The sequence below is a fragment of the Streptomyces sp. 7N604 genome, from assembly GCF_052245475.1.
In the GTDB taxonomy this organism is placed as follows: Bacteria; Actinomycetota; Actinomycetes; order Streptomycetales; family Streptomycetaceae; genus Streptomyces.
In genome coordinates, this window is the sequence record NZ_JBQQBX010000040.1 from 1 (window position 1) to 57,671 (window position 57,671).

General features: G+C 68.8%; 46 protein-coding genes (1 of these 46 running past the window's edge). 17 read left to right on the plus strand and 29 right to left on the minus strand.

From position 1 onward, the window contains the following. Nucleotides 1-139 precede the first annotated feature (139 nt). The 6 genes from ACTWP8_RS33075 to ilvD form a co-directional block, all read right to left on the minus strand. Nucleotides 140-1,021, minus strand: a complete 882-nt coding sequence (locus tag ACTWP8_RS33075) for an ABC transporter permease (protein WP_443325768.1) — start codon at nucleotides 1,019-1,021, stop codon at nucleotides 140-142. Further along, nucleotides 1,018-1,965, minus strand: a complete 948-nt coding sequence (locus ACTWP8_RS33080; RefSeq protein WP_443325769.1) for an ABC transporter permease — start codon at nucleotides 1,963-1,965, stop codon at nucleotides 1,018-1,020. Before ACTWP8_RS33080 ends, ACTWP8_RS33075 begins: the two co-directional genes overlap by 4 nt. A 27-nt stretch (nucleotides 1,966-1,992) precedes the next feature. After that, the gene (locus tag ACTWP8_RS33085) at nucleotides 1,993-3,516 is read right to left on the minus strand and encodes an ABC transporter substrate-binding protein (RefSeq protein ID WP_443325770.1); all 1,524 of its coding nucleotides are present in this window, start codon (nucleotides 3,514-3,516) and stop codon (nucleotides 1,993-1,995) included. 77 nt (nucleotides 3,517-3,593) lie between these two features. Beyond that, a complete protein-coding gene (locus ACTWP8_RS33090; RefSeq protein ID WP_443325771.1) occupies nucleotides 3,594-4,406 on the minus strand; it encodes an SAM hydrolase/SAM-dependent halogenase family protein in 813 nt (270 codons plus the stop codon). A 148-nt stretch (nucleotides 4,407-4,554) separates the two neighbouring features. Beyond that, nucleotides 4,555-5,334 (minus strand): SDR family NAD(P)-dependent oxidoreductase, encoded by a 780-nt coding sequence (locus ACTWP8_RS33095; protein ID WP_443325772.1) that lies wholly within the window; start codon nucleotides 5,332-5,334, stop codon nucleotides 4,555-4,557. 16 nt (nucleotides 5,335-5,350) lie between these two features. Continuing rightward, nucleotides 5,351-7,033: a dihydroxy-acid dehydratase gene (gene ilvD, locus ACTWP8_RS33100; RefSeq protein ID WP_443325773.1), complete on the minus strand. Its 1,683-nt coding sequence runs from the start codon at nucleotides 7,031-7,033 to the stop codon at nucleotides 5,351-5,353. A 257-nt stretch (nucleotides 7,034-7,290) separates the two neighbouring features. Between ilvD and ACTWP8_RS33105 the strand changes: the two genes are divergently transcribed. From ACTWP8_RS33105 to ACTWP8_RS33115, 3 genes are all read left to right on the plus strand, one after another. Beyond that, a complete protein-coding gene (locus ACTWP8_RS33105) occupies nucleotides 7,291-8,070 on the plus strand; it encodes a YmdB family metallophosphoesterase (RefSeq protein WP_443325774.1) in 780 nt (259 codons plus the stop codon). 131 nt (nucleotides 8,071-8,201) lie between these two features. After that, a complete protein-coding gene (locus ACTWP8_RS33110) occupies nucleotides 8,202-10,061 on the plus strand; it encodes an MFS transporter (protein ID WP_443325775.1) in 1,860 nt (619 codons plus the stop codon). Between the two features lie 100 nt (nucleotides 10,062-10,161). After that, entirely contained in the window at nucleotides 10,162-10,980 is an 819-nt protein-coding gene (locus ACTWP8_RS33115; protein ID WP_443325776.1) for an S-methyl-5'-thioadenosine phosphorylase, read from the plus strand. 54 nt (nucleotides 10,981-11,034) lie between these two features. On the opposite strand, the gene ACTWP8_RS33120 is transcribed toward ACTWP8_RS33115, so the two are convergent. The 7 genes from ACTWP8_RS33120 to ACTWP8_RS33150 form a co-directional block, all read right to left on the minus strand. Further along, the gene (locus ACTWP8_RS33120) at nucleotides 11,035-12,465 is read right to left on the minus strand and encodes an aldehyde dehydrogenase family protein (protein ID WP_443325777.1); all 1,431 of its coding nucleotides are present in this window, start codon (nucleotides 12,463-12,465) and stop codon (nucleotides 11,035-11,037) included. A gap of 1 nt (nucleotide 12,466) precedes the next feature. After that, nucleotides 12,467-13,414 carry a pantoate--beta-alanine ligase gene (gene panC, locus ACTWP8_RS33125; protein WP_443325812.1) on the minus strand — a complete coding sequence of 316 codons (948 nt, stop codon included), beginning with the start codon at nucleotides 13,412-13,414 and terminating at the stop codon, nucleotides 12,467-12,469. An 88-nt stretch (nucleotides 13,415-13,502) separates the two neighbouring features. Next, the gene (locus tag ACTWP8_RS33130; protein ID WP_443325778.1) at nucleotides 13,503-14,888 is read right to left on the minus strand and encodes a pyridoxal phosphate-dependent decarboxylase family protein; all 1,386 of its coding nucleotides are present in this window, start codon (nucleotides 14,886-14,888) and stop codon (nucleotides 13,503-13,505) included. 2 nt (nucleotides 14,889-14,890) lie between these two features. Then, on the minus strand, nucleotides 14,891-16,903 hold the full coding sequence (gene asnB / locus ACTWP8_RS33135; protein ID WP_443325779.1) for an asparagine synthase (glutamine-hydrolyzing): 2,013 nt from the start codon (nucleotides 16,901-16,903) through the stop codon (nucleotides 14,891-14,893). Nucleotides 16,904-16,935: 32 nt separating this feature from the next. Next, nucleotides 16,936-18,255: a glutamine synthetase family protein gene (locus ACTWP8_RS33140; protein ID WP_443325780.1), complete on the minus strand. Its 1,320-nt coding sequence runs from the start codon at nucleotides 18,253-18,255 to the stop codon at nucleotides 16,936-16,938. Nucleotides 18,256-18,272: 17 nt separating this feature from the next. Next, nucleotides 18,273-19,145, minus strand: coding sequence for a 3-methyl-2-oxobutanoate hydroxymethyltransferase (gene panB, locus ACTWP8_RS33145; RefSeq protein WP_443325813.1), 873 nt, complete (start codon nucleotides 19,143-19,145; stop codon nucleotides 18,273-18,275). Nucleotides 19,146-19,332: 187 nt separating this feature from the next. Beyond that, nucleotides 19,333-20,010 carry an RraA family protein gene (locus ACTWP8_RS33150; protein ID WP_443325781.1) on the minus strand — a complete coding sequence of 226 codons (678 nt, stop codon included), beginning with the start codon at nucleotides 20,008-20,010 and terminating at the stop codon, nucleotides 19,333-19,335. Nucleotides 20,011-20,367: 357 nt separating this feature from the next. On the opposite strand from ACTWP8_RS33150, the gene ACTWP8_RS33155 reads away from it, so the two are divergent. From ACTWP8_RS33155 to ACTWP8_RS33175, 5 genes are all read left to right on the plus strand, one after another. Then, nucleotides 20,368-21,420, plus strand: a complete 1,053-nt coding sequence (locus ACTWP8_RS33155) for a branched-chain amino acid aminotransferase (protein WP_443325782.1) — start codon at nucleotides 20,368-20,370, stop codon at nucleotides 21,418-21,420. Nucleotides 21,421-21,456: 36 nt separating this feature from the next. After that, nucleotides 21,457-22,134, plus strand: coding sequence for a LuxR C-terminal-related transcriptional regulator (locus ACTWP8_RS33160; RefSeq protein WP_443325783.1), 678 nt, complete (start codon nucleotides 21,457-21,459; stop codon nucleotides 22,132-22,134). Then, nucleotides 22,118-23,023 carry a cyclase family protein gene (locus tag ACTWP8_RS33165; protein ID WP_443325784.1) on the plus strand — a complete coding sequence of 302 codons (906 nt, stop codon included), beginning with the start codon at nucleotides 22,118-22,120 and terminating at the stop codon, nucleotides 23,021-23,023. Before ACTWP8_RS33160 ends, ACTWP8_RS33165 begins: the two co-directional genes overlap by 17 nt. 9 nt (nucleotides 23,024-23,032) lie before the next feature. Continuing rightward, complete coding sequence (locus ACTWP8_RS33170; protein WP_443325785.1) at nucleotides 23,033-23,920, plus strand: Rossmann-like and DUF2520 domain-containing protein; 888 nt, start codon at nucleotides 23,033-23,035, stop codon at nucleotides 23,918-23,920. Between the two features lie 81 nt (nucleotides 23,921-24,001). Next, complete coding sequence (locus ACTWP8_RS33175) at nucleotides 24,002-25,333, plus strand: cation:proton antiporter (RefSeq protein ID WP_443325786.1); 1,332 nt, start codon at nucleotides 24,002-24,004, stop codon at nucleotides 25,331-25,333. A gap of 12 nt (nucleotides 25,334-25,345) precedes the next feature. Here the strand turns inward: ACTWP8_RS33175 and ACTWP8_RS33180 are convergent, their stop codons facing one another. Together ACTWP8_RS33180 and ACTWP8_RS33185 are read right to left on the minus strand one after the other, a co-directional pair. Next, nucleotides 25,346-26,995: a BTAD domain-containing putative transcriptional regulator gene (locus ACTWP8_RS33180; protein ID WP_443325787.1), complete on the minus strand. Its 1,650-nt coding sequence runs from the start codon at nucleotides 26,993-26,995 to the stop codon at nucleotides 25,346-25,348. A gap of 702 nt (nucleotides 26,996-27,697) precedes the next feature. Continuing rightward, nucleotides 27,698-28,168, minus strand: a complete 471-nt coding sequence (locus ACTWP8_RS33185) for an ATP-binding protein (protein ID WP_443325788.1) — start codon at nucleotides 28,166-28,168, stop codon at nucleotides 27,698-27,700. Between the two features lie 553 nt (nucleotides 28,169-28,721). On the opposite strand from ACTWP8_RS33185, the gene ACTWP8_RS33190 reads away from it, so the two are divergent. Beyond that, nucleotides 28,722-31,538 carry a BTAD domain-containing putative transcriptional regulator gene (locus tag ACTWP8_RS33190; protein WP_443325789.1) on the plus strand — a complete coding sequence of 939 codons (2,817 nt, stop codon included), beginning with the start codon at nucleotides 28,722-28,724 and terminating at the stop codon, nucleotides 31,536-31,538. Nucleotides 31,539-31,555: 17 nt separating this feature from the next. Here ACTWP8_RS33190 and ACTWP8_RS33195 read toward each other — a convergent pair whose 3' ends face one another. Together ACTWP8_RS33195 and ACTWP8_RS33200 are read right to left on the minus strand one after the other, a co-directional pair. Next, nucleotides 31,556-31,735 (minus strand): hypothetical protein, encoded by a 180-nt coding sequence (locus ACTWP8_RS33195; RefSeq protein WP_443325790.1) that lies wholly within the window; start codon nucleotides 31,733-31,735, stop codon nucleotides 31,556-31,558. Nucleotides 31,736-31,881: 146 nt separating this feature from the next. Beyond that, nucleotides 31,882-34,728 (minus strand): BTAD domain-containing putative transcriptional regulator, encoded by a 2,847-nt coding sequence (locus ACTWP8_RS33200; protein WP_443325791.1) that lies wholly within the window; start codon nucleotides 34,726-34,728, stop codon nucleotides 31,882-31,884. 316 nt (nucleotides 34,729-35,044) lie between these two features. Between ACTWP8_RS33200 and ACTWP8_RS33205 the strand changes: the two genes are divergently transcribed. From ACTWP8_RS33205 to ACTWP8_RS33220, 4 genes are all read left to right on the plus strand, one after another. Next, complete coding sequence (locus ACTWP8_RS33205; protein ID WP_443325792.1) at nucleotides 35,045-36,409, plus strand: extracellular solute-binding protein; 1,365 nt, start codon at nucleotides 35,045-35,047, stop codon at nucleotides 36,407-36,409. Next, entirely contained in the window at nucleotides 36,406-37,284 is an 879-nt protein-coding gene (locus ACTWP8_RS33210; protein ID WP_443325793.1) for a carbohydrate ABC transporter permease, read from the plus strand. The genes ACTWP8_RS33205 and ACTWP8_RS33210 overlap by 4 nt, the downstream gene beginning before the upstream one ends. Nucleotides 37,285-37,422: 138 nt before the next feature. After that, nucleotides 37,423-38,031, plus strand: a complete 609-nt coding sequence (locus ACTWP8_RS33215) for a TetR/AcrR family transcriptional regulator (protein ID WP_443325794.1) — start codon at nucleotides 37,423-37,425, stop codon at nucleotides 38,029-38,031. Beyond that, the gene (locus ACTWP8_RS33220) at nucleotides 38,028-39,461 is read left to right on the plus strand and encodes an MFS transporter (RefSeq protein WP_443325795.1); all 1,434 of its coding nucleotides are present in this window, start codon (nucleotides 38,028-38,030) and stop codon (nucleotides 39,459-39,461) included. Before ACTWP8_RS33215 ends, ACTWP8_RS33220 begins: the two co-directional genes overlap by 4 nt. 151 nt (nucleotides 39,462-39,612) lie before the next feature. Here the strand turns inward: ACTWP8_RS33220 and ACTWP8_RS33225 are convergent, their stop codons facing one another. The 11 genes from ACTWP8_RS33225 to ACTWP8_RS33275 all read right to left on the minus strand — a co-directional run bounded on the left by ACTWP8_RS33225 (nucleotide 39,613) and on the right by ACTWP8_RS33275 (nucleotide 51,365). Continuing rightward, complete coding sequence (locus ACTWP8_RS33225) at nucleotides 39,613-40,755, minus strand: XdhC family protein (protein ID WP_443325796.1); 1,143 nt, start codon at nucleotides 40,753-40,755, stop codon at nucleotides 39,613-39,615. A 95-nt stretch (nucleotides 40,756-40,850) separates the two neighbouring features. Further along, nucleotides 40,851-41,327: a (2Fe-2S)-binding protein gene (locus ACTWP8_RS33230; RefSeq protein ID WP_443325797.1), complete on the minus strand. Its 477-nt coding sequence runs from the start codon at nucleotides 41,325-41,327 to the stop codon at nucleotides 40,851-40,853. 10 nt (nucleotides 41,328-41,337) lie between these two features. Continuing rightward, nucleotides 41,338-43,671: a molybdopterin cofactor-binding domain-containing protein gene (locus tag ACTWP8_RS33235; protein WP_443325798.1), complete on the minus strand. Its 2,334-nt coding sequence runs from the start codon at nucleotides 43,669-43,671 to the stop codon at nucleotides 41,338-41,340. A 332-nt stretch (nucleotides 43,672-44,003) separates the two neighbouring features. Beyond that, entirely contained in the window at nucleotides 44,004-45,197 is a 1,194-nt protein-coding gene (locus ACTWP8_RS33240) for a PucR family transcriptional regulator (RefSeq protein WP_443325799.1), read from the minus strand. 189 nt (nucleotides 45,198-45,386) lie between these two features. Further along, the gene (locus tag ACTWP8_RS33245; RefSeq protein ID WP_443325800.1) at nucleotides 45,387-47,000 is read right to left on the minus strand and encodes a sodium/solute symporter; all 1,614 of its coding nucleotides are present in this window, start codon (nucleotides 46,998-47,000) and stop codon (nucleotides 45,387-45,389) included. Further along, nucleotides 46,997-47,374, minus strand: a complete 378-nt coding sequence (locus tag ACTWP8_RS33250; protein WP_443325801.1) for a DUF485 domain-containing protein — start codon at nucleotides 47,372-47,374, stop codon at nucleotides 46,997-46,999. The genes ACTWP8_RS33245 and ACTWP8_RS33250 overlap by 4 nt, the downstream gene beginning before the upstream one ends. Before the next feature lie 263 nt (nucleotides 47,375-47,637). Continuing rightward, on the minus strand, nucleotides 47,638-48,489 hold the full coding sequence (locus ACTWP8_RS33255) for a TauD/TfdA dioxygenase family protein (protein WP_443325802.1): 852 nt from the start codon (nucleotides 48,487-48,489) through the stop codon (nucleotides 47,638-47,640). Nucleotides 48,490-48,580: 91 nt separating this feature from the next. Then, entirely contained in the window at nucleotides 48,581-48,994 is a 414-nt protein-coding gene (locus ACTWP8_RS33260; RefSeq protein ID WP_443325803.1) for a lasso peptide biosynthesis B2 protein, read from the minus strand. Further along, complete coding sequence (locus ACTWP8_RS33265; protein WP_443325804.1) at nucleotides 48,991-49,248, minus strand: lasso peptide biosynthesis PqqD family chaperone; 258 nt, start codon at nucleotides 49,246-49,248, stop codon at nucleotides 48,991-48,993. Before ACTWP8_RS33265 ends, ACTWP8_RS33260 begins: the two co-directional genes overlap by 4 nt. Beyond that, nucleotides 49,229-51,118 (minus strand): asparagine synthase-related protein, encoded by a 1,890-nt coding sequence (locus ACTWP8_RS33270; protein ID WP_443325805.1) that lies wholly within the window; start codon nucleotides 51,116-51,118, stop codon nucleotides 49,229-49,231. The genes ACTWP8_RS33265 and ACTWP8_RS33270 overlap by 20 nt, the downstream gene beginning before the upstream one ends. A gap of 133 nt (nucleotides 51,119-51,251) precedes the next feature. Next, nucleotides 51,252-51,365 (minus strand): lasso RiPP family leader peptide-containing protein, encoded by a 114-nt coding sequence (locus ACTWP8_RS33275; protein WP_443318485.1) that lies wholly within the window; start codon nucleotides 51,363-51,365, stop codon nucleotides 51,252-51,254. A gap of 404 nt (nucleotides 51,366-51,769) precedes the next feature. Between ACTWP8_RS33275 and ACTWP8_RS33280 the strand changes: the two genes are divergently transcribed. Genes ACTWP8_RS33280 through ACTWP8_RS33290 form a run of 3 tightly spaced genes read left to right on the plus strand, consistent with a single transcriptional unit; the run spans nucleotide 51,770 to nucleotide 54,380 of the window. After that, entirely contained in the window at nucleotides 51,770-52,426 is a 657-nt protein-coding gene (locus ACTWP8_RS33280) for a DedA family protein (RefSeq protein WP_443325814.1), read from the plus strand. Beyond that, entirely contained in the window at nucleotides 52,426-53,745 is a 1,320-nt protein-coding gene (locus tag ACTWP8_RS33285) for a sensor histidine kinase (RefSeq protein ID WP_443325806.1), read from the plus strand. The genes ACTWP8_RS33280 and ACTWP8_RS33285 overlap by 1 nt, the downstream gene beginning before the upstream one ends. Then, nucleotides 53,736-54,380, plus strand: a complete 645-nt coding sequence (locus ACTWP8_RS33290; protein ID WP_443318483.1) for a response regulator transcription factor — start codon at nucleotides 53,736-53,738, stop codon at nucleotides 54,378-54,380. Before ACTWP8_RS33285 ends, ACTWP8_RS33290 begins: the two co-directional genes overlap by 10 nt. Before the next feature lie 56 nt (nucleotides 54,381-54,436). Here the strand turns inward: ACTWP8_RS33290 and ACTWP8_RS33295 are convergent, their stop codons facing one another. Continuing rightward, nucleotides 54,437-55,501: an ornithine cyclodeaminase family protein gene (locus ACTWP8_RS33295; protein WP_443325815.1), complete on the minus strand. Its 1,065-nt coding sequence runs from the start codon at nucleotides 55,499-55,501 to the stop codon at nucleotides 54,437-54,439. Nucleotides 55,502-55,900: 399 nt separating this feature from the next. Here ACTWP8_RS33295 and ACTWP8_RS33300 point away from each other — a divergent pair, with 399 nt between their 5' ends. After that, nucleotides 55,901-57,671: the 5' portion of an MMPL family transporter gene (locus ACTWP8_RS33300; protein WP_443325807.1), read on the plus strand. Its footprint extends 782 nt past the window's final position; 1,771 of the gene's 2,553 nt are visible here — the first part of the coding sequence; the start codon lies at nucleotides 55,901-55,903; its stop codon lies beyond the right edge, outside the window.

Below are 57,671 nucleotides of genomic sequence, written 5' to 3' on the forward strand. Positions count from 1 at the left end.
CCCCGGTCGAGCGCGAAGGACACCTCACTCACCAGTTCCATGCCCCGGCCGGCGACGCTGAGCTGATCCACGGTCAGTGCGGCCTGCTCGCGCGGCGGGCGTTCCCGGGCCGGACTCGTACGGGGACGTGCGGTGGTCATCAGCGGTCCTCCAGACGGGGGTCGTAGCGGTCCCGCAGGCCATCGCCGAGCAGATTGAAACCCAGGACGGCCAGCGCGATCGCCAAGCCGGGCCACAGCGCAAGACCAGGTGCCACGGGCAGAAGTTCCTGTGCCTCCTGGAGCATGCGGCCCCAGGAGGGTGTGGGCGGCGGGGTACCGAAGCCGAGGAAGGAGAGCGCGGCCTCCGCGAGCACCGCGATCGCGAAGGACACCGAGGACTGGACGATGACGAGCGCGGCGATGTTGGGCAGCACGTGGTGGACGGCGACACCCGTCGTCGACCGCCCCGCGGCGCGGGCGGCCAGCACGTACTCGGAGCTCATGACCTGCAACGTTCCGCCGCGGGCGACACGCGCGAACGACGGCACGGTCGCCAGCCCGATCGCCACCATCGCGGTGACCGTGCTCGCGCCGTACACCGCCCCGAACATGATGGCCAGCAGCAGTGCGGGGAACGCGAGTTGGAGGTCGGTCAGCCGCATCAGCGCCTGCCCGAGCCAGCCGGGTTTCATACCGGCGACAATGCCCAGCGGGGTGCCCAGGAGGGACGCGACACCGACCGACACCACGCCGACGAGCAGTGTCGTGCGCGCGCCGACCATGAGCTGGCTGAACACATCGCGGCCGAACTTGTCCGTGCCCAGCCAGTGCTCGCTGCCCGAGCCGAGCAACCGCGTTCCGGCGTCGACCCGGACCGGGTCGTACGGCGTCCACACCAGGGACACGCCTGCGGCCACCACGACCAGGCCGATGAGGCCCGCGCCGGCCACCAGGCTCGGGTTGGCGTCCCGGAGAAGGGCAAGGGTGCGCGCTTTGGCGGGCGCGGTGGTCGGCGGGGTCCTGCCGGCCGGCGGCGTCATCGCAGCCTCCGCAGTCTGGGGTCGAGCACGGTGTAGCCCACATCCACCAGGTAGTTCACCGCGAGCACGGCCACCACCAGGACCATCACCACGCCCTGCACCAGCAGTAGGTCGCGGTTGCCGGTGCCGTCGAGGAGCAGGCTGCCGAGGCCGGGGACGACGAAGACACGCTCGACGACCACGGCACCGATGAGCAGTGTGGCGAGCTGCAGGCCGAGCACGGTCACCACCGCGACGGCCGCGTTGCGCAGGCCGTGCCGCGCGAGCGCGCGGTAGGGGCCAAGGCCCTTTGCGCGTGCCGTCCGCAGGTAGTCCTCCCGCAGAACGTCGAGGACCGCGGAGCGTACATAACGGGTGAGCACCGCGCCCTGGACGAGGCCGAGCGACCCGGCCGGCAGGATGAGCTGGCGGGCGAACCGGCCCACGCCCTGCGCGGGGGGCGTCCAGCCACCCGACGGCAGCCACTTCAGGCGCACGGCGAAGACCGAGATGAGCAGGATTCCGGCGAGGAACGCCGGTACGGCCACGCCCACTTGGCTCAGGCAGGACACGATCGTGCCGCTGACCCTGCGGTGGCGGGCCGCGGCCCACACGCCCAGCGGCACGGCGATCAGCAACGCGATGATGGTGCCCGTGGCGACGAGCCACAGCGTCACCTGTAAGCGGTCGGCGATCTGCGGTCCGATGGGCGCCCCGGTGAGGTAGGAGATGCCGAACCGGCCGGCGGGCAGGCCGGTCACCCAGGACAGGTACTGGACGGCCAGCGGACGATCGGTCCCGAAGCGGGCCCGCGTCGCGGCCAGCGCCTCCGGCGTGGCGTTGACGCCGAGGGCGACCTGCGCGGGGTCACCCGGCAGCACCGCCATGAACCCGAACACGGCCACCGAGGCGAGCACGAGGCCCACCATGAACACGAGCGTGCGCTTGAGCACTTCCACCAGCACGACGTCACCGCCCTCGCGGATCCCGGCTCACGACGAGACCTTCAGCGCGGTCAGGTCGAACGACTCGCCAATGCGGTTCCTCGGCAGCCCCTTCACGTCCTGCGTGGCCACGATGAGGTTCGGCGCGACGTACAGCCAGGCGGCCGCGGCGTCCTCGGCGATACTCCGGGCGACCCTTCGCATGCCCTGTACGTAGCCCTTCTCGTCGGCCCGGACCGCCTCGGCCAGCAGCCGCTTGACCCGGGGGTTGTCGTAGCGCCAGTAGTAGTCGGGGTCGCCGAACGTCACGATGTCGCGCGGCTCGATGTGATTGATCAGCGACATGTCGTAGTCGGCCCGGGTGAACACGAGATCCAGCCAGCGGGCGGGGAACTCCAGGGGCTCGATGTCCGCCGCGATGCCCACCCGTGCCAGTTGGGACTTGACCACCTGGGCGGCGGACACGGCGTACGGCAGGTTCGGGATCCGGAACCGGAGGTCGAGCCGTGGTTTGCCCGCCTCCGCCAGCAGCCGCCGGGCCTTGTCCGGGTCGTACGGGTACAACCGGGAGAGGTCCTCGTACCAGGGGTCGTGCGGCGGCACCATGCTGCCGATGAGCGTGCCGCGGCCCGCCCAGGAAACGTCCAGCAGCGCCTTCCGGTTGACAGCGTGGTTGATCGCCTGCCGGACCCGCTTGTCGTTCAGCGGCGGCCGCGAGCAGTTCAGCGACAGGAGAACCTCGCCGTTCGTCGTGCCTTCCACGACCTGGAACCTGTCGGTGTCGAACTGCTGGAGCGCATCCGGGGTCTGTACCGCGGAGATCACATCGATGCCGCCGGTCAGCAAAGCGTTGTTCAGCGCGGTCGGATCCTTGAAGTACTTCAGGGTGACCGTCTTCAGCGACGGCTTCGCACCCCAGTACCTTGGGTTCGCGCGGAGCGCGATCGAGTCGCCCCGCCGCCATGCGTCCAGCACGTAGGGACCGGTCCCGATCGGTTTGTTCGCCAGGTCGGAGACGCCGTTGCGGGAGAACATGGCACCGACCCGGGTCGTCATCTGGAACAGCCAGTCGTTGCTCGGGCGGGCCAGGACCACCTTGACCTCGGTGGGCGAGACCACCTGCACCGACTCGACGACGTCCATGGCCTTCTTCAGCGACACGGTCCACGCCGAGGACTTGACCCGCTCGATGCTGAACTTCACGTCATCGGCGGTGAATCTCTTGCCGTTGCTGAACACGACCCCCTTCCGCAGTGTGAAGTCGTAGGTTTTGCGGTCGGGGCTGACGGTCCAGGACCGGGCGAGGAGCGGCCGGACCGCGCCTTTCTGGTCCGCCTTGACCAGCCCCTCGTAGACGTTGACCAGCAATGCCTCGGGGATCGCGGCACCGTCGGTACGGGTGAAGTCCAGGTTCGCCGGCTCGGCGGCGAACCCGATCGCAAGCCGGTCACGGGCGCCGGACGCGGAGGCCCCGCCGGACCCGGCGGAGCAGCCGGCAGAGGTCAGGGCGAAGGCGCCGAGGGTGAGCAGCGCAATCAGCAGCGGGATGAGCCTGGGGACGGGTCGTGCCATCGTGGACCTTCTCTGGATGAGGGGCCGCCGCCGCCGGGATCTCCGGCGGCGGCGGGGCTTCGTGGCTGCGCGGACGGTCAGATGACCTCGACCGTCAGCTCCGTCCCGGGCGTCAACGGGTAGCTCTGCAGGAAGCTGTCCTGGTTCAGGCCGAAGGCCAGCCGTCCCCGGCTGTTGACGTAGGCCAGCGGATCCCGCACCCCGACCTCGCCGAACGTGCGGTGGAACGGGACGTCCAGCACCGTGCCGTTCGCCACCAGGCGGATTTTCCTGCCCGCGAGGTCGCCGCCGTCATCGAGCAAGTTCTGCGGGATGTTGGTCCACACGTTGCCGAACTGCTTGTCAATCCGTACGACCGAGGCCCGGATCCCGTCGGGGGTGACGGTCACCGGCGCGTGAGGCAGCCGGACGATCTGCTCTGCCTCGATCTTGGATCCCACCGTCTCCAGCGGGACCCCGGCCGCGAGGTGTGCCGCGCACGCCACCACCACGTCCCTTCCGTGCCAGGTCGGGGTGACGGGCGTGTTCATCACCTCCGGCGCGGTGACCTCGTACGCCTCCTGCACGGCAACGGCCTCGATGGCGTAGGTGAGCAGGCCGTTGTTCGGGCCGACGAGCAACTGGCCCTTCTCGTTGCGCACCGCGACCGCGCCAGTCTCCGTGCCGGTCTCGGGATAGACGTAAGCGCAGATGATCGTGGATGCCGGAAAGAAGTCCGGCACGTCCTCAAGACACAGCGCTCCCTCAGCCACGTCGAAGGGCGTCACCTGGTGGGTGATGTCGACGACCGTCGCGTCCGGACAGATGCGGTGCATGAGCCCCTTGCCCAGGGCGTGTGCCTCATCGGCCACGCCCACGTCGGAAAGGTACGCGATAAGGGGGCCTGTCATGGGCTCCTCCTTCGTTTAATGCGGTTCTGGAACCGGCGAATTCGATATGGCCGCCCCGTGCAGGGCGATAAGGAAATCCTTGCGATGACCGCGGCGGCAGCGCATCGGTGAATGGTCACATTCCGCGCTACGACCTTCGGGCAGCAGCTCACCGGGCCAGGTAGCCGCCGTCGACCGGAAGTACCGCGCCGGTAATGAACGACGCCTCGTCCGAGGCCAGGAAAAGGATCGCGTTCGCCACTTCCTCGGGCTGCCCGAGGCGCCCCATCGGATGGGCGCGGGCCATCGTGTTCAGATACTCGGGGCCGCCCGGCTCGCTGCACAGTCGGCGCACCCGGTCGGTCTCGATGGTGCCCGGCGCCACGGCGTTGACGCGGATCCCACGGTCGGCCCATTCGACGGCCAGGTGCTTGGTGAGCCCGGACGCCACGAACTTGGCCGGGCCGTAGGTGCTTTGCCCGGCCTGACCCGCGAGGCCTGAGATCGAGGAGAGACACACGATCGTCCCGCCGCCGGCCTCCAGCATCGCCTCGATCGCGTACTTGCAGGTGAGGAACATGCCGCGGCCGTCGACCGCGAGCACCCGGTCCCAGTCCTCGGGCGTCGCGTCCACCACGTTCACCAACGGGATGATGCCGGCGTTCGCCACCAGGACGTCGATGCGGCCGTGGTGCTCCCCCGCGGCGTCGATCATGCGCCGCGCGTCATCCGGCACCGACACGTCCCCGGCGACGGCCTCGGCCGCGGCCCCGGCGTCGCGTAACTCGTCGCACAGGGGCAGCACCGCGGCGCCGTCCACGTCCGCGAGGACGAGACGCGCGCCCTCCCGGGCGAAGAGGAGCGCGGTGGCGCGGCCGATTCCCCTGGCCGCCCCCGTGATCACGCATGTCTTGCCGGACAGTCGACCGCGTCCGGTACTGGTTTCCATCTGGCCTCCCGGTTCCTCACTCGCACGCCACTGTCACCGCGCCTTGGGAAGCGCATCCGACCAGCGTCCGGTACTTCGTCATGACGCCGCCGGGACAGCCGCTCGGCCGCGGCGTCCAGTCGGTGAGGCGGGCAGCGAGCTGCTCTGCGGTCAGATGCACGGACAGGATTCGGCTGGGTATGTCGAGGGTGACGGCGTCGCCTTCCCGCAGCGCCGCGATCGGGCCTCGAGCCGCGGCTTCGGGAGCCACGTGGCCCGCCATCAGGCCGCGCGTCGCGCCGGAGAACCGGCCGTCGGTGACCAGCGCCACCTCGGTCCCCAGGCCCTGGCCCACGAGCGTGGCGCTCACCCCCAGCATCTCCCGCATGCCGGGCCCGCCCCGGGGGCCCTCGTACCGGATCACCACAACGTCTCCTGCGACGATCCGCCCGTTCTGCACCGCGTGCATCGCCGACTCCTCGCAGTCGAACACCCGCGCAGGACCGGTGTGCACGAGACGGTCGACGCCGGCGGTCTTCACCACGCACCCGTCCGGTGCGAGGTTTCCCCGGAGCACGACCAGCCCGCCCGTAGGGTGCAACGGCCGCCCCGGCGGCGCGATCACGTCCTGACCGTGCCGTACGGTCCCGGTCGCGATCTCCGCGGCGAGCGTCCTGCCGGTCACCGTCACCTGCTCACCGTGCAGCGCGCCGGCCTCCAGCAGGCGCCGGCCGACCAGCCGCGTGCCGCCGGCCCGGTCCAGGTCGACCGCGGTGTACCGGCCGCTGGGACGCAGGTCCGCGATCAGCGGCGTGTGCGAGCTGATCGCGTCGAAATCGTCGATGGCGAGCGGGATCCCCGCCTCGTGGGCGATGGCCAGCAGGTGCAGCACGAGATTGGTGGATCCGCCGGTGGCTGCGCCGGCGGCGATCGCGTTCTCGAACGACGCGCGAGTCAGGATGCTTCGCGGCGTGCGGCGCTCCTCCAGCGCCCGCAGGACGAGCGCGCCCGCCTCGCGGCACACGTCCGGCTTGCGGGCGTCCAGGGCGGGCGGGTCCATCGAGCCGATCGGGGACAGGCCGAGGAACTCCATGGCCATCGCCATCGTGTTCGCCGTGTACTGGCCGCCGCAGGCACCGGGTCCGGGGCAGGCGCTCTGTTCCAACTGCAGCAACTCCTCGTCGTTCATCCGGCCGACGGCGTTGCTGCCGACCGCCTCGAACACGTCCTGCAGCGTGACGTCACGGCCCTGGAAGCGCCCGGGCAGTACCGAACCGGAGTAGACGATCACGCTCGGCAGGTCGAGCCGGACGTGGGCCATTGCGGCAGCCGGAATCGTCTTGTCGCAACCGACGATCGTGACCAGCGCGTCAAAGGCGTGGCCGCGTGCGACCAACTCGATGGAGTCGGCGATCACTTCGCGGCTCACCAGGGACGTCTTCATGCCCTCGGTGCCCATCGTGATCACGTCGGACACGGCCACCGTGTTGACCTCCATGGGCGTCCCGCCCGCCACGCGCACGCCCTCGATCACCCGGGCCGCCAGGTCCCGGTGCGTGAGATTGCAGGGCATCGTCCCGATCCAGCAGTGCGCGACGCCGACCACAGGCTTGCGCAGGTCGTCCCTGGACAGGCCCATGGCATGCAGCGCGGCGCGGGCCGGCGCCCGGTCGCGTCCCTCGAAGCGGTCATGGCGCCCGGGGGGCGCGGTTTCACTCATGGTTCTGCCTTCTCAGCCTCATGAATTGCTCGCGGCGCCTCATGAATTGCTCGCGGCGCAGGAGTCGGCATATTAGTCACCGGCACTGAACCGATATCAACTCTTTCCGGGCAGCCGTCAGATGCGGGCGCTAGGCGGTACGCCCGGCTGTGACGAAGGGCGTAGAAGCGGATGTGACCATGTGGCGATGCGCGGCGCGAGGGCACAGACGATGATTCTTTTCCACGAAGCCGGGGGAAGAGAGGTCAGACGAATTCGTGATCGTGATATTCATTGGTGACATCGTGGGCGCGGAAGCGGCCCGGTATCTGGCCGATCGGGTCCCGCAACTGCGGGCGGGCCACGGCGCGCACGCCGTCATCGCGAATGCGGAGAACTGTGCGCCCAATGGGCTCGGCATGGCCCGTGCCCAGATCGACATGCTGCTGCAGGCCGGTGTCGACGTGATCACGGGTGGAAACCACTCGTGGGACAGCGCGGAGTCGGTCGAACTCCTCGACCACCCGCGGGTCGTGCGCCCGATGAACGTCGCGGAGGGCGTGCCCGGGCGCGGGCAGATCCTGCTGGAGACGGCTGCCGGCCCGCTGAACGTGATCAACCTCGCGGACGGCGTTGCCCTGCGCCACGTGAAGGCGCTGGACGGCAAGGTCCTGCCCGCGTACCTCTCCTGGTCGCAGGCCGGCAAGGAGGGCACCGTGCTGGTGGACTACCACGGTGACCTGGTGATCGAGAAACAGATTTTCGCGTACGCGGCCGACGGCCAGGCGGCCGCGGTCCTGGGAACCCACACCCACGAGCCCACGCTGCCCATGCACCTGCTGCCGGGCGGCACCGCGTTGGTCTGCGACGTCGGCATGACCGGCCCATTGGGCGGGGTGCAGGGTTTCGACCCCGGGCCTCTCGTCGCCAATCTCAAGCAGCGCGGCAACGCGTTCGCCGGACCTCTCCCCAGGCCGCTGCGCGGCGCGCCCGTGCTGGGCGCCGTGCTGTTGGAGGTCGAGGACGGTAAGGCCGTGCGGCTGGAGCGGCTGCCCTGACCCGTGAGCCCGCGGGAACCGAGCGGGGTTCAACGACCCTCCGCGCGGCCCAGGGCGACCGACGCGAACCGTCGCGGCGGCGGCCCCTCCGGACACGACCGCTGCCCAAGTGGAGCCAGATCACCATGGAGATGAGCAGCACGCTTGACGATGACCGGCCCGGCGTATCGCCGCCGCCGCATCCACCCCCGGACCCGCACCGCTGGCGGGCGTTCTTCGTCGCTCTGGTCGCCGTCTTCATGGATCTTCTGGACAGCGCCATCATCAACATCGCCGCGGCGTCGATCCAGAAGGGTCTGAACACCAGCAACGGCGAACTGCAGTGGATGTCCGCGGGCTACACGCTGTCCTTCTCGCTGCTGTTGATCCCGGGCGCGCGGCTCGGGGACATCTTCGGACGCCGCCGGATCCTCCTCACCGGGATGGCCGGATTCACCGCCGCATCACTGCTGTGCGGTGTGGCCCAGACACCCGCGATGCTGGTTGGCGCCCGCGTGATGCAGGGGTCAATGGCCGGCCTGATGGTCCCGCAGGTCATCGCGATCATCCACGATGCGTTCCCGCCCGAGGAGAGGCAGCGCGCGTTCGCGATCGCGACCAGCGTGATCGGTCTGGCCCCGATCCTTGCGAACGTGCTCGGAGGGGTACTCATCGAGCTCGACCTCTTCGGACTGGACTGGCGGCCGATCTTCCTGCTCAACGTGCCGATCGGGCTGGTGGTGCTGGCCATGGGGCCGCGGCTGATCCGCGAGTCGTGCCTTCCGCGACCGCCGCGGCTCAACGTGATCGGCATGCTGATCCTCTCCACCGGACTGGTCCTGCTGATCTACCCGCTGATCCACGGCAGCGAGACCGGATGGCCCGCGTGGACCGTGCTCGCGCTGATCCTGTCGGTACCGGTGCTGGGCCTGTTCGTGCACTACGAGTTCCTGCTGGCCTCGCACGAGTCCCTGCGACAGGCCGCCCGGAAGGGCCGGCACCGGGTCCTGAAGGCCAACATGCCCCTGATCCCCTTCTCCTCCTTGCAGAACCGCACCTTCGTCGGCGGGCTGCTGGTCACCATCGCACTCTTCTCCGGCGTCTCGTCCTTCCTGCTGATTGTGGCGTTGTTCCTGCAGGCCGGGCTCGGCTTCTCCGCGCTGGGCGCGGCCAAGGCATCCCTGGCGTGGCCGCTCGTCGCCACGCTCGCGGCCGCGGTCGCACCGCTCCTCCAGAAGCGGTTCGGGCGGCGGCTGCTCAGCCTGGGTGCCATCCTGCTCGCTCTCGCCATGACGTTGCTGATCATCACGGTCCGCCTCCGCGGCGACGACATCAACGCCTGGGCGCTCGTCCCGGCGATGGCGCTGGGCGGTGCCGGCACGGGCGTGATCGTGTCGGTCCTGTTCCCCTTCGTCTTGCACGACGTCCCGCTCGAAGACGGCGGATCGTCCTCGGGTCTGCTCAACTCCGTCATGCAGTTCAGCAACGCTCTCGGGGTCGCCTTCATCGGCGTGGTCTTCTTCAGCCAGTTGGGCAGCGCGTCGGCGATGAGCGCGGACAACGTGATTCCCCAGGTGCGCTCCGAGCTGCGGGCGATCGGCGTGTCCGCGGACTTCCAGGAGCGGATCGTCGGGCGCTTCCGTATCTGCATGCAGGACCGCGGTGAGCAGCCGGATTCGTACCGGACTCCGGAGAGCTGCCTGCGACTGCAGCAGGACGCCGCCTCGGCGCCCGCCGACCAGGCCCCCGCCGTGCGGGAGGTGGTCGCGTCAGCGACCACCCTGGTCATCAAACGGAGCTTTTCCCGTGCCCTGCAGAGCGCGCTGCTGTTCGACGCGAGCGTTTTCCTGCTCTGCGTGGGTCTGGTGTTCCTGCTGCCGCGCAAGCTGACGGGGCGAGCACCGTCGGCGACGGTTGCCGTGGCCACCGCGGACCGTGCGCCCCCCGGACGGCGGCACCGCCTGGCGCGTTCCGGCCGGCCCGAGCGCAGCGCCCAGCACGCTCGCCGTTGAGCGGCGGAAGGCAGGCACGTTGCCCGGCCCGTCCGGTCGTGCTCGCCCGGCCTGCAGTACGGCACGGGCGTACTGGAAATCCAGAAGATTGGGAGTGTTCATGAACCCGTACCCACAGGCGGACATCGCCGTCATCGGCGGAACCGGCTTCTACTCGTTCCTGGACGGGGCAGAGGAGGTCACGGTCACCACCCCGTATGGGGATCCCTCGGACCGGGTGGTCATCGGCAGTGTCCATGGGCGGTCGGTGGCCTTCCTGCCTCGGCACGGTCGCGACCACCGCTTTCCGCCGCACCGGATCAACTACCGCGCCAACCTGTGGGCCCTGCGCGCGGTCGGCGTCGGCCAGGTCATCGGGCCGTGCGCGGTGGGCTCGTTGCGCCCAGAGCTGGGCCCGGGCGCGGTCGTGGTGCCCGACCAGCTCGTCGACCGCACCGCCGGCCGCATCCAGACGTACTTCGACGAGGACGCGGTGCACGTCACCTTCGCCGACCCCTACTGCCCGAGCGGTCGCTCCACCGTCCTGAAGGCGGCCGCGGAAGGCGCCTTCCCCGTCGTCGACGGCGGCACCATGGTCGTCATCGAGGGGCCTCGGTTCTCCACCCGGGCAGAGTCCCAGTGGTGCGCGCGGCAAGGCTGGTCCCTGGTCAACATGACCGGTCATCCCGAAGCCGTACTCGCCCGCGAGATAGGCCTGTGCTACACCTCGGTCGCCCTCGTGACCGACCTCGACGCAGGCATCGACGCCGACTCGGCGGTGGCGCACGAGGACGTCCTGCGTGTCTTCGCGGAGAACGTGGGCAAGCTTCGCGACCTGCTGCGGCTGGTCGTCACCGCGCTGCCCGACGTACGAACGTGCGCGTGCCCGCGGGCGCATGACCGGGTAGACCTGCTGCACACCCCGCCGACGGGCGCCTGAAGCCTTACGAACCCAGGATCGCCCGGGGGCGGGCGATCCTGGGTTCGTAAGGTTTCAGCGCTGTCGGTGGTGCTCTTGCCAGTGCCTGCCGAACAGCACCCTCTCATCCGGGAACCGCGCTGGAATCGGGTGAGATATCAGCGTGTAGTTGAGGAAGTGGCGCCATGTGATGTTCCCCGAGGTGCTGCATCCGCCCCAGCTCCCGCTGGAAAGCGTCGTCGTGAACGGCACGCCGCTCTCGAAGCTTCCCGTGTTGGTCATGGTCGACTGGTTCACCACCACCCGGCAGGTGTCCACCGCATCTGCGAGCTGCGCCACCCGGTCCGGCCGGTTGCTGTAGATGCCGCAGCTGTGGCCGCGACCGCAGCGGTCCGCCAGAAGCTGTACCAGTTCCACGGCCTGCGAGAAGTCGTCGAAGACGGAGAACGTCAGCACGGGTGCGAGTTTCTCCCGCAGAATGGGGTCATCTCGTTCCGGATCACTGCTCGCAAGCACCAGGAGCGCCATCTTTTCCGGCTGCTCCACGGGTATTCCGGCCATGTCTGCGAGTTCCGGCGCCGGACGGCCTATCGCTTCCCGGTTGAGCGCCGTGCCGTCGGGCCAGAGCAGGGTGCGCAGTCGGGCGGTCTCCTCTTCCGTGCACATACGAGCGCCCCGGTCGACCAGCGCGGTGGAGAATCGGTCAGCGATCGACGCGTGGACCAGTACGTTGCTTTCCGACGAGCACGGCGTGCCGTTGTTGTAGCCGGCTCCCGTCACGATCTTCTCGCACGCGTCCATCACGTCGGCGGTTTCGTCCACCACGACCGTAGGGTTTCCCACCCCCGCGCCGATCGTCGGGGTCCCGCTTTTGTAGGCGCGGCGCACTGTTCCGGCACCGCCTATGGCGACCACGTAGTCCGCCGCGGCCATCAGCTCGGTACTCGCCGCCCTGCCCGTGGCCTCCAGGCACTGGACGAGGTCCGGCGGAGCACCGACCTCGGCGAGCGCGCCCCGGATGAGTTGAATCGTTTCCCTGGCCGTGCCGGCTGCTCGTGGGTTCGGGGTGAAGATCGCCGCATTGCGCGTCTTGAGCATCGGCAGCGCGTTGCAGATGATCCCGGGCGCGGGCGCTGTGGCCGGCGTCGCCACGGCGATCACCCCCAGCGGCTTGGCGAGCTTGCGCAAGCCCAGTTCCGGCAGGTCCTCCACGACTCCCGCGGTTCGCTCACCGTGCAAATCGCGGGCTACCCCAAGGACCCGTCGCCGCTGCAGCGCGTAAAGGTGCTCCGGATCGCCCAGGGATGTCTCGGAGTGGCTGAGCACGGCAAGCCGCCGTGCGTTGTCCTCCCGATAGCACTGCCAAGCGACCGCGGACACGATCTCGTCAACGCTTTCCTGGGTCCACGACGCCGCTTCCGATTGGGCGGCGCGGGCACGGCGCATCGCCGCGTCCACAACCTCGGTGATCATGTTCTCCTTTGTGGTGAGCATGGTGCGGAACACGTCAGGCCTCCAGGGCTTGCGAGGCGGGGAAGGCCCGCGCCGCGGGCATGGGCGATTGCCGGCGCACGGCACTTCGTGGCTCGCGTCCGGCCGCCCCGCGGATCGCCAGGGGCACGCTGTCGACCAGATGCGTGTCGCCGACCCCGGCGGCCAGCGCGAGGATCGCCCCGCCGGTGAACTGGTCGGGGACCTCCTCGAAAGTCGCCTCGTCGACCAGCACCAGCGACTTGACCAGCAGCGGGGGATCCAGCCGTGCCCCCCGGTCGAGCACGTCCCGCGTGGCCTTGAGGACCGCTTGCGGTCCGTTGGATGCTTCCGCCTTCCCTGCCATCAGCGACTTCGACATCGTCAGCGCGGTGCGCCGCTCCGCCGGCGACAGGTAGACATTGCGGCTGGCCTTCACCAGCCCGTCCGGTTCGCGGACGGCGGGCACGGCGACGATCTCCACGGGGAAGTCGAGGTCGGTGACCATGCGACGCACCGCGACCAGCTGCTGGGCGTCCTTCTCCCCGAAGAAGGCCAGGTCCGGCCGGACCAGGTGAAAGAACTTGGCGACGACGGTGAGCACACCGGGGAGAAACGCCGGGCGCAGCGCGCCCTCGTGAATGCCGCCCACCGGACCCGGCACGACCCGCACGTACGACTCGCCGGTGGGATACACCTCGGCCACTGACGGAGCGAAGACGATGTCGGCCCCCTCCCGTTCACACACCTGCAGGTCCGCGTCCAGCGTGCGCGGGTAGCGGTTGATGTCCTCGGTGGGCGCGAACTGCAGATTGTTGACGAAGATGCTCACCACCACGGTGGCTGCGCGCTGCCGAGCGGCGCGAATCAGGGCCGCGTGCCCGTCGTGCAGCGCGCCCATCGTCATGACCAGCGCGAGGTCACCGGGACGCGAGGGGTGCAGCGCGGCCGCCAGTTGCGACCCGGTGTGCGCGAGTATCGGCATTGCCATGATGTCTCCATTCCTTGCAGTGTCTTCGCGGCGTGCACCCGGCCCGCACTGGGCACCAGGGCCGGCACCACGCGGAGTCCTCTCACTTCGCGTCCACGCCGCAGCCGGCGATCGCGTCGAGCAGTTCGCGCAGCTCGGCCGGCCCGGTGTACGGGGACATCAGCGACACCCGCAGGTACTCCTCGCCGTCGAGTCGGGTCGAGGACAGGTGGAACCGGCCGGCGCTGCGGAGCCGTTGCCGCACCCGCTCCTGGTCGGCGCCGGCCGGGAGATAGCGGAAGCACATCACATTGCTCTCCGGACGGTAGGGGCACGAGAAGTCGGGTCGCTGGTCGATCAGTTCCCACAGCAGTTCGGCCTTGGCGTACTGCTGGTCCACGTACTCGCCAAGGGCTTGCTCACCGCGGCAGGCCAGGGTCAGGAACAACTTCAGGCCCAGCACCGGCTTGGTCGTCTCGAAGCTGCGCTGTCCCCAGTCCAGATCCACAGACTCGTCCCGGAACAGGTATCTGGCCTGCTGCTGGAACAGGCCGTCGAGGAAGTCCCGCTCCCGGAACAGAACGCCGGTGCACAGGGTGGAGGTGCGCAGCATCTTGTGGGCGTCCCACGACACGGAGTTGGCCCGCTCGATGCCGGCCAGCCGCCCGCGCCGCCGGGGCGACAACAGCGCGGCCGCGCCGTGCGCGCCGTCCACGTGGAACCAGATCCCCTCGTCCCGGCACAGGTCGGCCAGTGGCTCCAGCGCGTCGTGGAGCCCGGACGCGGTGACGCACGCCGTCCCCACCAACGCAATCGGGCGCCGCCCCCGGTCGCGCGCCGCGGCGATGGCGGCGGGCAGGCGGTCGAGGTCGATCCGGCCCCATCGGTCGGTCTCCAGCGGCCACAGAGCGGACTCGCCCAACCCCATGACCGCGACGCTCCTGCGCACCGAGTAGTGGCTGCTCGGCGCGGCCAGCACGGTCAGGTCCGGCGGGTTACCGTCCCGCCAGCTGCCGGGGCAGCCGTACGACCGGGCCGCCAGCAGGGCGATCAGGTTGCCCAGCGTGCCGCCGCTGGTCAGCGTGGAGCCGCCGGTACCGCTCCAGCCGATCTTGGCGAGCATCCAGTCGCACACGGCCCGGTCCACCGCGGACCCTCCCGGGCCCATCTCATAGATCAGCGTCGTGTTGTTGGTCACCGAGTTGATCAGATCGGCGATCACGGCGGGCGTGTCGGTGGGCGCGAGCTGATGGGCCATGTAGCGCGGATGGTTGAGGTTGGTGGCGAGCTCGCAGTAGTGCGACACGAAAGAGACCAGCTCGGTCACGCCCATGTCGCCACGGTCCATCCACTGCTGCAGCCCGAGCTTTTCGGCGACCTCGTCGATGGTCATGGCAGAGACCACCGGCGCATCGCCCCGGCGTGTGGCCTCCCGGTACCGGTCCAGTTCGGCGAGAACCGCGTGCCCGATCGCGCTCAGCTGACCCATCATCAGATTCCTCGGCCGGCGACGATCGGAGTCCGTGTGCCGTCGATGTTCTTGACCAGGATCCGGTCGATGTCCACGTGCGGAACCTCGAAGTCCACCGTGTACTGCTGCTCCAGCAGCAGGATGCTGAGCACGCGCATGTAGGCGTGGTTCAACGGGAACGGGATCCTGCCGCCGTCGCAGGCAAGCACCCGGTCGACCAGCCGCCGGACCCCGAGTTCGTCGAGCACGGACGAGGACCGCAGATGCGTCGGCGAGAGGATCTCATCCACCCAGTCGCCAGTGCCGCGCGGCAGCAGCGACTCCACGCCGGGGATACGCATGCCGAACTTGGGCCGGCGCGTGATCTGTCCGGGCAGCAGGGCCGCGTAAGCCTCGCGCAGGATGTACTTCTCCCTGGTGAGTCCCTTGAGCTTCCACTCCCTCGGCAGCGTGGCCGCGAAGTCGACCACGTCCCGGTCCATGAACGGGAAGCGCGACTCGATGCCGCAGCCCGCGCCGGGCCGGTCGGCCTGGCAGGTCATGCCGTAACCGATGAGCAGCGTCTGGAAGTCCAGCCACTGGGCCTTGCCGACGAGGTTGTCCGGGGCAAGACCAGCGACCCGGGCCTGCATCCAGGCCAGCAGCCGACGGTCGTCGTCGGCGATGTCGCCGTTACCGGAGATCAGTTCACCGGCCAGTTCGGACTCGAAGCGGCGCAGGTGCGTGCCGAGGTCGAAGGATTCGCTGGTCCGGTTCTTGGCGAAGAACCGCAGGATCTCTGCGGCTGCTGTCGGGTCGGTGTACAGCAGGTCGTCGAGGGCCTCGTCCAGCGCCCGCTCCTGCTCCCGGTCGAAACCCTCGTCCAGACAGGCTTCCAGAACCTTGGACTCCTTGATGATGTCGTAGCCCAGGAAGGCCTCGTCGGCGCCCTCTCCCCCGAGCACGATCCGTACACCGGACTGCCCGACCAGCTCGGCCACTATCCGGCAGGCGACCGGGGAGCTGCGGTGCAGCGGGACCTCGCACCGGTAGACCAGATCCGGGAACCGCTGGCGGATGTCGTCGCCGGTCACCATGACCGTGGAGTGCCGCGTGCCCAGCCGGGCCGTCATCACCTCCTGGTGGCGCGTCTCGTCGACCCCCTTGTCAGGCACGCGGATCGAGAAGGACGGCAGTTCTTCCGGCACGTGCTGACGGACGATCGAGGCGATGATGGAGGAGTCCAGACCTCCGCTGAGGAACACGCCGAGCGGATAGTCGCCACGCAGCCGGAACCGCACCGCCTGGTCGAGCGTCGAGCGCAGCCGCTCCTTCGCCTCTTCGAAGCCGAACTCCGGCCGGTAGTCAGGGCCCCTGTCCACCGGGATCCGGTAGTAGTTCCGCAGTTGTGCACCCTCGGGCCGCACGATGAGGACGTGGCCGGGTGGCACGCTCCGGATCCCGGCGAAGCAGGTCTGTCCCGGGATGGGAGTCCAGTACCTGCTGGTCTGCCGCAGCCCGGAGGGGGACAGCTCCCGGCGCACCTGCGGGAACGCGAAGAGCGCCTTGATCTCGGAGGCGAAGAACGTCGTGCCGCCCTGCTCGGTGTAGAACAGCGGCCGCTCCCCCAGCGGGTCCCGGCCGAGCAGCAGTTCTTTGCGCACCCGGTCGTAGAAGGCGAACCCGAACTGCCCGTTCAGCCGGTCCAGTGCCTCAAGGCCCCAGTAGGCCAGGCTCTTCAGCAGCACCTCGGTGTCGGACCGGGTTGCGAACGCGATGCCGTGGCCCTCCAGCTCGGCGCGCAGCTCCAGGTAGTTGAACACCTCGCCGTTGAAGCCGGCGACGAACCGGCCGTCATTGGTGATCATGGGCTGATGGCCCAGCTCCGGGTCGATGACCGACAGCCGGGTCGTGCCCAGGGTGAGGTCGCCGTCGTCGTATATTCCGGCTTCCTCGGGTCCGCGGTGGGCGACCGCCCTTATGCCCCGCCGTAACTTCTCGATTCGCTCGACCTGGGACAGGCCGCTCTTCAGAAAGCCGACAACTCCACACATAAAAGATCACTCATTCGATTCGATGGGTGGCTTCAGACCGCTTCGAGGTAACGCGACCGTTCCCAGTCGCTGACCTCGAGGTTCTGTGCCGCCGTTTCCCCCATGCCGAGCCGGCACAGGATTTCCACCAGCTCCGGGCCCAGCACCGACCTCACGAACTCGCTTCCGCGCAGCCGCGCGACCGCGTCCTCGATATGGCCGGGCAGCGGATCCGCCCCCGACGGCTCGTTGGCGTCGGAGCGGACGGCAGGGTCCAGTTCGAGTTGCTTGGTCATGCCGGTCAGTCCGGCGACGATCTGCGTCGCGACAGTCAGGTACGGGTTGGCGTCCGCCGTCGCGACCCGGTGTTCGAGCCGGGTGGCGTCCCGGTCGCGGACCAGGGCGCGTACGGCCGCGCTGCGATTGTCGATCCCCCAGGTCAGATGGGTGGGAGCGAAGGAATGGGCGACGGTCCTCTTGTATCCGTTGGGCGTGGGCACGGCCACCAGGTGTGTCTCGGCACAGTGAGACAGCAGTCCGGCCAGGTACGCCTTCGCCGCAGCGCTCAACTCCCCCTTGCCGGCGTCCCAGAACACGTTCTGGCCGGTGTCGTCGGACCACAGGCTCTGGTGCACGTGCAGGCCGCTGCCGGCCGCGTCGCTGAGCGGCTTGGCCATGAACGTCGCCAGGTAGCCGTGCCGGGCCGCGATCTCCTTCGCCGCGTAACGGAAGAACATCAGGTTGTCCGCCGCGGCGACCGCGCCCGCGTACCTCAGGTTGATCTCGACCTGCCCCGGGCCGTACTCGGCCTCGAACGCCTCGATCTCGATCCCGGATGTCTCCAGGGCCGTTCGGACGTCGGTCACCACGGGATCGAGGTAGGAGTTGTCGTGCAGGCTGTAGACGGGGATCCGGTCGCGGCGCGGCCGCAGGGTGTCCCGGTCCAGCAGGTAGAACTCCGTCTCCAAGCCCACGCGCGGCACCAGCCCGTCGGCCAGGCACTGCTCCTCCGCCTGCCGCAGAACGTAGCGCGGATGGAACGGCACCATCGCTCCGTTCGCGTCGACGACGTCGCAGAAGACCAGCGCGGTGCCCGGGCGCCATGGCACAACCCGCAGCGTGGAGAAATCGGCGCGCAGGAACACGTCGGGGTAGCCGGTCACCCAGTTGTAGGTGTCGTCGTGCACCAGATCCAGGGAGTAGTCGAGGCAGAACACGGCCCCGGAAAGGCACACCTCGGGCTCGTGCCCGCGCCGGAACGCCGAAGCCGGAAGCCGCTTCCCGCGCAGCGCTCCCATCGTGTCCACGATGGCCAGTTCGACGGTGTCGATCGCGTTCTCGGTCAGGAACTGGTCGACCTCTCGGGAATTCATACGGGGACCCCTGGCTCTCAGTGGAAGCAGTGTTCTGCGGCCGGGAACTGCCTGCTGCGCACTTCTCCGGCATACTGCGCGGCCGCTGTGCCGAGCACGTGCGCGAGGTCTGCGTACCGCTTCACGAAACGCGGTACGCGCCCGGTGCGCAGGCCGGTCATGTCCTGCCAGACCAGGACCTGCGCATCGCAGTCCGGCCCGGCCCCGATCCCGACCGTGGGAATCGACAGTTCGTGTGTGATCTGTTTGGCGGTTTCCGCCGGCACCATCTCCAGCACGACCGCGAAGGCGCCCGCCCGCTGCAGCGCCAGCGCGTCCTCGACCAGACCCGCTGCAGCCGATCCTCGGCCCTGTATGCGGTAGCCCCCCAGGTTGTGCTCGCTCTGCGGGGTGAAGCCGAGATGACCCATCACCGGTACTCCCGCGGCGACGACGGCCTCGACGTGTGGGGCAAAACGCCGCCCGCCCTCCAGTTTCACCGCGTGCGACCGCCCTTCCTTCATGAATCGCACCGACGTCCTGACCGCCTGCTCCGGCGACACCTGGTACGAGCCGAACGGCAGATCCGCGACCACCAGCGCGCGTTTCGTCGAGCGGGTCACCGCGCGTACCAGGGGAACCAGCTCGTCGACGGTGACGGGCAAGGACGTCTCGTATCCGTACACGTTGTTCGATGCGGAGTCGCCGACGAGCAGCACCGGGATTCCGGCTTCTTCGAAAATCGCGGCCGAGTACATGTCATAGGTGGTGAGCATGGGCCAGGGCTCGCTCCGCTCCTTCATCTCGCGGAGATGGTGGATCCGGACCTGTTTGGTCAGCGCGGCGCTGCGGCCACCCGAGCCGTAAGGCGCCACCGTCTCGTCGGCGGAAGCTCCGGCAGAATTGGTCATGATGGGGCTCCATTTCGGTTGTGAATTCCAGCGCTTCATCGGAAGCAGCGGCCCGTGATGTGGGCGACAAGCCACGAACCGGCCGCTCATGCTTGCGGCGGCTTGTCCGGCTGACGTGAAGTCAAGCAGAGGGCCCATGCAGACGGTATGGCGTATTCGCCGCGCCGACATCGCGCGCGCAGGGCGCTTACAGCACCCCGAAATTCTTGAAGGCCTTCGTCATCGGCGTTCCGGATGTCAGCGCGCGCAGCAACCCACGCTCGGCACGCGCCTTGTCGAGCGCCGCCGCCACCACTTTCTCGGCGAGCCGGCATGGAATTACCACGGCGCCGTCGGCGTCGCCGAAGACCAGGTCACCCGGTTCGATGCGCACGCCGTCGATCCGCACCGCTACGCGGTGTGCCACGGTCTCCTGCCTGCCCTTGGAGTCCCGCGGACCGGAACCGCCGGCCAGGACAGGGAGCCCGAGCGCCCGGATGGCGCGCGTATCCCGGACCAGGCCGTCGGTGAGGACACCGGCCGCACCGCGCGCGTGCGCGGCAGCCGACAACAGCTCACCCCATACCGCGAAATCGGTGGCACGACCGGTCGGGATGACCACGACGTCGTCGGTGGACAGCTCATCCACGGCCGTGATCACGCCCTCGTACGGCGCGCCCGAAGGGTCGTACACCCGTTGGATCAGCACGGAAAACGCGAAGCCGGCCAGCACCTGGTCCGGGGCGATCGGCGCGATCCCGGCCTCCAGACACTGCCTGGTATGGCCGAGGTCGTCGAGGATGTCGGACAGCAGCGCGGTGTTCAACTCCGTTCGCACTTCGGTGAGGTCGATGGCCGGATGATGGGGCTGTGCATCGGCGGTCAAAGCGAATTCCTCTCCTGGACCGGTTATTCACGGGGCCTGGGAGCGTAGCGGCCCCGCCGAACGAGCCACATCACGTATTGGCACAGCTCGTATCCTGTGCCGTGCGGCGGACCGGACGGCTCGAAGGCCGGCATCCCAGTCGCGTGATAACGACCGGCCAGTTACGCCATACCGCACGCCGCGCTGCTCTGCTTCGATCGGAAGAGGGCCGTGCAGTCCACACTCGGCCGGCCCCTGCCCTCGGAATTCGACTTCCCAGCGGAAATGAGTCAGCGGATGAACCTGGATTCCGTCGCACGCGGGCCGACACGCAATCGACGTAAGTCGTTGTTCGAGATCACCAGAACCACGCCCGCGATGACTGCGAAACAACGCCGCGCCCGCATGTCCCGACCGGGCTTCGGCTCCGTCTTCACGGAACACATGGTCTCGATCCAGTACGCGGACGGCCGATGGCGGGACGAGCAGGTGATGCCCTACGGTCCGGTGCCGTTCGATCCCGCAACGGCCGCTCTCCACTACGCACAGAGCATCTTCGAAGGGCTTCGCGTGTTCCGGGCGAGGGACGGCGGTGTGCATGCCTTCCGGCCGGACGCACACGCCCGCCGCTTCCGGGAATCCGCGCGCCGGCTGATGATGCCCGAACTGCCCGAGGACCTCTTCGTCGCCGCCGTGGAGGAATTGGTCCGATGCGACGAGCCCTGGATCCCCGACGATCTCGGCATCACGCTGTACCTGCGGCCGGTCATGTTCGCGACCGAGCCGTTCATCGGGCTTCGGCCCGCACGGACGTACCGGTTCCTGCTCATCGCCTGCGTCGCGGAGGCGCTGCTCGGCAACGACACCGGTGCGCTGTCCGTGTGGGTGAGCGAGGGGTACTCGCGGGCGGCGACCGGCGGCACCGGAGCGGCCAAGTACGCGGGCAACTACGCCGCAGCGTACCGCGCACAGGCCGAGGCCGAGGAGAACGGCTGCGACCAGGTGGTCTGGCTCGACTCGGCCAGCCGCAGCTGGGTCGAGGAGATGAGCGCGATGAACCTGTTCTTCGTGTTCGGGCGGGAGTCGCAGGCCCGGCTCGTGACCCCGCCGCTCACCGGCACCCTGCTGGCGGGGGTGACGCGGGACTGCCTGATGACCCTGGCCGGCGACCTGGGCTTGCCGGCCGTCCAGCGGCCGGTCTCGTTCACCGACTGGCGCGATGGAGCTCGCGACGGGCGGATCACGGAGACCTTCGCGTGCGGCACTGCCGCGCGGATCAGTCCGATCGGGCGGGTGCGCTCGCCGAAGGGCTCCTGGCTGATCGGTAACGGCGGATCCGGGCCGGTCACCCGTGAGTTGGAAGCACGGCTGTCAGCGGTGCAGAACGGGCTGGTTCCGGACACGTACGGCTGGCTGCACAAGATCGTGTGACGTCAAGCAGAGCAAACATGGTCAAGCGGAGCAAGTATGAGCGAAGAACAAACGCAACGGCCCCTCACGCTACTTCTCGTCGACCATCACGCGCTGTTCCGGGAGGGGCTGGCCGAGATCTGCTCCGCCGAGGACGACCTCGTCGTCGTCGGGCAGACCGACACCGCCGAGTCCGCCGTCGTGGCGGCGGCCCAGGAAAAGCCGGACGTCGTCGTGGTGGACGTCTCCGTCCCGCAGCCGGACCCGGCGTGGATCCTGCGCGCCCTCGGCCGTGCCGCACCCGCCTCCAGGGCGATCGTCTTCACCGAGAAGGAGGAGCCGCGGCTGGTCACGCGGGTGGCCACCGCGGGCGCCCGCGCCTACGTACTCAAGAACGCCACCAGGGTGGAGATGCTCTCGGTGATCCGTGCGGTGGGAAACGGCCGGGAGAGCGTGCTCTTCTCCGGGACTCCGCGGGCCCTCAACAACCTGCACCGGCCAGTCGACAGCCTGCTCTCCACGCGAGAGCTGGAGATCATCGCACTGGTCGCCCAGGGCATGACCAGCGCCCAGATCGCCTCCAGCCTCTACATCTCAGGCGGCACCGTCAAAAGGCATCTCACCAACATCTACACCAAGCTCGGCGTCGCCTCCAGGATCCAGGCGATCAACAAGGCAACGGCGTTGGGCCTGTTCCCCGAGAGGGTGATGAGCAGCTATGAATCCGGTTCGTGAGGACGGGGGCACGGCCCTCGAGGGGTCGCGCGTGCCCGCCGGTTCTCCGTTCGGCGGGCACACGCACGAGTTCGTCGATCTCACCCTGCTCATCGCCGAGGACCTGCCCTGTTACTGGCCGACGCACCAGCCGTTCCAGCACAAGACGTGGAACTGGTTCCGGGACCAGCGCGATCCGGCCGCGACGGTGCGCAACCGGACCGGCCCGTACGCGACCCGCTGGATGGCCATCGACGAGCACACCGGTACCCACGTCGACGCGCCGAGCCACTTCATCCCACCACCGGGATCGGGCCTCGCGCACAGCGGGCCCGCCGCCGCCGTCTCCGCCGACGGCATACCGCTCAGCCAGACGATCGGTCCCGCGGCCGTCATCGACCTGACCGACCTCCCGGAGGGGACGGAAGCCGGGGTCAGCCCGCTGGTCACGCCCGCCTCGATCGAGTCCTGGGAGGACGCGCACGGACGACTCGGCAGCGCCGACATCCTCCTGCTGCACACCGGCTGGGACCGCCACTACCAGCGGGGGCGGGCCGGTGAGGCCTACCTGGGGGATGCCGTCAGGGGCAGCCGACCGGCCTGGCCGGCGCCGGATGTGGCGGCGGTGGAACTGCTGCTTGAGCGAGGGGTGCGCTGCATCGGCACCGACGCGCCGTCCATCGGGCCCGCCCACGGCGACCTCGGGCAAGCGGTCCACGTGGCCGGCCTCGGCCGCGGAGCCGTGTTCATCGAGTGCCTGACCGCGCTGGACCGCCTCCCGCCGCGGGGCGCGTGGTTCTGCTTTCTGCCACTCAAGGTCGAGGGCGCGACGGGAGCGCCCGGCAGGGCGATCGCGTCCGTTCCGGCCGCCGCATATCCGCCTGAGGCACGGCACGCGCGCGGACGGTGATCTGAGGCCATGGAGGTCATACCAGTAGCGGAGCTCCAGCGGCTTCGGGCCGGCATCGTTTCCGCCGGACGCGTCGGCGCCGTCCTCGGCGCGGCCCTCGCGCGCGGGGGACACCCGGTCTCGGCTGTGCGCGCCGCTAGCCCGAACTCCCGGCGCCGAGCCGATCAGTTGCTGCCCGGCGTCGCGCGGGCGGACTCCGACGGCGTGGCCAGGCGCTGCGACCTGTTGCTGCTGGCCGTGCCGGACGACGTGCTCGCCGAGGTCGTCGGTGACCTGGCAGGCAACGGTTCACTGCGCACCGGCCAGATCGTGCTGCACACGTCGGGCGTGCACGGCGTCGGCGTGCTCGAACCCGCCGCAGCGTCGGGCGCCCTGCCGGTGGCCCTGCACCCCGCGATGACGTTCACCGGCGGCGCCGAGGACCTGGAACGGCTGGCGTCATGCGCGTTCGGGGTCACGGCGGCCGACGACGCCACGGCCCGCATCGGTGAGGACCTCGTACGGCAGTTGGGCTCCGAGCCGGTGCGGATTCCGGAGGCGGCGCGGCCCCTGTACCACGCGGCCCTCGCGCACGGCGCCAACCACCTCCTTGCGCTGGTCAGCGACTGCGTGAACCTGCTGCGCGGTGCCGGCATCGACTCGGCGGAACGCCTGATCGAGCCCCTGCTGCGCGCCTCGCTGTCCAACGCGCTGCAGCACGGCGCCGCGGCCCTGACCGGACCGGTCGCCCGAGGGGACGTACGCACGATCGGCCGGCACCTCGACGTGCTGGGCCGGCAGGCCCCTGAGCTGCTGCCGACCTATCGCGCCCTGGCGGGGCGCGCCGCGCACCTCGCCGCGGGCGCCGGCCTGTTGCCCCACGAAGCGCTGCCTGCGGTCGAGGAGCGCCTGCGCTGAGCAGTCGTCGGGTAAGGAGGCAGCCGGTCACTGGCCGGCCCGTCGCCACCCCGTGAAACCCGTCCTTCGGAGGCTGTCACCATGTTCGCCCAGACGCCTGTGGAACCCCTGCCGGCCACCCAGTCGTTGATATTCCTGCTCCAGGTCGGCCTGCTCCTGGCCCTGGCCCACGCGATGGGAAGGCTCGCCATGAAGTGCGCCATGCCTTCCGTCGTCGGCGAGTTGTGCGTGGGCATCGTGCTCGGTCCGACGCTGCTGCAGCTCATGCTGCCCGAAGTGTCGTGGTGGCTGTTCCCCACGGACCCCGAGCAGATGCACCTCCTGGACGCGGTCGGGCAGATTGGTGTGCTGCTTCTGGTGGGTCTCACCGGGGTCCACCTCGATGCCGCTCTGGTGCGCCGCCAGGGGCTGACCGCGGCCAGGGTCAGCGGGTTCGGGCTGATCATCCCCCTGGCCCTCGGCACGGCGACCGGCTACTGGCTACCCCGCTCGCTCACCCCGGACGGCGCGGACCGGACCGTGGTCGCTCTCTTCCTCGGGGTCGCCATGTGCGTCAGCGCCATCCCGGTCATCGCCAAAACCCTCATGGACATGAACCTGATGCACCGCGACATCGGCCAACTTACGCTGACCGCGGGCATGGTCGACGACGCCTTCGGCTGGATGATGCTGTCGTTGATCTCGGCCATGGCCACCACGGGATTAACCGGCGGAGCGGTGCTGTCCGCGCTGATCTCGCTGGCCGGCGTGCTCCTCCTCGCGGCCGTGGCCGGGCGGAGCCTGATCCGGCCTCTCTTCCGGTTGACCAACGGAGCAGCCGACGTGACGCCCACCATCGCCACGGCCATGACACTGATCCTGCTCAGTGCGGCGGGGACCCAGGCCCTCCATCTGGAAGCGGCCTTCGGGGCATTCGTCTGTGGGGTTCTGATCGGCAAGTACGGCAGGCCGGACCCGGCCCGGCTGGCGCCGCTGCGCACCGTCACCCTGGTCGTCTTCGCCCCGCTGTTCTTCGCCACGGCGGGCCTGCGGATGGATCTCACCGCGCTGGGCCGACCAGCGGTCCTCGCCACCGCGGCGGTCGTTCTCCTCGTCGCGGTGGTTGGCAAGTTCGCCGGGGCCTACGTCGGGGCGCGTACCAGCGGACTGGGCAACTGGGAGGCTCTCGCCCTCGGGGCCGGAATGAACGCCCGCGGCGTCGTCGAGGTGATCGTCGCCATGATCGGCCTGCGGCTTGGCGTGCTGAATACCGCAACCTACACGGTGATCGTGCTGGTCGCGATCGCCACCTCGGTCATGGCACCGCCCCTGCTGCGGATTGCTATGACACGGATCGAGCAGACAGCGGAGGAGACGGAGCGATGTGATCGCCAGCAACTGTCTCCGCCCAGCTTTCCCACTGGGGATCGCTGAGCGATCGCGCGATCATCGGTGCGCACGGTCCCCGCCCCCGGCGGGGCCGGAAAACGGGGGCGGGCAGGGACCCGCCCAGGCCTGTCCAGACCCGCGGTGCCAGGCCGGCCGTGGGGCGGGTGGGTCCTCGGGCACCGGACGGGTCACCTCGTCGTTCTCCGCAGCGGAAGGAGTAGCGAGGCGCTCGCTGCGCTCCCGGGCTACTCTCCGCTCCCCGGGTGGCTTGTCCTCAGGGCTGCCGCCCTTGACCCGCTCCGCCCGCCGGGGCTGCAGCGCTTCCCATCCCCTGGGTGGCTCCGGACCGACCCGGTAGGCGATGCCGATCTCGCTCGCCCGCCGGGTGGCCTCACAGACCCGCACCTCTCCTGGAGGCACCAGTGCGAGCAGCCGGAGACATCGGTCCAGCACACCACCGGTCACCGTGGGCGGGGCGGTCGCGTCCTCGGGCTGCACCCGTACGAAGGCGTCGCCGGTGACCACCGCGACATGTGCGCGCCCGGCAGTTCCAGGACCCCGGGTCGCGGCTCCGGAGTCGCGGGCACCGAGCCGGTCGCGGATCGCCAACCCTGCCTGCACCGCCCGTACCGCATGGTCCTCACTGGTGTCGGCCACTCCGAACAGCGCCGAGAAGACCGACCCCAGGGTGCTCCCGACAGATCCGCCGAAACGCTCACACTCCTCGCGGACAGCCGACTCCACCTCCCTCAGGACGTCGTCGACGCCCGCCGGGTCCTGCCTGTCGTCCCCGGCACTCGAACGGGCCCACACCAGAACGGCGCTGATCTGTTTGCGCTCTGGTCCGCGGTGCACCGCCGGCTCGCCGCCCCCTCCTGTCACCGTGACGGGGCCCGCGATCGCGGCGGGCCGCACCTCGGCCGTGTCCGGCTCGACATCTGCGGTTCCAGAGGGCGCCGACCGCGTCGGGGCGTCCAGCTCCGGGGCGTGGCACAGGATCGCCTGCTCCAACCTCTGTAATTCAGGGCCGGGTTCGAGGCCGTAGCGCTCGACGAGCTGGGTCCGGGCGCTGCGGTAGGCCGCGAGCGCGTCGGTCTGCCGGCCGCAGCGGTACAGCGCCAGCATGAGCTGGCCGCACAGCCGCTCCCTGGACGGCTCCGTGGCGACGAGCGCCTCCAGTTCACCGAGCACTTCGTTGTGGCGTCCGGACCCCAACTCGGCCTCGATGCAGTCCTCCAGCGCGTCCAGCCGCGCATTCTCCAAGGCGGCCAGTTCCGGCCAGGCGACCCCGTTCTCGACCAGGTCGGCCAGTGCCGGGCCCCGCCACAGCGCCAGCGCCTCCCGCAGCACGCGGGCCGCCGACTCATACCCCCCGGCAGTCAGGTCGGCTCGCCCCTGATCGACTAGATGCCGGTAGCGGAACAGGTCGACACAGTCGGCGTCGACCCGGAGCAGATACCCGGGAGTATGGGTCAGCAGCATTGCCCGGTCAGCGGCGCAGGTGTCGGCGGACAACACCCGGCGCAGGTCCGAAACGGCGTTCTGGAGCATCTTCCGTGCCGTCAGGGGGGTGTCGCCCGGCCACAACGCGTCGAGCAGCCCGCTCGTCGCCACGACGCGATTGGCGTGGATGAGCAGATACGCAAGCGTCGCACGTTTGGTGATCCCTCTCACCGGCACCAGTGCGCCGTCACGAAAGACTTCCAAGGGACCCAGTAAGCAAAACTCCACGTGCCCTCACCTGTTCCTTGCTGCCTGCACCCCGCCTCCCGCGCGGTCGTCGCGGAAGGCCACACCGGGCAGGAAAACGGTTCTGCATTCCCTCCTCCAAGGAGTTTGCAAGATGCAGTAATTGAAGGGAATACAACTTACTGCACCCACTTTTGCGTGAATGCAGCATGCATATACTCTGACGCTATGTGGACCGGATGCATCATACGTGCGAAGGAGTCACGCCCCCTCGGTTCCGAAAAAATCCCTGGAATGCTTCGGGCGATCTCACCGAGCGCATCAAGATAATTACAGCCGGCGGACCACCCCCGGCTCTTACACGTTCCCTACTTCACGCAACCTGGGCAATGGGCGCGTATGGCATATTACGCTTTCGTGTAGGCGGGTTACGAAATTTCATTCCCCGACTCTCCCGGCGGCCAACGAAGGGGAGGGGCCTTGTCCGGCCCTCTGCGGTTGTTCATTCGAAGCGGCGAGAACGTGGTCACCGCGGCGGTATGCCCGGCGAAGGCGAGCAGAATCGACTCGTCGATGACGAGCCATTCGCCCGCCTCCTCGACTGACGCGGGCTCCGGGAAGGTCGCGACTCACGAAGAGGACCCATCACACAAGGACCTGAGCAGCCACCTCTGGAGCGGTGTTGGAAGCCCCGCACCCCCAAACAGCGGCGGTCACAGATCAGTTGCGGTCGCTGTCGGCTGCGGAGCTCGTGCGGAACGAGCACCACGTCGTTTTGGTGCCGTGGGGGTTCTTGCGAAACCCCCACGTGTCGGAGAGGAACTTCACCAACTGCAGTCCCCGCCCACCTTCCTCTTCACTGCTCGCTTGCCGCAGTACAGGCTCAGCAGGAGAGTCGTCTTCGACCTCGACACACAGCGCATCGCCGTTGTACTTCAAAGTAAAACCGATAGTCCCGCATGGGATGCATTTGACAGCGTTGGTGACCAGCTCACTGGCCACGGTCTGAGCATCTTCGACCAGAGCGGTCAGTCCCCATCGAGGCAGTTGCTTCGCCACCAGATCGCGGGCGGCTTTGGGGAGGGTCTCGATATGGTGGTCGACCGGGATGGGGCCTAACTGGGCCTGCCGTGGAGTGGTCGAACGCAGAGTGTTCTTTCTCCAGAGATGGCCGGCACCAGTCCCGGTCATTGCGGCTCCTCAGACGTAGAATGGGTTCGGCCGGGGAGTATGCATTTGAAATCCCAGCGTCCCTGGCGTCCCACCTCTGCATTCTCGACGGATGCGTGCTGATCCATAGGAACGTTTTCCGCAGGCTCCAGCAAACGCCTTCACCCCGTCGACCCGCGTCCAGTCAGGCCGCGCCCGGTGCGGTTCGTCGGCATCCATTACCCAGTGATACAGCACAGGTGGACGGACGGCCTTGTACGGTTCTTGCTAAGCCCTTGCACGCCTCGCAGGAGGTTGTCAGGGTCGTAAGCGGCGAAGCCAGGGTCCAGGATGCCAGCGCTCCTGGGACCGCCCCGGGGCCCCAGGGGCGCCAGCCCCGTCACGGCCGGGCGGCGCGTCCACAGGGGCGCGAGGGAACTGCTGCGCTTCCCTCACCTCCTGATCGCGCTCTGCTGCGCCCCGACGCGCCCATGGGCCCCGCGTTGTTGTTGTGCAATTGCCCAGCGGAGCCTTCTCTTGCCGAGTTTGCTGTCCGAGGGACATTCCAGGTCACAGAAGCCGGGGTGGAGCAGTGGTGGTGGAGTTCAGGGTGCTGGGCAGCATCGAGGCGCGCGTCGACCGTCAGCTCGTCGAGCTTGGTACTGCGCGGCAGCGGCTGCTGGCCGCCTTGCTGGTCAACCTCAACCAGGAGGTATCGATCGACGAGCTGGCGGAACGGATCTGGGGGACGGAACAGGCCCAGCGGGGCACCTTGTACGGCTATCTGTCCCGGCTGCGGCGGGCGTTGGCCGCGGCGGAGGGTGTGGAGATCACCCGCAGGCCGGCCGGGTATGTGCTGGCCGCCGATCCGGCCGTGGTCGATCTGCACCGGTTCCGCGATCTGGTCGGCCGGGCTCGTACGGTGCGGGACGACGGGCAAGCCGCGAACCTGTTCGGGCAGGCTTTGGAGTTGTGGCGGGGCGAGGCCCTGGCCACGGTGGACACCGCATGGGCGGGCATGGTGCGCGAGGAGTTGCACCACGAACGGCTGGCGGCCGAGCTGGACCGGACCGAGGTGCGGCTGCGCCTGGGTCAGCATGCCGAGCTGCTCGCAGGCCTGCGAGCGCGGACCAAAGAACACCCCTGGGACGAGCGTTTGGCCAGGCAGCTGATGCTGGCTCTGTACCGGTGCGGGCGTACCGCGGAGGCGCTGACGCACTACCAGCACACCCAGCGGCGGCTGGCCGAGGAACTGGGCATCGACCCCGGCCCGGAACTGCGACGGTTGCACCGGCAGATCCTTACCAAGGACACCGCCCTGACTCCCGGCGCGGGTGTGGCCCCGGCTTCACCGGTGCCGCGACAGTTGCCCGCGCCCCCGGCGTTGTTCACCGGCCGGAGCCGGGAACTGGCGCGGCTGTCCGCGGCGCCCGCCGAAACGACCCCGGACGGGGTGGGGGGCACGGTGGTGGTCTCGGCGATCGGCGGGATCGGCGGGATCGGCAAGACGTACCTCGCCCTGCGCTGGGCCCACCAGCACCTGGACCGCTTCGGCGACGGGCAGCTGTACATCAACCTGCGCGGCTTCGACCCCAGCGGGGAACCGCTGGCCCCCTCGGTGGTCATCCGCGGCTTCCTCGACGCTCTCGGCGTGGCGTCAGAGGCGGTGCCCGCTGACCCCGATGCCCAAGCGGCGTTGTATCGCAGTCTGGTGGCGGGCAAGCGGATGCTGGTGATGCTGGACAACGCCCGCGACACCGCCCAGGTAGTTCCGCTGCTGCCCGGCAGCCCGAGTTGTACGGTCCTGGTCACCAGCCGCCACCAGCTCGTCGGCCTGACCGCCACGCACGGCACCCAGCCTCTCGCCCTGGACACGCTGCCAGAAGCCGAGGCCCGTCAGTTACTCGCCCGCCACCTGGGAACCGACCGACTGGCTGCCGAGCCTGATGCGGTGGCGGCGCTGCTGAGGCACTGCGCGGGCCTGCCCCTGGCCCTGAGCATCCTCGCCGCCCGCGCAGTCGCCCGGCCGGGGCTTCCCCTGGCCCATCTCGCGGAGGAACTGGCCCAGGCCAGCGCCCGGCTGGACGCGCTGGACGCCGGGGACCTCAGCGCCGACCTCCGCGCGGTCTTCGCCTCCTCCTACCACACCCTGAACACCGCGGCAGCCCGCGCCTTCGCCCTGCTCGGACTCGTCCCCGGCCCCGACATCAGCCTGCACGCGGCCGCGAGCCTCACCGGGACCACCCCCGCCCGCACCCGGGTACTTCTGCGCACCCTGGAGACCGCCCACCTGGTCCAGCAGCACACCCCCGACCGCTACCGTATGCACGACCTGGTGCGCCTCTACGCCGCCGAACGCGGCCACGACCTGGACGAGGCGGACCGGACAGGAGCGCTGCGGCGGCTGCTCGACTTCTATTTGCACACCGCGTACCACGCCAACCGGCTGCTCTACCCGCACTGGACGATCCGGCTGGAACCAGGCACGCCCGCCGACGGCTGCACCCCCCACCGGTGTGCGGACGTAGCAGAAGCGCAAGCGTGGTTCCGGGCCGAACTCCCCTGCCTGCAAGCCGCTCCCCGGCTCGCCCGCGCCCTCGGCTGGCACACCCTGACCTGGCAGCTGCCCGAGGCACTGTTCAACATCCGGATGAGGCAAGGCCGTCTCGGTGAGGATCTGGCGATCTGGCGGACCGCGGTAGAGGCCGCCCAACGGCTGGGCGACCCGGCCGCCCATGCGGTGGCCCGCCTGCGCCTCGGACAGGCCTGCAGCCTGACAGGCCGTTACGACGAGGCCCGCTCCCATCTGGAACAGACCATAGCCCTGTTCGAACACACCGGTGACCTTCTGGGGCAGGGCCAGACCCACTTCTGGCTCGGCATAACGTGGGAGCAGCAAGGTGAGCCCCAGCAGGCGCTGCTGTGGCACGGGCGTGCTCTGGACCACTACCGGGCCGTCGGCGACGCCCTGCATGAGGCCGGAGCCCTCAACACCATCGGGTGGTGCCATGCCCGGCTGGGCCGCCATGAACAGGCCCACGGCTACTGCGAGCAGGCCCTGGCCATCAACCGGGCCGAAGGTGACCGCTACGGCGAGGCTCTCAACCTGGAGAGCCTGGGCTATATCGCCCATCAGCGTGGCCAGCACCGGCAGGCCCTCGAGTACTACCACCAGGCCCTCACCCTGGTCCGGGAGGCCGACGCCACCTGGAGTGAAGCCAAGATCCTGGGGTGCATCGGCGATGTTCACCATGCTTTGGGCCAGCACGCCGAGGCCCGCCGGGCCTGGCGGCGGGCCCTGGAGCTGTACCTGATCCAGCACCGCACCCCACAAGCCGCACACATCCAGCAACAACTCGACACCCTCAACGACACCGAATCCGACGCAGATCCGCCCGCCCGGGCCGAGTGAGGTGTTCCAAGCGCTGATCATTTCCAGATTCGGTTGAGGACGAGGCGGCGCGGGCTGAGGGTGAGGGTGAGGTACTGCAAACTGCGCCGACGTTGCTCGAGTTCGGCGGCGCCTTCACCCAGGGCGCGGATGTCGCGCACCAGCATGTTGAACATGCGGGTGTCGACACCCGGGGCCTGCTCGGATTGGCCCTGCATGGGATCAAGTTGCGCCCGACGCAGTTCGCCGGTGGTAGCTGTGGCCCCCGCACGTGTACGGCATGTCGCACGTGTACGGCATGTCATCCGTCGGACCGGCCCCTGCCTCGGGTGTCCCGCGGCAGCCCCGCCCCCTTTCGCGACCGTTACTCGGCCCGGGCGGGCGGATCTGCGTCGGATTCGGTGTCGTTGAGGGTGTCGAGTTGTTGCTGGATGTGTGCGGCTTGTGGGGTGCGGTGCTGGATCAGGTACAGCTCCAGGGCCCGCCGCCAGGCCCGGCGGGCCTCGGCATGCTGGCCCAGGGCGTGGTGGGTACCGCCGAGATACTCCAGAACCTCGGGTTCGTCCAAGGTGGTATCCGCCTCCCGGACCAGGGTGAGGGCCTGGTGGTAGTACTCGAGGGCCTGCCGGTGCTGGCCACGCTGATGGGCGATATAGCCCAGGCTCTCCAGGTTGAGAGCCTCGCCATAGCGGTCGCCTTCGGCCCGGTTGATGGCCAGGGCCTGCTCGCAGTAGCCGTGGGCCTGTTCATGACGGCCCAGCCGGGCATGGCACCACCCGATGGCGTTGAGGGCACCGGCCTCATGCAGGGCGTCGCCGACGGCCCGGTAGTGGTCCAGAGCACGCCCGTGACACAGCAGCGCCTGCTGGGGCTCACCTTGCCTCACCCAGGTCCAACCGAGCCAGAAGTGGGTCTGGCCCTGCCCCAGGATGTCACCGGTGTGTTCGAACAGGGGCAGGGTTTGCTCCAGCTGGGCATGGGCCTCGTCGTAACGGCCTGTCAGCATGCAGGCCTGTCCCAGACGCAGGCGGGCCACCGCATGGGCGGCCGGGTCGTCCAGCCGTTGGGCGGCCTCGATCGCGGTCCGCCAGATCGCCAGATCCTCACCGAGACGGCCTTGCCTCATCCGGATGTTGAACAGTGCCTCGGGCAGCTGCCAGGTCAGGGTGTGCCAGCCGAGGGCGCGGGCGAGCCGGGGAGCGGCTTGCAGGCAGGGGAGTTCGGCCCGGAACCACGCTTGCGCTTCTGCTACGTCCGCACACCGGTGGGGGGTGCAGCCGTCGGCGGGCGTGCCTGGTTCCAGCCGGATCGTCCAGTGCGGGTAGAGCAGCCGGTTGGCGTGGTACGCGGTGTGCAAATAGAAGTCGAGCAGCCGCCGCAGCGCTCCTGTCCGGTCCGCCTCGTCCAGGTCGTGGCCGCGTTCGGCGGCGTAGAGGCGCACCAGGTCGTGCATACGGTAGCGGTCGGGGGTGTGCTGCTGGACCAGGTGGGCGGTCTCCAGGGTGCGCAGAAGCACTCGAGTGCGGTCGGAGGTGGTCCCGGTAAGATTGGCGGCCGCGTGCAGGCTGATGTCGGGGCCGGGGGCCAGTCCGAGCAGGGCGAAGGCGCGGGCTGCCGCGGTGTTCAGGGTGTGGTAGGAGGAGGCGAAGACCGCGCGGAGGTCGGCGCTGAGGTCCCCGGCGTCCAGCGCGTCCAGCCGGGCGTCGGCCTGGGCCAGTTCCTCCGCGAGATGGGCCAGGGGAAGCCCCGGCCGGGTGGCGGCACGGGCCGCCACGATGCTCAACGCCATGGGGAGACCCGCGCAGTGCCTCAGCAGCGCCGCCACCGCATCAGGCTCGGCAGCCAGTCGGTCGGTTCCCAGGTGGCGGGCGAGTAACTGACGGGCCTCGGCTTCTGGCAGCGTGTCCAGGGCGAGAGGCTGGGTGCCGTGCGTGGTGGTCAGGCCGACGAGCTGGTGGCGGCTGGTAACCAGGACCGTACAACTGGGGCTGCCCGGCAGCAGCGGGGCCACCTGGGTGGCATCGCTGGCGTTGTCCAGCATCACCAGCATCCGCTTGCCCGCCATGAGGCTGCGATACAACGCCGCTTGGGCATCGGGGTCAGCGGGCACCGCCTCTGACGCCACGCCGAGAGCGTCGAGGAAGCCGCGGATGACCACCGAGGGGGCCAGCGGTTCCCCGCTGGGGTCGAAGCCGCGCAGGTTGATGTACAGCTGCCCGTCGCCGAAGCGGTCCAGGTGCTGGTGGGCCCAGCGCAGGGCCAGGCAGGTCTTGCCGATCCCGCCGATCCCGCCGATCGCCGAGACCACTACCGTGCCCCCCACCTCGCCCGGCCCGTCCGCCCCGGCCAGCGCGGTCGTGAGCGCGGCCAGTTCCCTGTCCCGGCCGGTGAACAACGCCGGGGGCGCGGGCAACTGTCGCGGCACCGGTGAAGCCGCCTGCACCGGAGCCGACCCGGCAGCCACTCCGACTCCGGGGGTGAGGGCGGGGTCGCCGGTGAGGATCTGCTGGTGCAGCTGCTGCAGCTCTGGGCAGGGGGTGATCCCCAGTTCCTGGGCCAGGACCTTTTGGGTGTGCTGGTAGTGCGTCAGTGCCTCCGCGGTACGCCCGCACCGGTACAGAGCCAGCATCAGCTGCCTGGCCAAACGCTCATCCGACGGATGCTGTCCCGCCCGAACTCGCAGGCCTGCGAGCAGCTCGGCATGCTGACCCAGGCGCAGCCGCACCTCGGTCCGGTCCAGCTCGGCCGCCAGCCGTTCGTGGTGCAACTCCTCGCGCACCATGCCCGCCCATGCGGTGTCCACCGTGGCCAGGGCCTCGCCCCGCCACAACTCCAAAGCCTGCCCGAACAGGTTCGCGGCTTGCCCGTCGTCCCGCACCGTACGAGCCCGGCCGACCAGATCGCGGAACCGGTGCAGATCGACCACGGCCGGATCGGCGGCCAGCACATACCCGGCCGGCCTGCGGGTGATCTCCACACCCTCCGCCGCGGCCAACGCCCGCCGCAGCCGGGACAGATAGCCGTACAAGGTGCCCCGCTGGGCCTGTTCCGTCCCCCAGATCCGCTCCGCCAGCTCGTCGATCGACACCTCCTGGTTGAGGTCGACCAGCAAGGCGGCCAGCAGCAGCCGCTGCCGCGCGGGACCAAGTTCGACGAGCTGACCGTCGACGCGCGCCTCGATGCTGCCCAGCACCCCGAACTCCACCGCCACCGCGGTCCCACCCCATCATCCTTGACCTGACTCGTCCGACCTCGTCTTCTGGGGTACGGATCTTGCCGGGCGATTTTAGACGCGCCGGCAAATTTCCCGCGCTGTGTGGGCGTATGTCAGAAGCAGCCAGGCATGGCCAGGGGGCGCACAACGGGGTCGCGCTGCCGCGACCGTGCATCCGGACAATGCCCAACGGCCCGGAACGTCCCCTTCCCCGGCAGGCTCTTTCCCCCCACTATGAGTCACCCCCTGGCCACCAGTCAGGAAAGGTGTACGGACGGTCACCTGACCGATCCAGCGTCGGCCGCTTCAGGAGATGATCTTGCGCCCCACAACCTTATTGCCCCTCGCGCTCAGCACTGCCCTGGTCGGCACCCTACTCACCGCATGCGGCAGCGGATCCGGCAGCGATGCGCACACCGTCCGAGTGGTGTTCCAACAGTCCTTGGACAACAAGGCCAGGACCATGGACAACCATCTGGCACGGGTGAAGAAGCAGTTCGAGGAGAGATACCCAGACAAGAAGGTCAAGCTGCTCCCGATCAAAGCGGCGCCCGCGGACTACTACACCAAGGTCCAGCAGTTGATGCGCTCGCCAAAGACCGCCCCGGACCTGGTCTACGAGGACACCTTCCTCATCAACGCCGACATCACCGCTGGACTGCTGCGCCCGCTCGATGGCTATCTCAAGGACTGGCCGGAGTGGGACAAGTACGTCGACACCGCCAAGACGGCGGCCAAGGCGCAGGACGGCAAGACCTATGGCATCCCGGACGGCACCGATACCCGGGGGCTGTGGTTCAACAAGGACATCTTCGCCAAGGCCGGGCTGCCGAGGAACTGGCAGCCGAAGAGCTGGGACGATGTCCTGGACGCCGCCCGGACCGTCAAGAAGAAAGTGCCGGGTGTCACCCCGCTGAACGTCTACACCGGCAAGAGTCAGGGCGAGGCGGCCACGATGCAGACCTTCGAGATGCTGCTCTACGGCACCGGCAAGGACCCGCTCTACGACGCAGAGAACAAGAAGTGGGTGTCCGGCAGCAAAGGTTTCCGGGACGCGCTGAACTTCGTCAGGACCGTGTACCACGAGAAGCTCGGGCCGAAGGTCCCCGACGCGCTGGATCCGAATGTGTACACCTGGGTGACCGGGGAGTGGTTGCCCCAGGGCAAGCTGGCGATCGCGCTGGACGGGTCGTGGCTGGGCGGGACTTGGATCAAGTCCGGCGCTGCCCCGTGGAAGCAGTGGGACAAGGTGCTGGGGCAGGCGCCGATGCCGACCCAGAACGGGCAGTCGCCTGGCGCGGTGAGCATGTCGGGCGGCTGGACCTGGGCGATCCCGGCCAAGGCCAAGAATCCCGAACTGGCCTGGGAATTCATCGAGGTTCTCGGCACCAAGCGCAACTCCGTCGCCTACAACGTCGCCAGCGCGAACATCGCGGTACGCAAAGATGTCGCGGAGGACAAGGCGTATACGGGCTCGATGCCCGGCCTCAAATTCTTCACCTCCCTGGTGGAGCACACCCACTACCGGCCGACGCTTCCCGCCTATCCACAGGTGTCCACCGCCATCCAGGAGGCGATGGAGTCGGTCACCACGGGGGATGCCTCGGTTGAGAAGGCGGCGGACGCCTATGACAAGCAGCTGAAGTCGATCACTCGCGGGGCGGTCATCGAGAAGTGACCGAAGCAGCCAGGGCCAGACACCTGCCGCGCTGGCGCTGGCTGGCGATCGGCCCGGCGACCGTGCTGCTGTTGCTCTTTCTCGCCGGGCCGATCGCGTACTGCGTCTACATCGCGTTCACCGATACGCAGCTCTCGGGGCAGGCGTCGGCGTCGTTCATTGGCTTCGACAACTTCCGCCGGGCCTTCGATGACGACAATTTCCGCAACGCCGTGTGGCTGACGCTGGTCTTCACGATCGTGTCGTCGGCCCTCGGACAGAACGTGCTGGGCTTGACCCTGGCCGTGCTGATGCAGCGTGCGTCCCGGCCCGTACGCTTCCTCACCGGCGCGGTCGTCATCGTGGCCTGGGTTCTGCCCGAGGTGGTGGCGGGCTTTCTGCTCTACGCCTTCTTCCGTGACGAGGGCACGCTCAACACCATCCTGTCCTGGCTCCATCTGCCCGGCCAGGACTGGCTGTTCACCCTCCCCATCCTCGCGGTGTCCATCGCCAACGTCTGGCGCGGCACAGCGTTCTCCATGCTCGTCTACTCGGCCGCGCTGAGCGAGATTCCCTCCGAAGTCACCGAGTCCGCCCAGGTGGACGGGGCGAACACCGTACAGCGGCTGTGGCGTCTGACCCTACCCATGATCCGCCGGGCGATCGGCACCAACCTGATGCTCAACACGCTCCAGACACTCTCTGTCTTCGGACTCATCTGGGCGATGACCCGCGGCGGCCCCGGAAACCGCAGCCAAACCCTTCCGCTGTTCATGTACGAGCAGGCCTTCAAAAACAGCCTGATCGGCTACGGCACGGCGGTGGCCCTTCTGCTCCTCCTCGTCGGGGCGCTGTTCTCGGTGTGCTATCTGCGGCTGATGCGGGAGGAGGTCTGACATGGGCAAGCGGCACCGGTTGCGCCGACGCTCGGCCGCCGACCTCGCGGTGCTCACCGTCGTCGGGGGCCCCACGGGCGGGAGGGGCTGAACGATCACGGCGTAGACACTGTCTACTCCCTGTGGTAGACAGTGTCTATGTCTGAGCACGAGGCGGGTCTGCGTGCCCGGTTGGTCGATGTCGGCGTGGATCTGGTGTCCAGCGAGGGCCTGCAAGCACTGACCTTGCGTGAGATCGCACGACGGGCGGGGGTCTCGCACGGAGCGCCACGCCGTTACTTCCCGACCCATCTGGAGCTGTTGTCCGCCATCGCGCGGCGCGGCTTCGACGCTCTGGCCGACAGGGCCGCAGAGACGGTCGGGGACGGCCGGGCGGATCCCCGCTCCCAGCTGGCGGCGCTCGGCCGGGCCTATCTCGACTTCGCGTTCACCAACCGCGGCATGTTCGAATTGATGTGCCGTCATGACCTGCTGGAAAGCAACCGTCTCGGCTTGCGCGAGAAGAGCCTTCCGCTCTTCGCCCTTCTCGTCGACCTCGTGACCAGGGCGCGGTTGCGGTGCGATGCGGCTGCCGAAGAGGCCTCGGGCAGGACGGCATCCGTTGTCGCGGGCGCGCTCTGGGCGAACCTGCACGGCATCGCCCAGCTGTGGATGTGGGGCAGCCTCCCGCTCGTCACGGAACTCGACGATGTCGATCCGCTGCTGCTGGCCGCGCTCGACGCTCACCTCGGCCCGGAGAACGGATGACCACAGCCGCTCATCGGCGTACCGCGCTCGCCTGCAGCATCACCGGTGCCGCGGTGGTCGCCCTGGACGGAACCGTGCTGACCGTCGTGCAGCCCACCATGCAGCGGGAATTGCATGCCTCGTTCGCAGAGGTCCAGTGGACCAGTACCGGCTATCTCATCGCCGTGGCGAGCCTGCTCGTCTTCACCGGCCGCCTCGGTGACCGGTACGGCCACCGGCAGATCTTCGCTGCCGGAACGCTGGGCTTCGCTGCCACGTCGGCAGGGATCGGCCTCGCTCCGGGTGTCGGCTGGGTGATCGGCCTGCGCGTCGCACAGGGAATCTTCGGCGCGCTGCTCCAACCAGCCACGCTGGGCATGCTGCGCGCCGCCTACCCCCGCGATGGGCTCGGCATGCCCATCGCCCTGCGCACCAGCGCCATGGCCGCATCGGCCGCCGTTGGCCCGGTCATCGGCGGAGTGCTCACCACCGAGCTGGGCTGGCGAGCCGTCTTCCTCCTCAACGTCGTTCCCGCACTCGCCATCGGAGTGCTCGCCCTCACCGTCCGAGTGCCCATGCCCCGGAGCTCCACGGGACTCGACCTGCCGGGCACCGGCCTTCTCGCGATCGCCTTGGTGTGCCTGGTGTACGCCATCGTCGAGAGTCCCGACCACCGTCGGACGTGGGCAACCGCGGCGGCAGGTGCCGTGGCCACGGCCGCCGCAGTCGCGTTGAGCCGGCACGAGCGGCGCACTCCACGCCCCCTCGTCCCCCCCGATGTGATCGGCTCGGCGCCGATCTTCTCCTCGCTCGCCGTTCTGCTCACCGCATCGGCGTCGATGTTCGGTGCGCTCTTCGTGGGCTCCTACTACCTGCAGGACGTCCTCGGCATGGATCCGCTGCAGTGCAGCCTGGCGGCGCTTCCGGGTCCCGCGGCCATGGTGCTGGGCGCCCCAGTCTCGGCCGTTGTGCTCCGCCGGTTCGGTACGCGCCGGACGGCCGTGACTGCGATGGTGCTGCTCGCGCTCGGGATCCTCGTCCTCTCCGGGCTGGGCCGGACCGCCACGACCGTGGCGCTCGGCAGCGGCTTCCTCCTCCTCGGCGCGGGATTCGGCACGGTGATGGTCGCTGCCACCGCCGTCATCGTGCACCACGCGTCCGTGCACACCGCCGGCGTGGCCGGAGGACTCCAGCAGACCGCGATCAACATCGGCCCCGCCGTGGGGATCGCCGCGGCAACCGCGCTGATGACCCTCGGAGACGAGGCCGACGGGAGCGGACGACACGTCAGTGACGAGACCTTCGTCCCCGCGATGAGCGGCACCCTGGGGGTCCTGGCGGCAGTCGCCGTGATCGGTGCGCTCATCGCTCTCGGACTGCCCCGCCGCCTCGGGGGCGCGGGGAACCAGAAGGCCGCTGATGCGACCGCCGCATCGGTTAATGCTCCCTAGGCATCACAGGAGAGGCAAAAGCGGCCACGCTGTCCCACTCCGCAATCGCAGGCAGCGTCTCGGAGGAATCGCATGCCACCAACGTCTCCTACCGGCGGTCACCGACCTGCGCGCGCAAAGCTGACCAGGTGTCGAGCGGCCGCGCGCTCTTTCATGCCATCGAGATGAGGCGGTTTGACGGCTGCGATGTTGTGTCGCGGTGGATGGGGCCATCGATGTGTGTCAGCGGCTGGCCGCTCCCGCCCCGGCGGTGCGCCACAATCTCGGCCGCGATCGACAGGGCCGTCTCCTCCGGTGTACGGGCGCCGAGGTGAAGGCCGATCGGCGAGTGCAACCGTGCCAGCTCCGCCTCGGTGACACCGGACTCCCGGAGCAGCTCCAGCCGTTGCAGGTGGGTTCGACGCGAGCCCATCGCGCCGATGTAGGCGATCGGGAGCCGCAAAGCCCGCTGCAACAGCGGGACGTCGAACTTGGCGTCATGGGTGAGCACGCAGATCACGCTGCGTCCGTCCAACTCCTGCGACTCCAGGTAGCGGTGCGGCCAGTCGACGACCACCGCATCCGCTTCCGGAAAGCGTGTCGGAGTCGCGAAGAGAGGGCGCGCGTCGCACACGGTCACGTGGTAGCCGAGGTACTTGCCGATCCGTACGAGTGCCGCGGCGAAGTCGATGGCACCGAAGACCAACATACGTGGCGCTGGAGCGATCGATTCCACCAGCAGCGTCAGCGGCTCGCCGCACCGGCTGCCTCGGGAACCGATCTCGATCGTGCCCGTCCGACCTGTCTCCAGGAAGGCAGCGGCCTCGGCGCGCGCCGTCGCCTCGAGGACCGGATCGGCGAAACCGCCCGCGCAAGAGCCGTCTGCCCGTACGAACAGGGCCCCACCAACCAGGTCGGCCGGCCCGCGGACGATCCTGGCCACTGCCACCGCATCTGCCGCAGCTGCGGTGGCCAGGGCCCCCACCAGTTCCGGGCGCTCGGTGGGGAAGACGGGCTGTACGAAGATGTCCAGCACTCCGCCGCACGTCAGGCCGACCGCGAAGGCGTCCTCGTCCGAGTAGCCGAAGCGCTGGAGCGTGCAGGCGGCGGACGCCAGTGCTTCACGGCACAGGTCGTACACGGCGGCCTCCACGCATCCCCCGGAGACGCTCCCGATGACGGCGCCGTCGGCGTCGACGGCCAACGCCGCGCCCGGCTGCCTGGGAGCGCTGCCGTTGACCGTGACCACGGTCGCGACAGTGAAGGCCCGTCCCTGCTCGCACCAACGCGACAGCTGGTCGGCGATGTCCAGCACGATGCTCCTTTTCCTCGTTCGGCGGCGGCCTGGGTTTTCGGCGCATCTACCGCCGCGACGTGCCCTGTGCGGCGCGCACTCGGGGCAGGGGCGGGTCACATCTTCGCAGCGCCCGCCTTGATCGCCTCCCGGATGCGGTTGTAAGTACCGCAGCGGCAGATGTTGCGGATCTCGTCGAGATCGGAGTCGCTGATCTCATGACCGGCGGCCCGTGCTTGCTTGACCTTGGCCACCGCCGCCATGATCTGCCCGGGCTGGCAGTAGCCGCACTGCGCCACGTCGTACTCCAGCCAGGCCTCCTGCATGGGGTGCAGGTCCGCGCCGTCCGGTGCGGGCAAGCCTTCGATGGTGGTGATCTCGTCGTCCGCCCTCACGTCCTTGACCTTTACAGCGCAAGGGTTGAAGGCCTTGCCGTTGAAGTGGGACGTGCAGGCCTTGCAGACGTTGATGCCACAGCCATACTTCGGCCCCGTGACGCCCAGTACGTCACGCAGGACCCACAGCAACCGAACGTTGTCGTCGACGTCGGCGGTGACGCGCTTGCCGTTGAGGATGAAGGTGTGCGTGCTCATGGTGCGCTCCTCAGTAGGTGTGGCTCAGGCCGTCGGACGGCGACTCGGGAACGGGTGGGATGAAGGGCTTGACCTCGAAGGACAGCGTGTCGTGGTTGATGGGGAACCGTGTGGGCATCGTGCCGGTCGCACGGGCGTAGGCGCACGCGACCGCGGCCACGGACGCGGCCACCCCGGCTTCGCCCGCACCACCGGGTTGCTCGGAGTCAGAGGGCATCACGATGCACTCGAAGCCAAAGGGCACGTTCCACTGCCGGGTGTAGAAGTAGTTGTCCCAGCTGGCTTCGAGGAAGTGCCCGTCGTGCAGGTGGAGGCTGCTGGTGAGGGCCAGCGCGATCCCGTCCGCGACACCACCCAGCATCTGGGCCTCGAGGCCCTTGGGGTTGATCACCAGTCCGGCGTCCACGGCGATCACCGCCTTGGTCACCCGGGGGCCGGTGACCGCGTTGTAGATCTCGCGGTTCACGGTCTCGGGTCGGCAGTCGATCTCGACGAGCACCGCGGTCGCTCCCTTGTATTCGCTGTGGATCGCGATGCCCTGCGCCATCCCGTCGGGCATCGGCCTGCCCCACTTGCCCACGTCAGCGACCTTCTGGAGCACCGCCTTGACCCGGTCGTTCTTGAGGAAGGCAAGCCGGAACGCCAGCGGATCCTTGCCCATCTTCCGGGCGAGCTGGTCGATCACCAGTTCATTGGCACACGCCACATCCGGCGAATAGATGTTGCGCATGCTCCCGGTGTTGAAGCGCGCGTCGGTCTCGTTGAGCAGCTGGGTGACGGCGCCGAAGTTGTAGGGAAGTTCCTGGGTCAGCGTGAAGATGCTCTCGGAGAACCCCAGCCCGCTGAGCCCGCTGGGCAGCCTGTCGGCCGTCGCCGTGATCATCTCGCCGAGTCCGTGGCTGAAGTCGGTGACGACACTGGTATGCCGCTGTTCGAAGGTCAGCACCTCCCCGTCCAGGTACGTAGCCCGGATCCGCGACGTCGCCATGGGGTGCACCCGGCCTTGCCGAGGCTCGTCGGCGCGATGCCACATCAGCTTGACCGGCTTGCCCATCGCCTTGGAGATCTTGGCGGCCTCGATGGCGGCGTCACCGAAGAGCTTGTGTCCGAACGACCCTCCGCCGGTGACCACGTTGACGGTGACCGCGTTCTGCGGCAGCCCAACGGCCTTGGCGATGTCCCCTTGCGCGACGATCGGCGACTTCAGTCCCGCCCACACCGTCGCACGGTCCGACCGGACGTCGGCGATCGCACAGTTCGGCTCGAGCGCGGCGCTGCTGCGGAACATGAAGGTGAAGTCCGCCTCCACCGTGCCCGCCATCAGCGGGATCTTCGGGACCGCCAGGGGCGCCTCGGCCTCCCTCAGCCGGGCCAGGATCGTCTTGTCGGACTCACCCTCCACCGGGCCCGGTTCCCACTCCACGTCGAGCGCACGCACCGCGTCGATGCACTGCCCGAACGTCTCCGCACGTACGGCGACCCCTGTGTCGACCATCGCCACGTCCCTTACGCCCGGCATGGCAAGCACCGTGGCGCTGTTGCGCACCGACTTCGGCGATCCGTTCAGTGTGGGCGGACGGCAGACCATGGTCGGCAGCGCCTCTGGCACCTGAAGGTCCATCGTGAACTGCTTCCGCCCGGTGACCGCACGTCGGGCATCCTTGCGCCCGTGGGGCTTGCCGATCACCGAGAAGCCCGAAGCGGGCTTCAGCTCGACCTCCACCGCCTTGACGGTGCGGCTGGCCGCCTTGGTGGCCAGCGAGCCATAGGTCAGTGACGTCCCGTCAGGCGCGACGACCACTCCGTCCTTCGACTTCAGCAGCTCCACTGCCGACCCGAGCTCGATCGCCGCGGCTTCCAGCAGCGCTTTCCTGGCGATCGCGGCGGCGACACGTACAGGGGTAAAGGTCGAGACCGTGGTGTTTGATCCGCCGGTCAGCTGGTTGAACACCAACTCCGGGCGGGCCGGCGCCAACGTCACGTGCACCTTGTCGACCGGCAGGTCGAGCTCCTCGGCGATGATCATCGCTGTCGAGGTGGTGATGCCCTGGCCAACTTCCATCCGCGGAAGCTCGAACGATGCGGTGCCGTCCTCGTTGATTATGATCTTGATCAGCGCGGATGTGGGGCGCGCAGCGTCGGTCTGCATATCCTCGAGGTCGTACAGCTCCGGGGTCTGGGGCGCTGAGGGCACCGCGGCGTAGCCAGGTGTGCCCAGCCGGAGGTCGGCGGCTACGGCAAGCGTGGCTCCGCCCAGCACAAAGCCAAGGAACGCGCGGCGGCTGGTCTGCGCGTGCTTCCCGCGTCCAGTGGTGCGGCCACCCCTGGCAGGGACGTCGGTCATTGCACATTCCTTTCCTGAGCCCAGTCGTCCGCTCTCGAGATCGGCAGACAGGTGATTTTCCGGGACAAGCGCGGCAAGGAGCACTGGGCTGGGCCAGGTGTCGGCTCCCCATCGGCGAGCGGACCAGAGCCTAGGACCGCATACACTCCTGGTCTTTGGGCCGAGCACCAGCGAAGAGGGCGGCAGTTTTGTGCGCGTTCACAAACGGAATCCGGCGTTCGAATGAAGGGACCGGACAGGCGCGGTGTCGTCCACCCAGCGGGTTGTCGCTCGGGGCGGGACTGGCGTGTCGGGGTGGCCTGCGCGTACCGGTGTCCGTGCCCGTCGAGGCCTCATCCCGGGATGGTGCCCAGTCGCGCGGCCTGCAAGGCAACGTAGAGCTCCGCGGAGGAGTCTGCATCGCTGGTTCGCCGGCCGGTCAGTTCGGTGATCCTGTTGAGCCGGTACAGGACGGTGTTGCGGTGGCAGTGCAGTTGCTCGGCGGCCCGTGCGGTCGAGCCGCCGGCGGTGAACCAGATGTCCAAGGTGTCCAGCAGGACGGCTAGTTCCGCCGCCGGCAGGGTGAGCAGCGGCCCGAAGACCGTGTGGGCCACCTCGGAAGCGGCGTCGGGTGAGGTCGCCGCGAGCAGGGCTATCGGTGAGCTTCCGTAGATGTGTGTGCCGGGGGCTCCGGGGGGCAGGCACTGGGCCGCCAGTTGGGCCTCCCGCCGAGCGTTCGGCGCGTCTATGGGTGAAGTGAAGGACCGGCTGATGCCGACGCGGGAGAGCGCGATGCCGTCGAGCCGTTCCTCCACCGCCACGGCCATGTGCTCGTTCGGGAGGGCGAGGAGGCCGAGCAGGCTGCCTGCCCGGTGGATCCACTCGGCATCGATGTCGACCGCCCGCAGCTGCCCCTCGACCGCCGGCAGGGGATCGGCGCCGTCGTTGATCTCGGCGCACACCACCAGGAAGGGTCCTTTGCGGTCCAGCCGCAGGACCCGCATGATCTCCCAGGCGTTGGAGCTGTTCCCTGCGGTGCCGTCGAGCAGCGTTGTGAGCATGACGCTGCGTGCGGAGGCGTCGCGGCGTGCCTGTTCCTCCACCGCTGTGCGGTAGGCCTCGGCAGCGGCGCTGGAGCACTCATCGATGATCAGCCAGACGTCCGAGGCCCTGTGCAGCAGCCAGGCGGCGCTGTCCTGGTCGAGGGCCATGGCCAGCAGCCGGTCCCAGATGAACCGCCCGGCGAGGCGGAAGGCATGCAGCAGGGCGGCCAGTGGGATGCCTTGCTCGGCCTTCAGCCGGCCCGCCGCCCGCGGGGCGTCCATGTTGGTGGGCACACCCCCGTTCTTCAAGGCCCTGAGCAGTGTGCACAGGTTGTCGTGCACGGCAGTGCGCAGCTGCTCGTGGCTCAGCAGCGTGCTCTCGGCGTACGAGTGCTCGCCGTTGAGGATCTCGGCGGTCAGTTCGTCGGTCAGCGAGTCCACTGAGCCCAGGAGCCGGTCCAGCAGATCGGTCATGCGCGCGTCAGCGCTGGGCGGCGTGCTCATGCGCAGATGGTAGACCCCCGCGATTGTGCGCGGGCACAAAGAGTGCTGTGTTATCACCGGCCACTGCCCATGGCCCCGGTCGCGTCGGTGGCCCGTACATCCTTCCCATTCGGCACTCGCGGACCACGTCCCGGCTGGGACACGTTCGGTTACCGTGGGGCTGCCCAGCGCGGCAACCCCACGGCCCGCTCATACGGGTGGCGCGTCGGCACCCGCCAGAATGCGCGGTTCTATGGCCTCGAACTGCTGTTGCTCCCGTTGCCGGGTGCGGCGGTCGCTGAGTTGGGTGCCGAGCCAGCCGAGGAGGAAGCCGGCAGGGATGGAGACCAGCCCCGTGGTGTGAAGCGGGAACCAGCTGAAGTCCTGGCCGGGGATGAGGGCGTTGGGGCCTCCGGATGTCACCGTGGAGAACGTCAGGAGCACCAGGACGCAGACACTGCCGCCGATGAGCGTGGTGAGCAGGCCGGTACGGGTGTAGCGGCGCCAGAAGAGGCTGTAGACGAGGGCCGGAGAAATGACCGAGGCGCCGATGCAGAACGACAGGGTGATCAGCGCCTGAAGCGCCCAGTCCTGGACGACGATCGCGAGAGCTACGGCGGGCAGCCCCACGCCGAGTCCGGCCAGCCGGGCGGTGACCATTTCACGTCCCCGGGAGACCGTGCCGTCGCGCAGCCCCTGGGCGAACAAGTCGTGGGCAAGCGACGAGGCACAGGCCAGGGTCATCCCCGCCACGGACGAGAGCAAGGTGAGGAAGACGGCGGTGGCAACGACGCTGAAGACGAGGGTGGAGAAGGTTCCCGAGCCTTCGACGACTGCCTGGCCGATCTGCAGGATGGCGAGGCTGCCCTGCGGGCTCCCGGCAGCGATTTTACGGCTGCCGATGAGGGCCGTGGCGCCGATGCCGATGACGGCGATGAGCAGCACGACGTAGATCACCACGGCTGACGCCCAGGACATGGCGCGGCGTATGTCCGGTGCGCTCTTCGCGGTGTACATGCGCATGGTGACGTGAGGGAGGACGGCTGCCCCGGTGACCACGGTGAGCATGCCGCTGATGGTGTCCAGGCGTCCTGTGGCGTCGGTGCCGAACTGCAGGCCCGAGCTGAGGAAGGCCACTCCGGCCCCGCTGCCCCGCTTGGCGCGGTCGAGCAGCTCGACGGGGCTCCAGCCGACCCGGTCCATGACCAGGACCGCGACGATGGTGACCGCGCCGGTCAGGACGACGATCTTGATGATCTGGATGAGGGCGGTGCCCTTCATGCCGCCGATGGTCGCGTAGGCGATCATCAACAGGCCGAGCACGATGATGCACCCGGTGCGTACTCCTTCGCCGGAGAAGCCCAGGACGAGGGCGACGAGATGACCGGCTCCGGCGAGCTGGACGACAATCATCGGTACGAGGGCGAGCAGGGTGATGACGCTGGTGACGATGCGTACCTGCCGACTGGGGAAGCGCCGGGCGAGGGCGTCGCCCATGGTGAACGTGCCCGCGTTGCGGAGAGGTTCGGCCAGCAGGAACATCAGCAGGAGCAGGGACAGCGCAGTGCTGACGCCGAGGGTGAGGCCGTCGTAGCCGGTGAGTGCGACGATGCCGATGGTGTTCAGGATGGTGGCGGCCGAGATGTAGTCACCGGCGATGGCGAGTCCGTTGCGAACGGGAGAGAGGCTGCGATAGCCGGTGTAGAAGTCGCCGAGGTCCTCCCTTTCCGCGCTGGTCATGATGCACATCAGCAGACTGACGCTGACGACCGCGCTGAAGATGACCAGGGACAGGGTCTGGGCGGAGGTGTCGAAGGTGTTCACCAGCCGCGTCCCTCAACCGTGTCGTCCTGCTGCGCGGCGGCCGCCCGTACGCCGTGGGCGAGCGGGTCGACGTTGCGCTGGGCGAGTCGTTCGTAGGCGATGACCGCCGCTAAGGCGACGGGCAGTTGTAGCAGGCCCATGAGGAGACCGAGGTTGAGTCCCAGGAACAGCTCGGTGTCCATGACGTCCGGAGCGAACCCGGACAGGAGGAGGAAGAGGACGAAGCAGCCGAGCGCGGTCAGCGTCATGCTGCGGCGCAGCAGCCGGTAGGCGGAGCGCAGTCGGCGCAGGTCGCCGGTGGTGCGGCGGGCCTGCGGGGGCCGCGGGCGGGGCGGCAGGAACGAGTGGGGGCGGGATGGTGCGTCGGATGGCATGAGGTGCTCTTCTGGTGGTGGGTCAGTGCGTCGCGGGGGGAAGATGAACGTTACTCACAAGTAGCAAGTGGAGGGAAGGGTCACCACGGAATCACCGCTGAACGGCAACCTCTGCTAACGACCTGGTCGTTCCATCAGACGACCAGGCGTCTTGGAGTGCTGTGCGGCGGCACCTCGTCCGAGCGGTCAGGTTGCCATTCCTCCGCCGACCCTATGCCCGGCCAGCGAAAACACCGCCTCAGGATCAGTACGACAACAGCCACTCACCTCTCGCCTGAAATGGTGATGCGCCGTGTGACCTTCCGTTGTCCGGCCTGGGCGGGGAGCGCCCGGTGCATGACCGAAGCGTTGTCCCAGACCAACACATCTCCTGTGCGCCACGTGTGCCGGTACAGGTTGGCCGGGGCGGTGGCGACGCCGTACAGGAGGTCGAGGAGTTCGGCGCTCTCGGCGTCCGTCCTGCCCTCAATGCCCCGCAGCCAGTGCTGGTTCAGATAGAGGGCCCTGCGGTCGGTCACCGGGTGGCTCCCGACCAAGGGGCGGGTGAAGTCCCGCAGGCCCTCCAGCCTGGCTTTCCGATCCGCTTCGGAGAGGGTGACGGTCTTCATGGCGACGGCCGCCCGCATGTCCCGTGCGGCGATGGCCCGGCACGGATAGTGCCCGGCCATTCCCAGGACGGTGGTGCGCAGAGGCTCGGGCAGCGACTCGTAGGCTGCGCGCATATCGGCGAAGAGCGTCACTCCCCCGTGGTCCGGTGCTTCCTCGCAGAGCAACAGCGTTACGGCGGTGGGAACTTCGGCGAACGAGCCGTCGGCGTGCCAGTACTGGCCCCCCGCGTTGACGCCGTAGCCGCGGATGTTCGACTGCAGGCGTATGTGCTCGTATCCGGGCGCTCGGTGCTCGGCCGGGAAGACGGATTCGGGCCGGCCGAACCAGCGGGCGAAGTCGACGAACACATCACTGTCGGCCGGAAATCCCGCGAAGTGCAGCACGCCGAATTCCCACAGCAGGTCCCGGATCGTCTGCTTCGAGGCGGCTCTCGCGCCGGATCCGTCCGGCGAGAAGTTCTCGATCCGCAGTCCCAGGCCGAATTCGGTCAGCTCGGTCGTCTGCATGCCTGGAATCCTTTGAGTAGCGGCCTCCTGGGCCTCTTTATCCGAGCAGCGGCCTCCCGGGCCTCTTTATGCGTGGTCCGGGGCGCGGTGGTCATCGGGGAGGAACGCGGATGAGGGCCGTGTGGTAACCGGCCGGATAGGGCTCACCCACGGGCTCCCCGTCGACCTCGACCCAGGCGTGGGCCAGGAACGGAACGACCCTTGCGCCCGAACACCACGTTGGCCAGCTGCCGTGCACACGGCACAGCAGCGCGGTGGCAAGCGAACGCTGGACGCACCCTTCGCCCGCGCAGCTGACGCTCACCGCCACAACCGCGTCCCGGCACTTCTGCGCTTCCTCGACGGTCGCGGGCCGCGCGCCCCTGCGGACGAAGCCGAGCACCGCACGGATGCGGGCGGGCGGCTGGTGCATGAGCAGACGCGCGACGAGCGTTGCGAGCCAGGGCAGCGGGCGCCGGTGCAACGGCAGGCGGGGTCGCCCTGTGATCGCGACGGGCATGCTCATCGGGAGACCAGCCCCGCGGCCTGCAGTCTTTCGAGCAGCGCGGCCGCGTCCCCCGCGGCCTTCTCCGGCGCGACCCGCGTCCCGGACGCCGCCGCGGCGCCGGCTTCTGCGACCGACTCGCCCGCGAGCAGCTTCTCGAGCACCCGGGCTCCCGAGCTGTTCAGCTGCCAGTACCGTCCGGACCGCTCGTCCAGGAGCACGGCTCCGCTCCCGGTCTGCGCGATCGACACTCCGTCAGCCAGGCTGATTGACACCGCTTTCCTCCCCATCGAATGTCCACTGCCGACTCTGCTCCCGAGCCCGCAGCCAGTTCTCCGCCGCCATCGTGGCGTCCAGCGCCGACCACGGCAGACCGGGCGGATAGGCCGCCAGTGCCATGTGCCGGAGCACCGCCGTGTCGACGAGTCCCAGCTCGGCGAGGAGCGGTTCGTCGAAGAGCTCTGCCATCTGCCCGCGGTGGCGCCGCTGTCCCCGGAAGAAGTCGTCCGAGAACTCTCCCTTGGTCGCCCGCTCCAGGGACCCCTCCGGCATGGTGTTGCGCATCGCCTCGACCATGAGCGGCTTGTACGTCCACGGGGAGCTGCGTTCCTCCGGGCGCACCGCCAGGCAGGCCTCGAGGACCCGGTCGTCCAGATACGGAGCGTGCAGCGCCGCTCCCTCCTCCTCCGTGACCGCCTCGGCCAGGCGGACGGCCGAGCCGAGCTGGCGCGCCAGGTCGACGGTTGTGTGGCCGGACCTCGACGGCAGGTAGGGCTCGGCGCCCTCCGCCCCCTGCCGGATACGCCGGGACAGGTCCGCGGCGGCCCCGGGGGTGACCCACGGCGGCAGACGCAACGGGTATTCCCAGCCGAACATCGGCTGGCTGCCCGCGGGAAAGGGGGTGGTCAGCCGGTCCGCCTGATCGGCCAGCCACTTCGCGTACGGGCGCTGCTCGGCGAGAGCCCGCATCGTGCCGGATATGGACCAACGCCTCAGCGCACGCATCCCGGCAAGGTGTTCGCGAGCGAGTACCGGCCGCCGCCGCATCAAGTCGTGCAGGTAGTTGGGCTTGACCGGCAGGACTTCGTCGCCGCCGTGCCCGGTCAGATGGACCGTTGCGCCGGAAGCACCCAGCCAGCGCGCCGTCTCGCGGAGCCGGGCGATGGGGCGGATCCAGCGGATCGGCTCGTCCAGGCCCGTGACCGGTTCCGCCACCCGGTCGAACATGTCGGGGAGTTCGCCCGGCTCGAACACCTTGTGACTGATGTGGGCGCCGTCGAGCATCTGCTGTGCCCGCGAAGCCCAGAGGTGGTCGTCATGGGTGGGGTCCGCCACGCCGATGCGCACGGTGACCAGCTTTCCGGCGGCGGAGTCCGTGGCACCCGCGGCGAGAAAGCTCACCGGCGTGGAGTCGAGTCCGCCCGACATGTCGGAGGCCACGGTCGCGTGGTCGCGTACCCGGACAGCCACCGCTGCGGTGAGCGCCTCGGCCAGCGCAGGCGCTCCCTGCTTACTGCTCAACTCCTGCTCCGGCGGCTGCCACCACCGCCTGACGCTCTTTTCTGCCCCCGCCCCCAGTAGCAGGGCACTGCCGGGTGGAACGACGTCGACGCCGGACCAGACCGGTTCCGTGAGCGCGTCAGGGGTTATGGCCAGCAGGCGGGCGGTGAAGCGCGTGGTGTCCAGGGGGGCATCGGTCAGAGCGGCCAGCAGATCGGCCCGGTCCGCCGCCACCGTCGCACCGCCGACGGAGGCGTAGAACACCCGGCGCACTCCGGAGACGCTCCCCTGCACCCGTACCTGTCCGTCCACGGTCGCGACGATGTGGGCGCAGCCGGCGAGGGATGCGGCGAGCCGGTCGACGTCGGCGACGTGCCGGATGCGCCTGGCCCACGACTGGAGTTCCGTGTCGGACAGCGAGTGAGTGCCTGTCACCAGCAGTCTGGTACGCCCGTGTTCGGCGTGGACGGTCGAGGTGACGCCGACGCCGCCGTCCGGCCGGGAACCGATGACCCAGGGCCGCCCCGACGCGTGCGCATGGCTGAAGCCGATGTGCGAGTGCAGCCGGCGCAGCACCGGAGTGGCGGATTCACTGTCCGGCAGTGCCATGAACCAGAACCCGGGCACGGCGGTGGCCTTTGCCACGTTTCCCTCCACGATTCCGAATGGTGAGCGGGAATAATGAATGGGATGCGACGGGAAACAGCCGGATGGCTTGCGCCCCCGGTCCGCCGCATCCCATTACCTCATTCGGCGATTACTTCACTCGGCCATCGACTTAGTCGAAGTGGACGAAGAAGTCGGCCAGCGGGATGCCGACGCCCCTGGTCAGGTCGTCGTAGTCACCGAGCTCGATGAGCTCCGGGACCTCGTAAGTCGACTCCATCTCCATTCGGAGTCTCCTTTCCGGTTCGCATTGTGCATTCGGACTCGCCGACAGTAACACGCAGAAAGATTGCAGTGTCAACGGAATCCCAACGGTGGCAATAACCTGCCAGATTCACTGCTGGGCTCGGCCACTCACCCCCTGACAGGCGGGATTTGCTCCCCTGGTGGCAGCGGGTCGGCGACCCGACTGACAGCAAATGCTCGCAGTGATCGCAATGTCCGCAATGCAAGAAAGACAAGCCGGGGCCGGTTACGGTCTCCCGTAACGCCGTGCTGTGGACTTCCTCAATCTGAGTCGACGGCGTACCTCATGGTGGGCCTCGTCAGCGGTTTCTAGTGTTGTCGGCAAGCTGCGGCCGAGTTTGCCGCTCCCGCCTATTACCGCCGTAGAGGTGCCGCGTGAAGTCCATGATTCTGGCCCTGCCCCAAGAACCCGCGGATGGCATCGCGGGCTGGGCCGCCGATCTCGTCGATGCCATGGGCGGGCCCGGAGCCGGCCTGGCCATCGCCCTGGAGAATCTCTTTCCGCCGCTTCCCAGCGAGGTGATCCTCCCCCTGACCGGCTTCGCCGCAGGACAGGGGGTGCTGACCCTGGCCTCGGCCCTCTTCTGGACGACACTGGGCTCGGTCGTCGGCGCGGCCGTGCTCTATTGGCTCGGGGCGCTGCTCGGCCGTCGGCGGATGCATGCGATCTGGGCGAAACTGCCCCTGGTGAAGCCCTCCGACCTGGACCGGACTGAGGAGTGGTTCGCCAAGCACGGAACCAAGGCCATCTTTCTGGGCCGCATGGTGCCCATCTTCCGGAGCCTGATTTCCGTGCCCGCCGGAGTCGAGCGGATGGCCATGCCGACGTTCCTCGTCCTCACCACCCTGGGCAGTCTGATCTGGAACTCCGTGCTGGTGCTGGCGGGTTACTGGCTGGGAGACCAGTGGGATCTGGTCGAACAGTACGTGGGGGTGTTCTCCAAGGCCGTCGCATTGCTCGTCGTGCTCGCGCTGGGTGCCTTCCTCGTGATGCGCGTAAACCAGCGCCGCTCCCATCGCGCCCAGCACCGTCGTCCCTGATGACGGACGATTCGGTCACCGCCACGGCCAGTACCCCCGCGCACCCGGTGCGCGGGGTCGGCCTTGCTCCTCCGCTCGCGCCGCGGCTAGGCTCGCCGTTCGTGCTGGGTAAGCAGGAGCATTGGCCCGACATCGGCGTCCCCCACTTGCCGCCTGATGCGGACACCGGGGAAGACAGAGGCGCCGCGACGGATGCTCCGTCCTATCTCCGCAGGGCCGGCGGTCTCCTCTTAGGCATCGGCACCGCTTTCCTCAGCTTTCCCTTCATCCTCGCGGTCGGTGCCGTTCTGAGCCCGGTACTGCTGTGGCCCAGGACGCGGGATCGCGCCCTGCAGTCGCTGATCTCCGTCGCGCGCCGCCTGGCCAATCTGGAGCGGTGGCGCCGTTCCACCTTCTTCGGCGACCACTTTCCACCCGACTACGAGGGCAGGAAAGCCCTCTCCTTCGTCGTGACCCGCGCGTTCACGGGAATACTGTGCGGCATCGTCGTCGGCCTGCTCGGCTTCGGCGCAGTCCTGGCCGGGCTGCTCGCGGTGGGAATCGTGCAAGGCAACCAGAGCTGGACCGAGGTGCTGACGCAGGTGCTGCTCGGCTGCGTCCTGCTCTTCCTCAATGTGCAGGGGCTCATGTCCCTGACCGCCTGGGACAAGCGACTCGCCCGCGAGTGCTTCGGGCCCTCCGAACGGGAGTTGCTCAAGCGCCGTATCAACGAGCTGGCCCTCAGCCGGGCCGGGATCCTCGAAGCCGTCGACGCGGAGCGCCGTCGTATCGAGCGCGATCTGCACGACGGGGTGCAGCAGCGGCTGGTGGCCCTGGCCATGCTGCTGGGCCGGGCGCGCCGCAACAGCACCCCGGAGCGGGCCGACGCGCTGCTGGCACAGGCCCACAAGGAATCCCAGGACGTCCTGAGCGAGTTGCGCGAGGTGGCGTGGCGGATCTATCCCACGGCTCTCGACAGCCTCGGGCTGCAGGAGGCCCTGGCCGGAGTGGCCGAGCGGTGCAGCATCCCGCTCCACATCGACCTCCGCCTCGCAACGCCACTGCCCCAGCCCATCGAGACCGCCGCGTACTTCGTCGTGTCGGAGTCCGTGACGAACGCCGCCAAGCACTCCAGCGCAGGTCACATCGTCGTCAGCATCAGGCGGGAAGGTGCCAGGCTTCTGGTCCAGGTCCAGGACAATGGCGTCGGCGGCGCCAACCCGGCGGGCAGCGGTCTGTACGGGCTGCACCGCCGCGTGGCCGCACTCGACGGCCATCTGTACATCAGCAGCCCGCCGGGCGGCCCGACCACCATCACTGCGGAGTTTCCGTGCGCATAATCCTCGCCGAGGACTCGACCCTGCTGCGCGAAGGGCTCGTCCGACTGCTCACCGAGGAGGGCCATGAGGTCCTCGCCGCGGTCGGCGACGGCACGGCCCTGATCCGGGAAGTCGAGGAGCAGAAGCCCGATCTCATCGTTGTCGACATCCGGATGCCGCCGACCCACACCGACGAGGGCCTGCGCGCCGCGCTGGAGATCCGTGAGCGCTGGCCCGACATCGGCGTGCTGGTGCTCTCCCAGCATGTGGAGAAGCACTACGCCGCCCAGCTCCTCACGTCCAACGCCGCGCGGGTCGGGTATCTGCTCAAGGACCGGGTCGCCCAGGTGGAGGAGTTCCTGGACTCGCTGGAGCGCGTGCACGCGGGCGGGGCGGCCATCGACCCCGAGGTCGTACGCCAGCTCCTGGCGCGCACCACTCATGTCGACCCGCTCAGTCGGCTGACGCCGCGTGAGCGGAGCGTGCTGGACGAGATGGCGCAGGGCCACACCAATGCGGCCATCGCCCAGAAGTCGCACATCTCCCAGAGCGCCGTCGAGAAGACCGTGAACGCGATCTTCGACAAGCTCGATCTCGCGCAGACCACGGGATACAGCCGCCGGATCCTGGCGGTGGTGCGCTACTTGGAGTCCTGAGGTCGAGCGGGGATGCGCACGGCGGACCGACCTGTTGCCCGGGCCCGTACCGCGACTCAGTGGAAGGAGTACGGGTTGAGCGCATCCTCGGGGAGGTGCTCCAGCCGGACCCGCTCACCCACGCCGGCTTCCTCCGCGAGCTCGAGCAGCACGTCGAACGCGACATGGTCCTCCAGCGCGAAGCCCGTCGAGTCGAAGATCGTGATCCGGTCGCGGAACTCCTCCGCCGCACGCGGATCGGCGCACAGCGCCATCAGGTCCGGGCCGAGGTCACCCGGCTCCAGTTGCTGGCACTCTCCTTCGCGGAGCGCCTGGGCGACGTGATCCGGAGCCACGAACGCGGACTCGAGGAGCGCCTTCGGGACCTCGAACTTGCCGACGAGATCGGCCCCGATGGCATTGATGTGCACGTGGCTCTGGAGGTGCTCGCCCGTCAGGACGGGCCCCTCGCCCACACCGACGGAGGTGACGGTGCAGATGATGTCCGCGTTCGCTTCGATCTCGGCCACGCTCGCGATGCGTACCTCCAGGCCCAGGAAGTCCACCCGGTCCGCGTAGGAGGCGGCATGCGTCTCGTCGATGTCGTACACGAGGATCCGCTCGAGCGGGAACACCCTGCTCAGCGCGTGCGCCTGGGTCACCGCCTGGGCTCCTGCACCGATGAGCCCGAGGACCCGGCCGCCGGGAAGGGCCAGCAGCGAACTGGCGATGGCGGAGGCCGCGCCGGTGCGGATCGCCGTCGGCAGGATTCCGTCGCAGACGGCCAGCAGCCTGCCGGTGACGTCGTCGTAGCGGGTCAGTGAGCCGATGATGGTGGGCAGCCGGAACTCGGCCGGGTTGGACGGGGTGTAGGCCACCGTCTTGAGCGTCATCGAACTGCCCGGCTGATGGTGCGGCATCCACTCGATGACCCCGGTTTCTCCGGGGCAACGCAGGAACCCCTCCCTGGGCGGGGTGGTGCCATTCGATTCACGGGCGGCGACAAATGCCTTCCGCAGCCTGTCAATCATGAGGTCCATGAAACGGTCGCGGCCACCGGAACTGACAAGTTTGGCAACATGCTGCTGAGTGAGCACCAGGGTTTCCACATGTTCTCCTTCGTGCAATATTGCTTCTGACATATAGCTGCCACTGGCGCACGGCTGCCCTTTCAGGCAGTGAGGAACGTCTGAGCCGACAACTCGGAATGAGACTGCAGAAGCGGTGCGGCCGGCCCGGATAAGGGCAGCGAAGGCCATGCACGAAGAGCGCTCCCCCGTGAATGACACCGTGCATCTCCGGCCAGAACGTAGCTGGCGTCATTCCACCCCGTCAAGGTTCACCCTTTTTCCAGGTGTGGCACACCACAGGGCCGGGGTGCGGATTTCCACAGTGTTTGACGTGCGGGGGTCGCCGAGGATGACGAGGGTTTGCCGCATAGCGATTCCGACGGCGCGGAAACTAGCGTTGCCGACGGTTGAACGGGGCCACCGGCCACCGGCTATGGCCGATCGTCAACCGGGTAGCGGGAGGAAACGACGTTGAGGAAAGAACCGGCGACGATCCGGATCGCGCGGTGGAGTGCCACCCACCCGTGGTCAGCCATCGGCCTGTGGGGCGTCTTCGTCCTTCTGTGCCTCTTTCTGGGCGGTGCGGCCGGCACGAACAACATCAGTGACGAGGAGTCGGGCGTACGGGAGTCCGGACGCGCCGGAAAGATCGTGGCCTCGGGGCACTTCGGCAGCAAGCCCGAGGAAAGCGTCCTGATCACCCCCAAGTCGGGGGATGAGCTGGACGAACGGGCAGCGACGTCGGCGGCCGCCGACGTCGCACGGCGGATGGAGGCGCTGGACGGTGTCGCATCCGTCGGAAAGCCTGTCGCCAACCCCCAGGGCACCGCCATGCTCGTGCCCGTCACGATGCGGGGAGACCCGGAGACCGCCGACAAGCGCATCCAGCCGCTGCTGGATCAGAGCGCAGCCGCGGAAGAGGCGCACCCCGGCCTCCGTATCGAGCAGGTCGGCACGGGATCGACGGCCAAGGGTCTGACCGAAACGCTGGGAGAGGACTTCAAACGCGCCGAGTACATCAGCCTGCCGATGACGCTGCTGATCCTGCTCTGCGTGTTCGGCACCCTCATCGCCGCCGGGGTGCCGGTGGCGCTGGCGCTGTCCGCCGTCGGAGCCGGGATCGGCCTGTCGTCGCTGACCTCCCACCTGATGCCCGCGACGAGTTCGGCGAGCAGTGTGATCCTGCTGATGGGCATGGCCGTGGGCGTGGACTACTCGCTCTTCTATCTCAAGCGCGAGCGGGAGGAGCGCCAGAAGGGTGCGAACCACCGCGACGCCATCGAGATCGCGGCGAGGACCTCCGGCCACACGGTCGTCGTCTCCGGTGTGACGGTGATCGTGTCGATGGCCGGCCTCTACCTGGCTCAGGAGGCGACGTTCGCCTCCCTCGCCACCGGCTCCATCATCGTCGTCGCCGTCGCGGTGCTCGCCTCGCTGACCGTGCTGCCCGCGCTGCTCGCCAAGCTCGGCCGCTGGCTCGACCGTCCGAAGGTCCCCTTCCTGTGGCGGCTGACCCTGCGTTCCGGCGAGTCGAAGCTGTGGCCCGCCCTGCTGCGCCCGGCACTGGTCCGTCCCGCCCTCACACTCCTGGTCTCCGTGGGCGCCCTGGTGCTCCTCGCTCTGCCGGCGCTGGACATGAAGCTCAAGCAGCCCGGCTCGGACGACCTGTCCCGGGACATCCCGGTCGTACGCGCCATGGACCGCCTCGCCGAGGAGTTCCCGAGCAAGGGCACCGTCCACCAGGTGGCGGTTCGGGCCCCCGCCCGCGAGGCGGGACAGGTCAGGAAGGCGCTGGACGGCCTGGTGCAGCGCACCGCCGAGTCCAGGCTCTTCGCCCACGACCAGAAGCCGGCGGTACGCGAGTCCGCTGACCGCAGGGTCCACACCGTCGACGTGGGCACCCCCTTCACGCCGAAGAGCGAAGGTGCGCGCTCGTCGCTCGACACGCTCCGGGCCTGGTTGCCGCAGGCGGTCGGACAGGTGCCGGACGCGGAGTACGGAGTCGGCGGCAAGGTGGCCCAAAGCGTGGACTTCACCGGGCACTTGGAGGAGCGCCTGCCGTGGGTGGTCGGCTTCGTGCTCCTGCTGACCTTCGGCATGATGGCCGTGATCTTTCGCTCTGTGGCCATCGCTCTGTCGGCCATCGTGCTCAACCTGCTCTCCGCGGCGGCGGCCTTCGGCGTCCTGGTGGCCGTGTTCCAGCACACATGGGCGGAGAACCTGCTCGACTTCCGGTCCAGCG

Bases quoted from the DNA above. Each gene is read 5' to 3' on its own strand.
- ACTWP8_RS33130 (WP_443325778.1), bottom strand. From the start codon at position 14,888: ATGGGTCAGCTGAGCGCGATCGGGCACGCGGTTCTCGCCGAACTGGAC.
- ACTWP8_RS33185 (WP_443325788.1), bottom strand. From the start codon at position 28,168: ATGACCGGGACTGGTGCCGGCCATCTCTGGAGAAAGAACACTCTGCGT.
- ACTWP8_RS33170 (WP_443325785.1), top strand. From the start codon at position 23,033: ATGGAGGTCATACCAGTAGCGGAGCTCCAGCGGCTTCGGGCCGGCATC.
- ACTWP8_RS33140 (WP_443325780.1), bottom strand. From the start codon at position 18,255: ATGAATTCCCGAGAGGTCGACCAGTTCCTGACCGAGAACGCGATCGAC.
- ilvD (WP_443325773.1), bottom strand. From the start codon at position 7,033: ATGAGTGAAACCGCGCCCCCCGGGCGCCATGACCGCTTCGAGGGACGC.
- ACTWP8_RS33165 (WP_443325784.1), top strand. From the start codon at position 22,118: ATGAATCCGGTTCGTGAGGACGGGGGCACGGCCCTCGAGGGGTCGCGC.
- ACTWP8_RS33280 (WP_443325814.1), top strand. From the start codon at position 51,770: ATGATTCTGGCCCTGCCCCAAGAACCCGCGGATGGCATCGCGGGCTGG.
- ACTWP8_RS33175 (WP_443325786.1), top strand. From the start codon at position 24,002: ATGTTCGCCCAGACGCCTGTGGAACCCCTGCCGGCCACCCAGTCGTTG.
- panC (WP_443325812.1), bottom strand. From the start codon at position 13,414: ATGCCGATACTCGCGCACACCGGGTCGCAACTGGCGGCCGCGCTGCAC.
- ACTWP8_RS33255 (WP_443325802.1), bottom strand. From the start codon at position 48,489: ATGCAGACGACCGAGCTGACCGAATTCGGCCTGGGACTGCGGATCGAG.
- asnB (WP_443325779.1), bottom strand. From the start codon at position 16,903: ATGTGTGGAGTTGTCGGCTTTCTGAAGAGCGGCCTGTCCCAGGTCGAG.
- ACTWP8_RS33115 (WP_443325776.1), top strand. From the start codon at position 10,162: ATGAACCCGTACCCACAGGCGGACATCGCCGTCATCGGCGGAACCGGC.
- ACTWP8_RS33250 (WP_443325801.1), bottom strand. From the start codon at position 47,374: ATGCCATCCGACGCACCATCCCGCCCCCACTCGTTCCTGCCGCCCCGC.
- ACTWP8_RS33160 (WP_443325783.1), top strand. From the start codon at position 21,457: ATGAGCGAAGAACAAACGCAACGGCCCCTCACGCTACTTCTCGTCGAC.
- ACTWP8_RS33110 (WP_443325775.1), top strand. From the start codon at position 8,202: ATGAGCAGCACGCTTGACGATGACCGGCCCGGCGTATCGCCGCCGCCG.
- ACTWP8_RS33095 (WP_443325772.1), bottom strand. From the start codon at position 5,334: ATGGAAACCAGTACCGGACGCGGTCGACTGTCCGGCAAGACATGCGTG.
- ACTWP8_RS33230 (WP_443325797.1), bottom strand. From the start codon at position 41,327: ATGAGCACGCACACCTTCATCCTCAACGGCAAGCGCGTCACCGCCGAC.
- ACTWP8_RS33085 (WP_443325770.1), bottom strand. From the start codon at position 3,516: ATGGCACGACCCGTCCCCAGGCTCATCCCGCTGCTGATTGCGCTGCTC.
- ACTWP8_RS33285 (WP_443325806.1), top strand. From the start codon at position 52,426: ATGACGGACGATTCGGTCACCGCCACGGCCAGTACCCCCGCGCACCCG.
- ACTWP8_RS33215 (WP_443325794.1), top strand. From the start codon at position 37,423: ATGTCTGAGCACGAGGCGGGTCTGCGTGCCCGGTTGGTCGATGTCGGC.
- ACTWP8_RS33240 (WP_443325799.1), bottom strand. From the start codon at position 45,197: ATGAGCACGCCGCCCAGCGCTGACGCGCGCATGACCGATCTGCTGGAC.
- ACTWP8_RS33090 (WP_443325771.1), bottom strand. From the start codon at position 4,406: ATGACAGGCCCCCTTATCGCGTACCTTTCCGACGTGGGCGTGGCCGAT.
- ACTWP8_RS33235 (WP_443325798.1), bottom strand. From the start codon at position 43,671: ATGACCGACGTCCCTGCCAGGGGTGGCCGCACCACTGGACGCGGGAAG.
- ACTWP8_RS33155 (WP_443325782.1), top strand. From the start codon at position 20,368: ATGACTGCGAAACAACGCCGCGCCCGCATGTCCCGACCGGGCTTCGGC.
- panB (WP_443325813.1), bottom strand. From the start codon at position 19,145: ATGACCAATTCTGCCGGAGCTTCCGCCGACGAGACGGTGGCGCCTTAC.
- ACTWP8_RS33260 (WP_443325803.1), bottom strand. From the start codon at position 48,994: ATGAGCATGCCCGTCGCGATCACAGGGCGACCCCGCCTGCCGTTGCAC.
- ACTWP8_RS33075 (WP_443325768.1), bottom strand. From the start codon at position 1,021: ATGACGCCGCCGGCCGGCAGGACCCCGCCGACCACCGCGCCCGCCAAA.
- ACTWP8_RS33275 (WP_443318485.1), bottom strand. From the start codon at position 51,365: ATGGAGATGGAGTCGACTTACGAGGTCCCGGAGCTCATCGAGCTCGGT.
- ACTWP8_RS33195 (WP_443325790.1), bottom strand. From the start codon at position 31,735: ATGCAGGGCCAATCCGAGCAGGCCCCGGGTGTCGACACCCGCATGTTC.
- ACTWP8_RS33205 (WP_443325792.1), top strand. From the start codon at position 35,045: ATGATCTTGCGCCCCACAACCTTATTGCCCCTCGCGCTCAGCACTGCC.
- ACTWP8_RS33295 (WP_443325815.1), bottom strand. From the start codon at position 55,501: ATGTCAGAAGCAATATTGCACGAAGGAGAACATGTGGAAACCCTGGTG.
- ACTWP8_RS33220 (WP_443325795.1), top strand. From the start codon at position 38,028: ATGACCACAGCCGCTCATCGGCGTACCGCGCTCGCCTGCAGCATCACC.